The sequence below is a fragment of the Rhodococcus sp. BP-316 genome (assembly GCF_019836105.1).
GTDB lineage: Bacteria > Actinomycetota > Actinomycetes > Mycobacteriales > Mycobacteriaceae > Rhodococcoides.
In genome coordinates this window covers 397,865-455,363 of record NZ_JABUEE010000004.1, presented here as the reverse complement: position 1 = coordinate 455,363, position 57,499 = coordinate 397,865, and the positions used below count along the sequence as shown (strand labels likewise).

Here is a 57,499-nt window from a genome sequence, read left to right as displayed (position 1 = left end):
GCGGCCGCCCGCCCCGCCGAGGTGGACATGCCGATGATGATGCCCGATCTGGCCGTGCTCGACGGAGTGTGCGCGGCGGTCGCCCCGGTGGTCGAGCGCGCCATCGCGCGGGCGATCCTCGCCGCGACGGCGGTGGCCGGGGTTCCCGCCTATCGGGACGTGTTCCCGAGTTCCGGCGCGTGAGCCCGACCCGCACTCTCGAGTATCGTCGAAACCGGACATCACCTCTCGCCTCACGATCGGGAACGCCATGACCCTCGGAACCTCCGGCGCGCAGCCGGCCACGCAGCCGCGACGCTCGCGCTGGGCGAGCGCCGCCATGGTGATCGGTGGCTTCGTCGCCGTTCTGTACGTCATCGAGGCGGTGGACGTGGCGTCCGGTCTCGCCCTCGACCGGCACGGCATCGGCCCCCGATCGGTCGACGGTCTCCAGGGCGTCGCCTTCGCCCCTCTGCTCCACCACGGGTGGGACCACCTGTTCGCCAACACCGTTCCGCTGCTGGTGTTGGGATTCGTGCTGATGCTCTCGGGCATCGCGCGCGGTCTGGCCGTCACCGCGGTGGTGTGGATCGTGGGTGGGCTGGGCACCTGGCTGACGGGCGAGACCGCGTCCCTGCACGTCGGCGCCTCGATCATCGTGTTCGGGTGGTTGTCCTACCTCATCGTGCGCGGCGTCTTCGCCCGCGATCTCGGGCAGTTGCTCGTCGGGGTCCTGGTGCTGCTCGTCTACGGCAGCGCGTTGTGGGGGGTGCTCCCGACGCAGGAGGACGTGTCGTGGCAGGGCCACCTGTTCGGCGCACTCGCGGGAGTACTGGCGGCCTGGATGTTCGCCGGTGCCGCACGTCGGCAACGCGCCGCGCGCACGCTCCCGCCGTCGCCCACCCTGCACCGGTGACAGGAGCCGTGCGCACCCTTCGGACATCTCACGACACGGTGTGTCGCCGAACTCTCTCGGACCTCTCACCGCGCGTGGCAGCATGACACCCATGCGTCTCACGGTTCTGGGTTGTTCGGGCAGTGTCTCGGGTCCGGACTCGCCGGCATCGGGATATCTCATCGAGGCGCCCGACACCGCTCCGCTCGTCATGGACTTCGGGCCCGGTGTTCTCGGTGCCCTGCAGAAGTACGTGAACCCCGCCGACGTGCACGTGCTGCTGTCGCACCTGCACGCCGATCACTGCCTCGACGTCCCCGGACTGCTGGTCTGGCGCCGGTACGGCCCCACTGCGGTGGAGGGCCGTGCCGTGGTCCTCGGGCCGTCGGACATGGCGTTCCGTCTGGGCGTGGCGTCCGCGGAGAGCGGTGGCCGGATCGACGACATGTCGGACACCCTCGATCTGCGGTACCTCCGAGACGGTTCCGTGGTGACGTTCGGTGCGCTGACCATCGAGCCGCGACGCGTGTACCACCCGCCGGAGTCCTACGGCATGCGCATCACCACCGAGAGTGGAACCGTCCTGGCTTACACCGGGGACACCGGAATGTGCGACGCGGTGGTCGAACTGTCGACCGGGGCCGACGTGCTCCTGGCCGAGGCGTCGTGGACACACGCCGCGGATCGCCCTCAGGGCGTACACCTCTCGGGTACCGAGGCCGGCCGGCTGGCGGCCATGGCGGAGGTCTCGGAACTGCTGCTCACCCACATCCCGCCGTGGACGTCACGCGAGGACGTCGTCGCGGAGGCGAAGGCCGAGTTCGGTGGTCCGGTGCATGCCGTCTCACCCGGCTACGTCGTCGAGGTCTGACCGCTCGCACGTCCCTCGGGGCGCGGCAGTCCGTCCCCGGGCCGTGTCGGCGACCCGACTAGGGTGGCAGGCGTGTCCACACGTGAAGACGGCAGAGCAGACGACGAACTCCGCACCATCACCATCACCCGCGGTTTCACCTCGCACCCGGCAGGATCGGTGCTGGTCGAGTTCGGCAACACCCGGGTGATGTGCACCGCCAGCGTGGAGGAGGGGGTGCCGCGGTGGCGCAAGGGATCCGGGCTCGGCTGGCTCACCGCCGAGTACGCCATGCTTCCCGGCGCGACGCACACCCGCAACAGCCGCGAATCGGTGAAGGGCAAGGTCAGCGGACGCACGTCCGAGATCAGCCGACTCATCGGGCGCTCGCTGCGGGCCTGCATCGATCTCGCCGCTCTCGGTGAGAACACCATCGCCCTCGACTGCGACGTGCTGCAGGCCGACGGCGGGACGCGCACCGCGGCGATCACGGGTGCCTTCGTGGCACTGTCCGATGCAGTCACCTATCTCGCGGCTCACGGCAAGCTCGCCGATCCGCAGCCCATCTCCTGCGCCATCGCTGCCGTGTCGGTCGGCGTGGTGGACGGCCGCGTCCGGTTGGACCTGCCGTACGAGGAGGACTCCCGCGCCGAGGTGGACATGAACGTCGTGGCCACCGACACCGGAACACTCGTCGAGATCCAGGGCACCGGCGAGGGCGCGACCTTCCCGCGGTCCACCCTCGACGCCATGCTCGACAATGCCCTCGCCGGCTGCGAGCGCATCTTCGCGATCCAGAAGGAGGCTCTCGCGGCCCCTTACCCCGGTGAGCTGCCCGGTGCCTGACGTACGGCTCCTCGTCGCCAGCCGCAACGCGAAGAAGCTCGCCGAACTGCGGCGGGTGCTCGATGCCGCGCAGGTCGGCGGCGTGGAACTGGTGGGGCTCGACGAGGTCGCCGAGTACCCGGAGACTCCCGAGACCGGGGCGACCTTCGAGGAGAACGCTCTGATCAAGGCTCGGGACGGCGCTGCCGCGACCGGGATGCCTTGTGTGGCAGATGATTCGGGGATCGCGATCGACGCACTGAACGATATGCCCGGAGTGCTGTCGGCGCGATGGTCGGGGCAGCACGGGCAGGACGAGGCGAACACCGCGCTGGTGCTGGCGCAACTGGCCGACGTGCCGGACGAGCGGCGCGGTGCGGCGTTCGTCTCCGCCTGCGCGCTGGTGCTGCCGGACGGACGTGAGCACGTGGTCCGCGGCGAGTGGCGGGGGAGTGTGTCGAGAACCCGTGCCGGAAGCGGTGGATTCGGTTACGACCCGATCTTCGTTCCGGACGGTGCCGGGCAGTCCGCTGCCGAGATGACGCCTGCGGAGAAGGACGCGTCGTCCCATCGCGGCGTCGCGCTGCGCCGGTTGCTCCCGGAGATCACCGCGCTCACGCAGTAGGTCGGACGGCGAAGTCCCGCTTCACCTGCTGGGTGCGGCGGTGCTCGATGACGAACGACAGGAACGGCACGGTGCCGGCGAGGAGCGTGCCGATGGTGCGGCCGACGGGCCAGCGCACCTTCACGGCGAGGTCGAGCGTGACGATCAGGTACGCGAAGTAGACCCAGCCGTGCACGATCGCGATCCACCCGGGCAGGTTCTCGACGCCGAAGACGTACTTGGCCACCATCTCCGCGGTCAGCACCAGCAGCCATACACCGGTGGCGTAGGCGAGAACGCGATAGCGCAGAAGCGCGGGCTCGATCCGCCGGTCGGTCGGCCGACCCCCGGTGCTTCGAGCGGCGGGACGAGGTTCTGCGGTGCTCACGAAGTGCTCCTGTCGTTCTCGCGGCCGGCGTCCAACTCCGCGAGATAGCTGTTGTACTCCCGCAGTTGACGAGTCTCCTCGTCGTCGGCAGTGTCGTCGGGCAGGCGGGTCGTCCGAGCTGTCGGGCGCTGCGGGAGGAGATCGGTGGGGATCTCGGTGATCACCGTGGACTCCACCGGTTCGTCCACGGTGTCCTCGAGTTGGACGAACCGTCGGTAGGCGAACACGACGAAGGCGGCGAAGAGGGGCCACTGGAAGGCGTAGCCGAGATTCTGACCCGTGCCGGACGACGATTCGAATCGTTCCCACTGCCAGTACCCGAGCGCCAGGCATCCGCAGGCAGCGACGATGACCAGCACGATGAGTGCTGGTCGGCGCGTCCTGGAGGTGGTGTCCCGGCTCTGATCCACACCACGACGGTACCGGACCGCGCACGGTCAACGACACCGCGTCGTAGGGGTCGTGGTGGGACTCACCTGCTCGTGCGCGAGGGGGGACTTGAACCCCCACGTCCTGAGACACCAGGACCTAAACCTGGCGCGTCTGCCAATTCCGCCACTCGCGCGTGCAGGTGAGTCTAGACGACCTCGGCCGGCACCTCGCGGGTCCGCGGCCTGCGGACGAGCGAACGCTGGTAGCGCCACACCGCGTGCCGCAGCGTCGCGCGGTCGGTGTCGAGGTCACCTGCGACCGCGTCCAGGACGGCGTTCCGGTCCTCGACTCCGTCGACGGTCACGGCGAGTGTCACGCGCAGGAAGTCGTCGACCCCGGCGTCGCTCAGCGGTGACGCGACGCCGAGGGCGCCGAGAAAGCACTCCCATGACAGCTCGCCGACACCTGCGACGGAGACGAACGCGTCGTGTTGCGTCTCGGAACCGTCCACGTCCGTCGCCCTGGTCACCCCGACTGCGAGCAGTGCGGCGGCGACGGCCCGCGCGGCGTCGGCCTTGGTCGAGTGATTCCCCGGAACCCGCTGCCGGTTGTCCACGACGTCGGCATCGAGCGTGGTGAGAGCGCGGAGATCGTCCACCGCGCCGCATCGCGAGCGCCGCCACGCGGCGATCACCCGGCGCACTCCCGTGGTGGGACCGCCGTACGTCGCTCTCGACGAGAACACGGCGTCGAGGAGAGCGGCCTCGACGTCCCCGGCCCACCCCGGAAACCAGAACGGCGAGGTCTCTCGCGGAATCACCGCGTCGACGGCGGTAGCGGTGGCAGTCCGCGTCGAACGGTCGACGAGCGCTGCGATGGTGTCGGTCATGTGAGTCCCCCCGGTCTCGGTGCACGACGTGTGCGATCAGGAAGGTAGGCGGACGGTCCGACAGGAACCGCCCGTCCGCTCGTATAACGAATTGGTAACGATGAACACGAGGAATCCCTCAGGTTCCGCGCCCGCAGAAACCGCCCTGGTCTGCAGCGATCGACCCTACTTTCGGGTCAGTTGAGCCGCCGTTCCTGGCCACGATCACGACGTACCCGCGGGTAGCACTAGGACGTCAAACAGAACGTGAGGAATTCCTCATGATTCCGTGTCATCCTTGAGCCCACGAGATGCGAGTGGTCCGTCGATGACGACTGCCCACCGTCTCGGGCTCCCGGAGTCTCGTCCGCCGGTGGCCCAGCAACGTCGAACAACCCAGCCACGTCGAACGAGCCCAGCGTCAGAAGTACCCAGCACCTCGCGATCCGAGGTAGGAGAGGACACGCACGCGTGACCATCAACGAGAGCACTCCCCCCAACCGCCAGCGCTCCACCGATCGGGCGGAGTCGCTCGCGGAGCGGTTCGTCGCGGGCGAGCCCTACGCGTTCGCCTTCGGTGGCCAGGGTGCGCCCTGGTTGCCCACCCTCGACGAGCTGACCCGGGACTGTGCACTCGAGCCGCAGATCACCGATCTCGTCAACACCGCGGCCGACATCCTCACGCCCGTGGCGCAGGAGCTCCTGGTCGTGCGGCCCCTCGGCTTCGATCCCATCGCCTGGATGCTGGAGCAGGAGCTCGCCGACGATCCGTCGGCCGGTCCGTCCACCGCAGCCCTCGCCTCCGCGGCCGTCTCCGTCCCCGGCGTCCTCCTCACCCAGATCGCCGCACTGCGCGCGCTGTCGGTGCAGGGACTGGACTGGACCGCCACTCCGCCCTCCGCCGTCATCGGCCACTCGCAGGGTGTCCTCGCCGAGGCGGCAGTCGCCGATCTCGGACGCAGTGACGCCGAACTGCTGGCCGTCGCGCAGCTCATCGGTGCCGCAGCCGGTCTCGTCGGCCGCCGCCGTGCCCTCATCGGCTCGGGCGAGCGGGCTCCCATGATCGCCGTCTCCGCCGTCGACCCCGTCCGTCTGCAGGCCATCGTCGACGAGGTCGCGGGCGACGACGCCACGACGTCCGCCGTCGTCGCCATCCGCAACGGTCGCCGCCGCGTCGTCCTCAGCGGTCCGTACACCAAGCTCGTCCGCGTGCAGCAGCGCTGCGAGGAGATCTCGGCCACCGAGACCCGCGAGCGTGACGCCAAGAAGCGTGGCGGCGCGATCTTCGCTCCCGTCTTCGAACCCCTCGACATCGAGGTCGGCTTCCACCACCCGCAGATGGGTGAGGCCGTCGACGTCGTCGGCCAGTGGGCCGAGCGCTGTGGCGTCGACGTCTCCCGTGCCCGCGCACTCGCGCAGGCCATCCTGGTCGATCCGGTCGACTGGGTCGCCGCGACCGAGTCCGTGGTCACCGCCGGCGCCTCGTGGATCCTCGACCTCGGTCCCGGTGACGCCCTCACCCGCCTGACCGCATCGAACATCAGTGGCCACGGCGTGGGCGTCGTCGCCGCGTCGACCCGCACCGGGCACCGCAACCTCCTCACTCCCGGCGCCGCACCCGAGGTGGACCGGCCGTGGAGCGACTTCGCCCCGTCCGTGGTCACCCTCCCGAACGGATACACCGCCGTCGAGACGTCCTTCACCAAGCTGACGGGTCGGTCGCCGATCCTGCTCGCGGGCATGACCCCGACCACCGTCGACCCGAAGATCGTCGCCGCCGCGACCAACGCCGGCCACTGGGCCGAGCTCGCCGGTGGCGGACAGGTCACCGAGGAGATCTTCGCCGGCCACGTCGCCGAGCTGCAGGAGCTCCTCGAGCCGGGCCGGTCCGTGCAGTTCAACTCGCTCTTCCTCGACCCCTACCTGTGGAAGCTGCAGCTCGGCGGCAAGCGCCTCGTGCAGAAGGCCCGCACGGCGGGTGCGCCGTTCGACGGCGTCGTCGTCACCGCGGGCATCCCCGAGCTCGACGAGGCCGTCGCGCTCATCGAGGAGCTGACCGAGGTCGGCATCAGCCACGTCTGCTTCAAGCCGGGCACGGTGGCGCAGATCCGCGCCGTGATCCGCATCGCCAACGAGGTTCCGGACTACCCGGTCATCGTCCACATCGAAGGTGGCCGCGCCGGTGGCCACCATTCGTGGGAGGACCTCGACGACCTGCTGGTAGCCACCTACGCGGAGCTGCGGTCGCACGACAACATCGTCATCTGCGTCGGCGGCGGCATCGGAACTCCCGAGCGCGCAGCCGACTACCTCACCGGACGCTGGTCGGAGGCCGCCGGCTTCCCGGCCATGCCGCTCGACGGCATCCTCGTCGGCACCGCCGCGATGGCCACGCTCGAGGCGACAACGTCCCCCGAGGTCAAGCAGCTCCTCGTCGACACCCCCGGAACGCCCGACTGGGTCGGTGCCGGCACCGCGATCGGTGGCATGGCCTCCGGCCGCAGCCAGCTCGGCGCGGACATCCACGAGATCGACAACGCCGCCTCGCGGACCGGTCGTCTGCTCGACGAGGTCGCCGGCGACGACGAAGCCGTGGCCGCCCGCCGCGACGAGATCATCGCCGCTCTCGACGCCACCGCGAAGCCGTACTTCGGCGACGTCGCGTCCATGACGTACCTGCGCTGGCTCGAGCGTTACCTCGAGCTCGCCGTCGGGCACGACATCGACACCGACACTCCGTGGCTCGACGTCACGTGGCGCGTCCGCTTCCGCGACATGCTCCAGCGCGCCGAGGCCCGCCTGCACCCCGTCGACCGTGGCCCCGTTCCCACCCTCTTCGCCGAGGACGACATCCTCGATCGCCCCGCCGATGCCCTGCGGGCACTCGTCGCGGCCTACCCCGACGCCTCGACGGTCGAGCTGCACCCGGCCGACGTGCCGTTCTTCATCTCGCTGTGCCGCATCCCCGGCAAGCCGGTCAACTTCGTTCCCGTCGTGGACAAGGACGTCCGCCGCTGGTGGCGCAGTGACTCGCTGTGGCAGGCCCACGACGCGCGGTACTCGGCAGACCAGGTCTGCGTCATCCCCGGCACCGTGGCAGTCGCCGGCATCGACCGGCTGAACGAGCCGGTCGGCGATCTGCTGAACCGCTTCGAGAAGGCCACCGCGGATCGCCTGCTCGGCTCCGGCGCGGACTCCGTCGCCGTCGCCACCCGCCGTCATCCCGACATCGCGGGCGGTCTCGTGGGCATGGTGCTCGCCGCTCCGGACATCACCTGGGCATCGCGCCTCGCGCCCAACCCCGTTCGTCGACTCGGTGCACTGTCCGAGTGGGACGTCGTGTCCGACGAGGCCGCCACCCACGCCCGTACCGGCGCCACGCTGACCGTCGCCGGCTCGGACCAGGTGCTCCTCTCGGTCCCGCTCTCGCCCGGCAAGAGCGTCGACATCCGCATCACCGTCCCCGCCTCGGCGGTCGACGGCGGAGCGCCGCTCGTCACCGACGCGGACGCCGAGTCGTCGATGTCCGCACTGCTCGGAGTCGCTGCGGGACAGGAACTCCCGACGGTCAAGGGCGGCGCTGCTCGCCTCAACATCGCCTGGTCGCCCGACCTCGTCGCCGACCATGCGGGTGTCACCGGCTCCGGCCTCCCCGCGGACTACGGCGTCGGCCACTCGGCCGTGCCCGACGTCCTCGTCGGAGCGTGCTGGCCCGCCGTGTTCGCCGTGCTCGGCTCGGCGCGTACCGCCGACGCCGGCTCCGTCATCGAGGGCATGCTCGACCTGGTGCACCTCGACCACCGCATCGATCTCATGGGCACGCTGCCGGACCACCACAGCATCCTGGTGGTGAAGGCGCAGTCGGGCGAGGTCGTCGACACCGATCTCGGCCGCGTGGTCGAGGTCTCCGTCGAGATCGGCGCCATGCTGGGCGAGGGCCTCGACGCTCCCGTCGTCGCCACCCTCGTCGAGCGGTTCGCCATCCGTGGCCGCACCGGCACCGGCACGCTGTCGGATCCGCCGCGCGCCGGCGGGTCGGTCACCGACGCGCTGGTCGAGACCCCGCGCCGCCGTCGCCGCGACACCACCATCACGGCTCCGCGTCACATGGGTGCGTTCGCTCAGGTCTCCGGCGACCACAACCCGATCCACACCTCGGACGCCGCAGCACGTCTCGCCGGTCTCGGCGATCCCATCGTGCACGGCATGTGGCTCTCGGCTGCCGCGCAGCAGGTGGTCACCGCCGTCGATCCGGCCGCGACGACTCCGCCGCGTCGCCTCACGGCGTGGACCACGCGCTTCCTCGGCATGGTGCGTCCCGGCGCCTCGATCGACGTCCGCGTCGATCGCGTCGGCTACGAGGCCGGTTCCGAGATCGTCGAGGTCTCCTGCAAGGTCGACGGCGACATGGTCATGATGGCCACCGGCCGCATCGCCGCACCGAAGACGGTCTACGCGTTCCCGGGCCAGGGCATCCAGCAGCCCGGCATGGGACTCGACGCACGGGCTCGCTCGAAGGCCGCCCGTGAGATCTGGGAGCGTGCGGACAAGCACACCCGCGCTGCCCTCGGCTTCTCCATTCTCGCTGTCGTGCGGGACAACCCGACCGAGCTTCGGGCCAGGGGAGTGACCCACCGTCATCCCGACGGCGTCCTGCACCTGACCCAGTTCACTCAGGTCGCGATGGCCGTGCTCGGTGTCGCCCAGGTGGCTGAGCTCCGCGAGTCCGGCGCGTTCGTCGAGGACTCGTTCCTCGCCGGGCACTCCGTCGGTGAGTACAACGCTCTCGCCGCCGTCGCCGGGGTCCTGCCGCTCGAGGCCGTCCTCGAAGTGGTCTTCCAGCGCGGCTCCGCCATGCACCAGCTGGTCCCGCGTGATGCGAAGGGCCGCAGCCAGTACCGCATGGCCGCCATCCGTCCGTCCCAGGTCGGCCTCGCCGACGACGACGTCATCGGATTCGTCGAGTCCATCGGTGAGCGCACCGGCGAGTTCCTGCAGGTGGTCAATCTCAACCTGCGCGGCTCCCAGTACGCCATCGCCGGCACCGTCGCGGGTCTCGAGGAGCTCGAGCGCGAGATCGACCGTCGCCGTGCCGAGTTCGGCGGCAAGCGGGCCTTCATCCTGGTCCCCGGCATCGACGTCCCGTTCCACTCCACCGTTCTTCGCGGCGGTGTGGACGACTTCCGGGCTCGTCTCCTCGAGCTGCTCCCGGAGACGATCGACCCGTCGATCCTCGTCGGCCGCTACATCCCCAACCTGGTTCCGCGTCTGTTCACGCTCGATCGTGACTTCGTGCAGGAGATCGCCGACCTGGTGCCGTCCGAGCCGCTGGCCGACGTCCTGAGTCGGTGGGACGACTGGGCCGCCCGCCCGGCCGATCTGTGCCGCGTGATCCTGACCGAGCTGCTGGCATGGCAGTTCGCCAGCCCGGTCCGGTGGATCGAGACGCAGGACCTGCTGTTCGCCGACGAGTCGGACGGCGGACTGGGCATCGAGCGTTTCGTCGAGGTGGGTCTGGGATCCGTTCCCACGGTGGCCAACCTCGCGACCAACACGCTCAAGCTTCCCGGTCGCATCGGCCACCCCGTCGAGGTGCTCAACATCGAGCGCGACGCGGCCGTCGTCTTCTCCACGGACACCGACCCGGAGATGGTGGACGAGCCCGAGTCCGAGACTCCCGCTGCCGATCCGGCGGCTGCCCCGGCAGCCGTCGCCGCCCCGGTCGCTGCTCCCGCGGCCCCGGCCGGTGGACCGCGTCCCGACGACATCGCGTTCACGGCGTCGGACGCCACGACCGTGCTGATCGCCCTGTGGACCAAGCTCCGCATCGATCAGATCGGCCCCGCCGACACCATCGAGGCACTGTGCGACGGCGTCTCGTCCCGGCGTAACCAGCTGCTCGTCGATCTCGGTTCCGAGCTGTCGCTCGGCGCGATCGACGGCGCGGCCGACGCCGACATGGGTGCCCTCGCCGGCACCGTCAACAAGCTGGCACGTACCTACCGTCCGTTCGGGCCGGTGCTCAGCGACTCGGTGAACGATCACCTGCGCAAGGTGTTCGGACCGTCGGGACGTCGCCCCGGCTCCATCGCGGAGCGCGTCGCCAAGGTGTGGCAGCTCGGTGACGGGTGGGCCCACCACGTCACCGCCGAGGTCGCCCTCGGCACCAGGGACGGCGCATCGATCCGCGGCGGCGACCTCGGTGGTCTCGCGGACGGTGCCGTCGCCGACGGTGCCGCGGTCGACGCGGTCATCGACGCAGCCGTGACTGCGGTCGGTCAGCGACGCGGCATCCAGGTGTCCATGCCCTCCAGTGGGGGCAGCGGCGGCGGTGGCACCGTCGACGCGGCCGCCCTGGGTGAGTTCACCGAGAACATCACCGGGCGCAGCGGAGTGCTGGCCTCGGCGGCCCGACTGGTCCTCGAACAGCTCGGATTCGCCGAGAACCTCACCCTGCCCGAGGCGGACGCGAGCGAGGCCGAGCTGGTCGACCTGGTGTCCACCGAGCTCGGCACCGACTGGCCGCGTCTGGTCGCTCCATCGTTCGACGCCCGCAAGGCGGTGCTGATCGACGACCGCTGGGCCAGTGCGCGTGAGGATCTCGCCCGGCTGTGGCTGGGGGACGAGAAGGCTCAGGCACTCGCTGTCGACACCTTCGCCGGAACCGGCACGGCTGTCGCGTCCCAGGCGAGCTGGTGGCAGCAGAAGGCTGACGCCCAGGGGCGCGGCGACCTGGCGGCCACCTACGGCGCCATCGCGTCGGCTGCGGCGCAGTCGACCGAGGCATCGACCCGCTGGACCGGACAGGTCGCGGTCGTCACCGGCGCCAGCAAGAACTCGATCGCCGCTGCGGTGACCGGGGAACTGCTCGCCGGCGGTGCGACCGTCTTCCTCACCACCTCGCGTCTCGACGAGAGCCGAGTCGGGTTCTACCGTGAGCTCTACCGCACGAATGCCACTGCGGGAGCAGCCCTCTGGGTGGTCCCGGCGAACATGGCCTCGTACGCCGACGTCGATGCCCTGATCGAGTGGATCGGCAGCGACCAGATCGATTCGGCCGGTGGCGCGAAGAAGCTGGTCAAGCCCGCCGTCACCCCGACGATGCTGTTCCCCTTCGCGGCACCGCGGGTCGCCGGCGAGCTGTCCGACGCCGGTGCCCGCGCCGAGATGGAGATGCGCGTCCTGCTCTGGTCGGTCGAGCGTCTCATCGGTGGTCTGTCGAAGATCGGTCACGACCGCGACGTCGACACCCGTCTGCACGTGACACTTCCCGGTTCGCCGAACCGTGGACTGTTCGGTGGCGACGGTGCCTACGGCGAGTCCAAGGCAGCGCTCGACGCCGTGGTGAACCGCTGGAAGGCGGAGCGCACCTGGGCCGAGCGAGTCACGTTGGTGCACGCCCGTATCGGTTGGGTCCGCGGCACCGGCCTCATGGGTCACAACGACCCGGTGGCCAACGCTGCCGAGGCAGCCGGTGTGCGCACCTGGTCCACGGCGGAGATGGCCGAGCAGCTGCTCGCCACCTGCGACGAGGAGTCCCGGACCGCCGCCGCGCAGGCACCGCTCGAGGTCGATCTCACCGGCGGCCTCGCCGAGGCGGGCCTCGATCTGGCCGCACTCGCCAAGCAGGCGGCCGACGAGGCCGTCGCGGACGACGCCGTCGCCGAGGCACTCGCCACCGTCGACGCGCTTCCCGCGCCGCCGCGGCTCGACGAGCAGCCCGCAGCACCCGCGTGGACCGCTCTGGACATCGAGCCGTCCGAGATGGTCGTCATCGTCGGAACGGGCGAGCTCGGGCCGTACGGCAGCGCACGCACCCGCTTCGAGATGGAGGTCGACGAGAAGCTCTCGGCGGCAGGCGTTCTCGAACTCGCGTGGAACACCGGTCTGGTGGTCTGGGAGAACGATCCCAAGCCGGGGTGGTACGACGCCGAGTCGGGCGATCTGGTGCCCGAGGCGGAGATCGCCGACCGGTACCACGACACGGTCGTCGAACGCTGCGGTATCCGGCAGTACGAGGACGACGGCGCGATGGTGAACAACACCGCGCCGCTGCTCACCTCGGTGTTCCTGGACAACGATCTGACGTTCGTCGTCGGCAGCGAGGCGGAGGCACGCGCCTTCGTCGGTGCCGATCCCGAGCGGACGGTCGTGAACCAGAACGCGGAGGGTGACTGGCAGGTCACGCGCAAGGCGGGCACCGAGATCCGCGTACCGCGTCAGATGAAGCTGACGCGCACGGTCGGTGGTCAGATCCCCACGGGATTCGACGCCACCAAGTGGGGCATCTCGCCGGACATGGCGAGCTCCATCGACCGGGTCGCGCTGTGGAACATCGTCTGCACGGTCGACGCGTTCATCACCAGCGGCTTCACCCCGTCCGAGCTCATGCGCTGGACGCACCCCTCGCTGGTCGCCAATACGCAGGGCACCGGTATGGGCGGCATGGAGTCGATGCGCTCGCTGTACATCGACACCCTTCTGGGTGACGCTCGTGCGAACGACATCCTGCAGGAAGCGCTGCCGAACGTCGTTGCGGCGCACGTGGTGCAGTCGTACGTCGGGTCCTACGGCGCGATGATCCACCCGGTCGCGGCCTGCGCCACGGCGGCGGTCTCGGTCGAGGAGGGCGTGGACAAGATCCGGCTCGGCAAGGCGACGTTCGTCGTGGCCGGCGGGTTCGACGACCTCAGCACCGAGGGCATCATCGGCTTCGGCGACATGTCGGCGACGGCGGAGGCCTCGGCGATGCACGCCAAGGGCATCTCGGATCGCCGGTTCTCCCGAGCCAACGACCGTCGACGCGGCGGCTTCGTCGAGTCGCACGGCGGCGGAACGATTCTGCTGGCTCGCGGTGACCTCGCTCTGGAGATGGGCCTCCCCGTCCTCGGTGTCGTCGGATGGGCGCAGTCCTTCGGTGACGGCGTGCACACGTCGATCCCGGCTCCCGGTCTCGGCGCCCTCGGCGCTGCCCGCGGCGGTCAGGACTCGGCGATGGCGTTGTCGCTCAGCGCACTCGGCGTCTCTGCGGACGACATCGCGATCGTCTCCAAGCACGACACGTCGACCAACGCGAACGATCCCAACGAGGCGGAGATGCACACGCGTCTGGCCCGAGCACTGGGCCGCACGGAGGGCAACCCCCTCTTCGTGGTCTCGCAGAAGTCGCTGACCGGACACAGCAAGGGCGGCGCTGCCGCCTTCCAGCTGATCGGTCTCTGCCAGGTGCTGGCCGAGGGCGTCGTGCCGCCGAACCGCAGTCTCGACTGCGTCGACGACACGATGACCGAGTTCGAGAACCTGGTCTGGGTACGCGAACCGCTGCGCTTCGGGGAGCGGCTGCCGTTCAAGGCCGGTCTGCTGACCAGCCTCGGCTTCGGCCATGTGTCCGGCATCATCGCCGTGGTGCACCCGCAGGCGTTCCTCGAGGCGGTTCCGGCCGCGCAGCGCGAGGAGTACACGGCGAAGGCGCAGGCACGTGTGGTGGCAGGCAAGCGGCGGCTGATGGAGGCGATGTGCGGCGGATCCTCGCTGTACGAGCGTCCGGAGGATCGCCGACTGGGCCACGACGGCACGTCGAGCGATGCGAAGCACGAGCTCGAGATCGATCTGCTGCTGAGCGAAGATTCTCGCCTCGGCGCGGACGACGTCTACCGTACGGTGGCCGAGTGAGCATCCTGGGAGTCGGTCTGGATCTGGTGTCGGTCTCGGAGTTCGCCGAGCAGATGGAGAAGGTCGGGACCACCATGGTCCGCGACAGCTTCACTGCCGGCGAGCGTCGCCACGCCGCCACGCGCAGTGCGGATCCCGCGCGGCACTACGCCGCGCGGTGGGCCGCCAAGGAAGCGGTGCTGAAGGCTTGGGCCGCATCACGTTTCGCTCGTGCGCCCCAGATCGGCGACAACCCGTACCCGCTGATCGAGGTCGTCAACGACGCGTGGGGACGTCCGTCGATCAAGCTGCACGGCATGGCCGCGGAGTTCCTGCCGACGGTCAAGATCCACCTGTCGCTGACCCACGACGGCGACATGGCGGGAGCGGTGGCGATCCTCGAGGAGTGATCGTCAGACGAATGACGGAGAAGAGGAGAGCCGACGCGATCAGCGTCGGCTCTCCTTTTCTGCCACCAACAGGTAGGCGCCCATCAGGCGCTTCAGCTCGGCGACGGCGTCGGCGTGACTCTGACCGTCCTGCACCGAGAAGTTGAGCATGGAGTAGACGACGTGCACGAGCACCTCGGCCATGAGGTTGCGGCGGGCACGTGGGGTGCGGGGTGTGAGCGGTGCGAGCACCCGCTCCACCTGGGCGGCGAACGCCTTCTCGTGGATCATGCCGGTGGCGCGTGTGGCCGGGGTGGACTGCATCGCCAACCACACCTCGCGTCGGGACGGATCCGACGTCCACAGGCTGGAGAGATGGTCCAGGAAGTCGTCGAGGAAGCGTAGCCAGTCGAGTGACGGAACCTCCCCGTCGAAATCGGCGAACTCCTGGCGCACGCCTGCGAGATCCTGGCGACCCAGTTCGCACACGATGACGTACTTGTTGGCGAAGAACTGGTACAGCGTGCCGATGGGCAGCCCGGCGCGGGCCGCGACCTCCTCGCACGTGAACGACTCGAACCCCACGTCGGTCAACAGTTCGCGCGACGCCGTCAACAACGCGTCGAACTTCCGTTTGCTGCGCTCCTGGGTGGGGCGGCGGCGGGGGAGCAGCTCGACGGGCTCGTTCTCGTCCGCGTTCTCGCTGGTGTCGGCCCCGTCGCGGACATCGGTCTCGTCGTGAAGGCCCTGTTCGTGCGCTGTCTCCTCGGTGATCGGGGTGCTGCGCCCCGGTGCTCCGTCGGTCGACTCCACGTCACCAACAGTATCGGTCGACCCACCGTTCTCGAACAGTGAGCTACCGTTCGGCTGCATTCAATATGAACTTACGGTATGTTTAGAGACTGTTACAAGACGCATCGTTCACTGACGGAGCAAGTAGTCGATCGTTCAGGCCGGTCTCGGGGGAGTCACGACGGCTGTGTCGGCTTCCGGTTCGTCTTCGAGAAGAGGAGGCACATCATGAACGACACCCCCCGCAACAGCAGCGCACCCGAGACCCGTGGTGACACCACCGTGGTCTCCGCCGTTCTGCTGTATCACCTGGACGGGTCCACGGTGACGGCGTCCCTGCTGTCTCCCATCGACGGGTCGGACCTCGGCGTCGCCGAGTCGATCGACCTCGAGGACTTCTCGCCCGAGCAGATCGGGCTGACGGTGCCGATGCTGTGGGACCTGGTGGACGTCGCCGACGCCTGTGTCATGTCCGTCGTGACCTCGGGCGCTGCCGCTGACATCGACGTGGCTCCGCCCATCCTCGAACTCGCGTTCGGTGTTCCCGTCTTCGACTCTCCCACCCCGGTCGTCGCGGACACGCCCGCCGCCGGCGCGACACTCGACGACGACGCCACTCCTCCTGCCGACGATGTCGCGCCCTGGCAGCGGACCACACCCTCCGCTGTCGCCGCCGCCGCAGCGGCAGCCCGCCCACCTCTGCGCCCGACGCGTCCCGTCCCGGCCAAGCCGGTACGCCGGTCTGCGACCGGTGCGGGGAAGTCCGGCGTCGTGAAGTCGGGCGCGTCCGCGTCGCCGATCTCGAAGTCCGCAGCGGCACGTGCCGGTGTGGCAGGTGCCGCCGCCGCGGCTGCTCGACCCCGAGTCGCGTCCGCCGACGAGGTCACGCCCGTCGACAAGGCCGTTCCTCCCACGACGTCGTCCGACACCGACACCGAGGTGTTCCCCGCCGTCGTGGCGCCTGCTGTCGTCGATCCGATCGACGATGCTCGGACCGAGGCCATCCCGGTGGTGACGGCCGCGTCCGTCGCTCCCACCGGTCGCCGCTCGCGCCGTTTCGTCGGGTTCGCCGGCGCTGCTGCAGCAGCAGCGCTGGTCGCGGCGGGCATCGGTACCGCTGCCGTGATGTCCGGTGGATCGGACAGCGTGCCCCAGAACACCGCCGCTGAGCAGCAGGCCCCGAACGGTGGCTCCGCGTCCCCGGTGGCAGATGCTCCCGCAGCCGCGGTACCGGTGGTTCCCGCTGCTCCGGCCGCGTCGCCGGCCCCCGCTGCTCCGGCAGCGCCGGTTCCGACAGAGGACGCCGCAGCAGACGCCGCGGCCTCCGACTGGACCGCGCCGTCGGCAGCACCCTGGTCGCCGACCGCCGCTGCGCCGGCGCCCACGCCGTGGACCACCACGCCGCCACAGCAGCAGTCGTCCTCTCCCAGTGCGGTACCCGCTCCGCAGTTCACCGTCCCGGTGCCCGAGCAGGATCCGAACAAGTCCCCGCAGCAGCTGCAGGACGAGGCGTGGGCGAAGCACTGGCAGCAGACCGGGCAGTGGCTGAACCAGGAGTTCCCGCAGTAGGTCGACGCGTCGAGGTGCCAGACTGTTTTCCATGACCTCTGGTACCGATGCGCAGTTGTCCGAGCTCCGAGACCGCGTGCGTGCGAGCATGCCGCGAGTGCGCGCCGAACTGGCCGACCTCGTCGCCTTTCGCTCCATCGCCGATCCCGAGCAGGCGCCGCCGTCCGAGTGCCGCTCCGCTGCGGAGTGGGTACGAGACGCGTTCCGCGACGCCGGCGTGACGGGCACGGAGTTGCACGAGACGTCCGACGGATCGGCGGCCGTCATCGGTCGGCGCCGCGCTGCGGACGGTGCTCCGACGGTCCTGCTGTACTCGCACTACGACGTCCAGCCTGCGGGCGACGAGTCTCTCTGGAAGAGCGCGCCTTTCGAGTTGACCGATCGGGACGGTCGCTGGTTCGGCCGCGGTTCGGCCGATTGCAAGGGCAACGTGCTGATGCACCTCGCGGCGCTCCGTGCGCTCGGCTCCGACTCGGAGGTGGGCATCGTGGTGGTGTGCGAGGGCTCGGAGGAGACCGGGACCGGTGGCCTCGAGGACCTGGTGCACGATCGTCCCGAACTGTTCGCGGCCGATGTGATCGTCATCGGCGACACGGGCAACATCGCCGTCGGAACGCCGACGCTGACGACGTCGCTGCGCGGCATGGCGATCGTGCGGGTCGACGTCGAGACACTCCGCGGCGCAGTGCATTCCGGCATGTACGGCGGTCCTGCGCCCGACGCACTGGTGGCCCTCGTGGCAATGCTCGCCACACTGCACGACGTCAACGGAGACACCACCATCGACGGGGTGGACGGTTCCGGCGTGTGGGACGGTGCCGAGTATCCGGTCGAGCGTTTCCGGACGGATGCGGGCGTGCTGGACGGTGTGGAGCTCACCGGGAGCGGGTCCATCGCGGACCATCTCTGGGCCCGGCCGTCCGTCACCGTCATGGGCATCGACTGCCCACCCGTGGTGGGAAGCGCCGCCGCCGTGGTGCCTCGCGCGTCCGCGCGCATCGGACTGCGCGTACCGCCCGGCATGGACGCCGAGAAGACGCGTGATCTGCTCGTCACTCACCTGACGAATGCGGCGCCGTGGTCCGCGCGGGTGACGGTCACGCCGGATGCCGTCGGATCACCCTTCGCCGCCCGTACGGACGGCCCCGCGTACGGCACGCTGATGACCGCGCTGAGCGACGCCTACGGCGAGCCCGTGCAGTTCGCCGGGCAGGGTGGTTCCATTCCGCTGTGCACCGCGCTGCAGCGCGCGGTTCCGGACGCGGAGATCGTCCTCATGGGCGTCGAGGAGCCGCTGTCGACCATTCACGCACCGAACGAGAGCGTCGACCCCAGCGAGATCGAGACCATCGCGGTGGCCGAAGCAGCGTTCCTGAGCCGCCTGCCCGAGCAGTGGCGGCTCAGAGCTTCAGATCGCGGATGAGCTTGGCGACGTGGCCGGTGGCCTTCACGTTGTACTGAGCCACCTCGACCTTGCCGTCGGCGTCGATGACGAACGTCGAGCGGATGACGCCCGTGACGGTTTTGCCGTACATCGACTTCTCGCCGAACGCGCCCCACGCCTGCAGGGTCGACTTCTCCGGATCGGAGAGCAGCGGGAACGTGAGGCCCTCGTCGTCGCGGAACTTCGTCAGCTTGGCGGGCTTGTCCGGCGACACCCCGATCACCTCGAGGCCCGCATCGTTGAGCTGCGCCAGGCTGTCGCGGAAGTCGCACGCCTGCTTCGTGCACCCCGGCGTCGCCGCGGCGGGGTAGAAGTAGACGACCACGCGTCGGCCGGCGTAGTCCGCCAGCGACACGGTGTTGCCGTCGGCGTCGGGGAGGGACAGGGCGGGAGCAGCGTCGCCTGCGGACAGTCTCGAGGTCGTGGTCACGATGCCAAACTTAGCCGACTCGTCCGAGCCGGGCAGGCGCGCCGGGCGTCGTGCTCTAGGCTCTGAGGCGACCGCAGAAGTTCTGCATCTTCGTCCAGCCGGGAGGGCTTTCGTGGCACGCAACACCGACAACATCGAGCGCGACATCGAGGCCGCACGCGACCAGCTCGCGTCGACGCTGGACGAGCTCAGCGTGCGCGCCAACCCGAAGCGGCTGGTCGAGAACACCAAGCGCAGCGTCGTGGGCACCCTCAACGAGCCCGCCGTGAAGTTCTCGCTCATCGGCGTCGGCGCCGTCGTCGCCATCCTGGTGATCCGCAAGATCGTCAGCTGAGCATCTGCGCAGGTCAGTGACTCGATTTCACTCCCTGCGCGCCAGGTGTTAATGTCTTTCACGCACCGAGGAGCGCGAGCCGCTCCGACCATGCGCCTATAGCTCAGTTGGTAGAGCAAGTGACTCTTAATCACTGGGTCCGGGGTTCGAGTCCCTGTGGGCGCACCACAAAGAGCCCCTGATCAGCAGTTATGCTGATCAGGGGCTCTTCTGGTTCCGGTGCCACCCACTACTTATTCATGACTTTCAGCTCGAAACTCACGCGTTCGGGCTCTCCGGGCAGAGTCTGGCGCTGCATTACTGCTGGTCAGGGCGTCGCCATCTTGTCTGCACTGGGTCCAATAGACCGTTGGATTAAGAGTCGTGTAGCCATGGCCGTCCACCACCGTTCGAGATTGCGACCGCCGAAGGTCTGAGTACGGGGGCTTGAAGTCATGGCCCGGTACGCCGGCGAGCACTCTGTCCCGTCCGTCGTCGCTTCGTTTTCGAGTGGGCAGGGCGCAGCACGAGCTGAATAGAAGTCGGTGTCGGGGTGCTGCCCGACACTGCCCTCGTCTGCTGCCCCGCGCGCGCTCGGGAGTTGCTGTACCTCACGCGGCCGCGGCGGGCGTCGACGTATTCTCGTCCGCAACGCCAGATCCGACCGCCTTCATGCGCGAAAAGTTCGACAGTCGTGGAGTCGCATTTCCGGGGCACCGCGGCGCCGTTCGACAGCAGGTGCCGCGATCAGAGTCATGCAGTGAGGGATTGAGTGTCATGAGGCCGTGACACCGTCCGAACGCTCGTCATTCGAGTTCGAGTGCCTCTCGCAGCCAGGCGCGTTCGGCTCGGCTCGTGGCTCGCGCGATGGTGAGAAGTCCCCGTCGATAGTTGTCGGTGACGTCCTCGGCACGCAGGGGGCGGTCGCCGTCGTAGAAGAAGCTGACGGGCAGTTCGAGGAAGGCGAGGCGCCGACGCAGGACTGCACGCCGCTGATCAGGCTCGTCCAGCAGAGACAAAAACGTCAGGACGACGGCGAAGCGGGTGAAGTCGGTGATGTCCTGCTCCGCCGGCTCACCGAGCCTCCTGCGGAGTTCGCGTCGGCCGTCGTCGGTGATGGTCAGGACGTAGCGGGACGGGCCTGTGCCCGCGTGCTCGACTCGATCGACGAGGCCGGCGCGGTGCATTCTCGTGATGGCGGGGTAGAGGGTGCCGTCGCTGACGGGGCGTGCGTGGCCGGTCAATTCGACGACTCGTTTTTTCAACTCGTAGCCGTGCAGGGGGCCTTCGAAGAGGAAGCCGAGGATCGTCAGCGCGAGCACATCTCGAGTATGACAGCTACCTCGTTTCGAGGTAGGGTCGCGGTCGACGTAGGAGCGTCCTCGTCCGACGACGACTCGGGAGTTCCCATGATCGCTGCGTGGTACGAGGAGCAGGGGCCCTCGCGGGTGTTGATCCTGGGGGAGATGCCGACGTCGGAACCGGCGGCCGGCGAGGTGCGCGTCAGGGTCTCGTTGTCCTCCGTCAATCCGGGCGACACGAAGAAGAGACGCGGTTGGCAAGGATCCGGCATGCCGTACCCCCGGGTCGTTCCGCACAGTGACGGGGCCGGTGTCGTCGATGAGGTGGGGCCGGGTGTCGACCCCTCCCGTGTCGGGGAGCGGGTCTGGGTCTTCGGCGCGCAGTCCTATCGCGCTCTGGGCACGGCGGCGCAGTACGTCGTCGTTCCCGAGTGGCAGGCCGTCGGCGCGCCGAACGGTGTCGAGGACGCCCTCGTTGCGTGTCTGGGCATTCCGGGTATCACTGCCCATCGTGCCGTCTTCGGGGACGGCTCAGTGGAAGGTAAAACTGTTCTGGTGCAGGGAGTGTTGGGTGCGGTGGGATCGCTGGCTGCTCAACTCGCCCGCTGGAACGGTGCGACCGTGATCGGCACGGTGCGCACCGTCGGCGATGTGGACGCCGCCCGCGAGCGGGGACACGACAGTGTCGTCGCACTCGGTGATGTCGATGTCGCGGATCAGATCCGCGCGTTCGCGTCGGGGCCGGTCGACCGCATCGTGGAAGTGGCTCTGTCGGAGAACGTCGAACTCGACACCGCGGTGGCGGGCAACGGAACGGTCGTCGCTGCCTACGGGACGCGGTCGGACCGTCCGGTGCTGCCGTTCTGGCCGATGTTGTTCAGCAACATGACACTTCGACTACTCGGGAGCGACGACTTCCCTCGAGAGGCGAAGGAGAGCGCCGCTGCCGATCTGACAGCAGCGGCCGGGTCCGGTGCACTGTCATTTCCGGTTGCGCCACCGATGCCGTTGGCAGACATCGCGACTGCTCACGACCGGGTCGACCACGGAAGCAGGGAGCGCGTCACGCTCGCCATACCGTGACGGCTCCCGGGTGCTTATGTGCGGCGTCCCACCGGGCGCTTGATCAGAGCCTCCAGTACCTGACGCGGAACCCTTCGGCGCGTGTCGAGGCGGTGCCGAGCGGGGTGGGTTGTGCTGTCATCAGGTCGTCTCTCGACGGGGTGGAGAGGCAGTCGACCGTCAGGAAAGAGTGACGGTTCCGTCGGCAGCGATCTCGACGACCGAGCCGGTGCTGACGGCCTCGAGGAACTCGTTCCCCAGTTGGTCGATTGCAATGATGCGGTTGTCGTTCCAGATGTCGGCCAACAGAATTCCGGCTGCCGAGATGGAGTCGATGTGGTCGGCGAAGAGCATCGCGGCCGGAGCGATGCCCTGCTGGGCGGCGCACTGCAAGATCATTCCGCCGGTCGTGGATCCGACGGCCTGGTTGAGACACAGGATGCTGCCGGCCAGAATGCGCCCATAGAGGTCGGGGTTGGTGCGGTCGTGGGAGGTGGGGTCGGCGCGGGCGATTCCGTGGAAGTACGAGGCGAGGATGTTGAACCCGCGGCGTGTGACCAGGCAGTCGCCCCGGACAGTTCCCGGGTTGACGACACGCCCCACGAAGGTGGTCATGAGATGGATCCGGTTGCGTGTGTCGTGGTTCCGTGCACGATGTGGTCGAGCACGTCGCCGTCTCGGAAGAATGAGCTGGTGGTGTACGTGCGTAGTTTCTGGGAGTTGGTGATGACAGTCTTCGCAGCGGCGGACGGGCAATTCATGTGCAGCGCTGGGCAGAACGCGGAGATCGAGATGCCGGCGGACAGGCACCGGTCGTACATGTCGGGCCGGTCCGTTCGGAAAGCTCTGGCCGCAGTGGGGGCGGTGCTGAGGATCGTTCTGGTCGAGACCGTGGTGCGTCGTACTGCAGCGAGGGCGTCGAGAATGGTGCGGGCTGCGGTGACGAGTTGTTCCTTGGACAGGTGGGGGCACCCGATCAAGACCGTCGGGGCGTCCGAGTCCGTGTGTTCGACGCGGTCGAGGCGGGGACTGGTCGCGAGTGCGTGGTCGTCGACAGCAGTGTCGTCGACCACGACGGTCTGCGCGTCGCGAACACACAAAGCCGGGCCCAGGCGTCGCGCTTCAGGGGTGATCCCGTGGATGTGAAACAGGCCCACGGCCCCTGCTGCGGCGGCTGCCGCGCCGAAGTCTTTGAGATAGTCCCGTCGGGCTTCGGGCCCGAGCGCTGTGAGCTCGCCGTCGAGGCCTCTGATATACGGCACACCGTCGGTGATCCGCGCCCCGATCACGGCTCCCAGGAGCGTGGGGGAGGGCAATGCGGTGGTGCGGATCTCGATGTTCCAGGTCGCTCTGCGACCGGAATCGAGGAGGAGACCGAACTCCGGTGCGTAACCGGCGATCGCGCCCATCAACTCGATCAGGCCGGAGTTGCGATTGGTCCGCGCGCCCAGGACGGAGTTCGCGTAGATGACTGCCGAAGATTCCGCCCAAGAGAGGATCTGCCCCTCCCGCGGGGTGTTACCTGTCTCCGGCAGGTAGGCGGTGCAGGAGTAGGCGTCGTCGTCCTTGAGTCCGAGTGCCCGAAGTTGATTCTCATAGCGGTCCTGATGGGGGTAGAGCGCTCGGAGCTCGTGGAGTTCGGTGTTGGTGTAGTCGACATTGTCCAAGTCGTACGGGCGGGGGTCGACGGTGAATGGTTGGACGGTTCTCACGCCGGCGGCCACCAGGGTGTCGAGGAGGTCGAAAGCAGCATCTAGTCCGGCCATACCCATCGAGGTGACCACATGCGTGGGTCCGTCCAGAGCTACCAATCGGCGGGCGCCGAAGACGGCTCCGTAGCGAACCAGGGTGTGCATCACTTTGCGCATCGCCCCGCCCTCGGCGCCGGCGAGTACGGAGCGTTGATGCCCGGTCAGCGTCATCGATGACGGAACGTCGTCGTGGCCTGTATTCGTACTCATGAAGCGAGCATGGCGGCCCGCAGCTATTGCGTCCAACGATGATTATCGATCGAACTGATCGAGAATTACGATGCGACGATGGACTCGCGTCTGCTCGACACCTTTCTGGCGGTCGTCGAGACCGGTACCTTCGCAGCCGCCGCGGCGCACATGCACACGGTGCAATCGACGGTCAGCGCGTCGATCAAAGCACTTGAGCACGATCTTCGGGTGCAGTTGTTCGACAGGTCGGCTCGAACTGCGAGGCTCACCCCCGCGGGGCAGGCTCTGGTTCCGCGGGCGCGCGCCATTCTCGATGAGCTCGAACTGACGCGAACGTCGTTGCAAGACATCGCGTCCGGACTGAACGGCGTTCTCAGAGTGGGTGCGATCGGGTCGACGGAGCCGATCGGCCTGCCTGCGGCACTCAAGCGGTTCGGCGACGCGAACCCTCATGTGACACTGCATGTGCTCTCCGATGCGGTGGGAACAGCAGGTTTGGTCGAACGGCTCCTACGGTCCGAGGTCGACGTCGCGTTCCTCGCAGGCCGATTCCCGGGAGCAGTGCCTGCTGATGCCCACAGAAAGATCATCCTGGAGATTCTCGCCGAGGGGCCGTTGGTGATCATTGCGGCACCGGACCATCCCTTGGCCGGCCGTTCGGGACTCGACCTGTCGGACGTGGCGTCGGAAACGTGGATCGAGTCGCCGACCGGCCAGACCAATCGGATGGTCACCGACGAGGTCTTCACCGCAAGGGGTCTGCACCGGGTGGTCAATCTGGAAGTGGCGGAGCCGACTCAGGTCCCGAACTACGTCGCTGCAGGCATCGGCATCGCCGTGGTGCCCGACTTCATCGCCGCGCATCGGCGGGACGTGCAGATACTCGACATCGTCGGACCTCCTCTGAGGTGGTCGATCGCCATCGCCCGTCACCACAGCCGCACCTCTCTGCTGCTGGAAGCGTTCTGGGACGAGTTCGTCCCTCAACCAACCGCTGCAAATTGAACTTCTAGAGTTCCAGATGCCTGGTCCTGGCGTTCAAGCCTCGCGAGCACCGGGTATCACCGAGGCTGTCTCCAGGAGAAATGCGAAAATGTTTTCTGGAGGCCGAGCTCGCTCTTCCCATATTGCGAATCAACTGGCATGCTAGTTGCAGTGACCCCGATCACCCGACGTGGCCGTTTGTGGCCCCGGGGTCTCTCGACGTCGAGAAGGTGCCATGCAGAATTCACAGTTGCCCGAACCGATCTTCCGCCCGTTCCCCTCCGACGGCAGCGGCTACGACACCGATGTCGTGGTGGTGGGCCTCGGCCCAGCGGGAGGTGTGGCCGCGTTGGCGTTGGCCAGCTACGGCGTGCGTGTCCACGCGGTGTCGATCTTCCCGTGGGTGGCCAATTCACCGCGGGCGCACATCACCAATCAGCGTGCGGCGGAAGTGCTTCGGGACCTCGGAGTGGAGGACGAGGCGCGTCGTTACGCCACGCCGTGGGACCAGATGGGCGACACCTTGTTCACCACGAGCTTGGCGGGGGAGGAGATCGTTCGGTTGCAGACCTGGGGCACCGGCGACCCACGCTTCGGTGACTACCTCGCCGGCAGCCCGTGCTCGATGCTCGACATTCCGCAGCCGCTGATGGAGCCGGTGTTGATCAAGAACGCCGCCGAGCGCGGAGCGATCATCAGCTTTCATACCGAGTACCTCGACCACACCCAGGACGACGACTGCGTCACCGTCCGTTTCCGTGATGTCCGTTCCGGGTCGGTGTTCACCCAACGGGCTCGGTACCTGCTGGGGTTCGACGGTGCGCGCTCCAAGATCGCCGAACAGCTGCAGCTCCCGTTCCAAGGCGAACTGGCCCGCGCGGGAACCGCCTACATCCGGTTCGACGCGGATCTGAGCAAGTACGTCGCGCATCGGCCGAGCATCTTGCACTGGATCATGAACTCCAAAGCCGGATTCGGCGAGATCGGCATGGGGCTTCTGCGCGCGATCCGCCCGTGGGATCAGTGGATCGCCGGCTGGGGGTTCGACATGGCCGCCGGTGAGCCGGACGTCTCCGACGCCACCGTCATCGAGCGCATCCGCACCCTGGTCGGCGACCCCGAGCTGGAGCTCGACATCGTCTCCCGATCGTTCTGGTACGTCAATCAGCAGTACGCCGAGCACTATCAGGACCGTCGAGTGTTCTGCGGTGGTGACGCCGTGCATCGCCACCCACCGAGCAGTGGCCTGGGCTCGAACACCTCGATGCAGGACGCGTTCAATCTCGCGTGGAAGGTGGCGTTCGTCGTCAAGGGGCACGCCGGTACGGCTCTGCTGGACAGTTACTCACCCGAGCGCGTTCCGGTCGGTCGGCAGATCGTGGCCCGCGCGAACCAGTCGAGGAAAGACTATGCAGGACTGCGGGAATGGTTCGACACCGACAGCGACGACCCCGTGGCGGCTGGTCTGAGCAAGCTGAAGGAGGGCACGCCCGAGGGGGTGGCGCTCCGCGATCGTCTGTACGAGGCGCTGGAGCTGAAGAACACGGAGTTCAACGCCCACGGCGTCGAGCTGAACCAACGCTACGAATCCGGCGCCGTCGTCGACGCCGACGAACCCGAGCACTGGGCCCGCGACAAGCAGCTCTACCTCCAGGCCACCACCCGACCCGGCGCGAAGCTGCCCCATGCCTGGTTGGTCGGACGGGACGGCGTCAGAACGTCGACGCTCGACGTGACAGGGAAGGGCATGATGACCCTGCTCACCGGACTGGGCGGGCAGGCGTGGAAGAACGCCGCCGAAAACCTGGACCTGCCGTACCTGCGCACCGTGGTGATCGGAGAACCCGGAGCGGCGGATCCGTACGGGTACTGGCGCGCGGTCAGCGAGATCCACGAGGCCGGAGCCATTCTGGTGCGTCCGGACGGATACGTCGCCTGGCGCCACCAGGGTCCGGTCTGGGACGACGCCGAGGCGTCGTCCGCACTCGATGCGGCCCTCGACGCAGTGCTGGCCGTGTCCACTGCACGCACCGCGTCCGGCGAGGACGCCGGGGCCCCGCAGTTCAGCACGGCGCAGGTGCCGATCACCGTTCCCCAAGCGGCACCCGACACCGAGCCTGCGCTCGCCGGAGTCGAGACCGGAAGGAACCAGTCGTGACCGTAGCGCTGCTCGCCATGAGCCACAGCCCCCTCCTCGAACACGCCGAGCTGCCCGCGGAGGTGACCGCCGAACTCGAGACCGCCTTCGGTCAGGCTCGACGTTTCGTCCACGAGTACGACCCCGACGTGGTCGTCAACATCGCGCCCGATCACTACAACGGCTTCTTCTACAACCTGATGCCGCCGTTCTGCGTCGGGTACGCCGCGGAGAGCATCGGCGATTACGGCAGCCAGGCCGGCCGGCTCGACGTCCCGGAAGATCTCGCGCGTGAGCTCACCGAGTATGTGATCGACCAAGGCATCGACCTGGCCGTGTCGCTGGAGATGCAGGTCGACCACGGCGCCGTGCAACCGATGGAACTGCTCTACGACGATATCGCCGCCAAACCGGTGATCCCGATCTTCGTCAACTCCGTCGCGCCGCCGTTCACTCCGGTGCAGCGCGTCCGCCTCCTCGGTGAGGCGATCGGACGATACGTCTCCACGCTCGACCGCAAAGTGCTGGTCATTGCTTCCGGGGGGCTATCGCACGACCCGCCGGTCCCTCGGTTGGCCACCGCCACCGCCGAGCAACGGCGCGCCCTGCTCGGTCAAGGCGGTCCCATCACGGCGGAGGCCCGCGCCGCCCGGCAGCAACGCGTGATCGACGCCGCCCGCGACTTCGCCGCGGGAACAGCGAACATCCAGGATCTGGCCCCCGAGTGGGACCGCACCTTGATGTCGATCCTCGCCTCCGGCGATCTCACCGAACTGGATCAGTGGTCACCGAGCGAGATGACCAGAGTCGCCGGCAACTCCTCCCACGAGGTCCGTACCTGGATCGCCGGGTACGCCGCCATGTCCGCATGCGGCGGGTTCGACGTCACCTACAGCTACTACCGGCCGATTCGCGAACTCATCGCCGGGTTCGGGTTGACCACGGTCGTGGGAGCCTGAGGGCCGCGGGTGCCGCATCGATTCGTTCTCCGCGGCACCCATGCCCTGCCGCACCGGGTTCTCGCAGTCCGGACGATGCCAGCCTGCGTCCGAAGTTCTAGAATTGCCGCCCGGCGACGAGGAGTGAGTGGATGAGCGAGCCCGACGGATCGAGACGCCCGGCAGGGCCGGGCCTGGCCCGAGTGGTGCTCGACCGACTCAAGGAGCGGATCCTCGACGGCCGGATCACGTCGGGATCGCGCATCTCGATCGACGAGGTGCGGGTGGAGTTCGGGGTGAGCAAACAACCGGTGATGGACGCGATGCGCAGGCTCGAGGCCACGGGAATCGTGGAGATCGTTCCGCAGAGTGGGTGCCGGGTCCAGTCCTACACCGCTGTGGAGGTCGAGGATTTCTTCCGGCTGTTCGGCAGTTTCGAGTCCGAGATCGCTGCCGCCGCCGCGGTCCGGCGCACGGACGCTCAAGTGGGCGAACTCGACGCCGCCTGGACGGCCATCGAGGGTGTGCACGCGATCGCCGACGATACCGAGCGGGCGAGACGGTATCGCCAGCTCAACCGCGAGTTTCACCTGGTGATCCACCGGATGGCGCACTCGCGGATCATGGCCGAGCAGAGTGAGCGGATGTGGGACCTGTCGGACTTCCTCATCAGCACGACCGGGGGTGCGTCCACCACCTCGGGGGTGATCGTCGACCGTAACCACGACCACGACGTCATCCGGGCGGCGATCCGTCAACGACGTGTCGAGGTCGCGCGAGCGGCGATGGTCGGCCACATCACGGCGTCGGTCGAGCCTGAGCGGTCGCATCGGTCGGGCATCGACGGTGGCTATCGCAGAGGCGGTAGTTCGATGCCGCCCGCAGTGCCCGCTCCCGCCACCGACCTCACCCGGTGAGCGAATCGGGCTCCTCGGTGCCGATCACTGCCACCGTGTCGACGATGTGTTGTTCCATCGTCACCCGGGCCAGACGTGCGTCACCGATGCGGATGGCATCGGTGATGCTGCGGTGATCGTGTTGGCGCTCCACCAGCGCGCTCGACAGCGGGTCGTCCGCTCCGGCGGTGTTGATGAGGAAGTCCGAGAGGTCCCACATCCGGTGGGAGGTCTCGGCCATGATCCGCGAGTGCGCCATGTCGTGGATGACGGCGTGAAATTCGCGGTTGCGAGCCCGGTAGCCGCGGGAACGTTCGGCACCGTCGTGCGAGTCGATCAACTCGTCGACCGCCTCGGACACCGCGTCGAGTGCACGCAGCTGCTCGTCGGTGCGGCGTAGCGCAGCCACCCCGGCGATGGTTCCCTCGAATCCGCCGAACAAGGTGAAGAAGTCCTCCACCTCGCGGCGGGTGTAGGAGACGACCTGAATGCCGACCTGCGGGACGATGGACACCAGTCCGTCGCTCGAGAGTCGACGCAGCGCATCCATCACCGGTTGCTTGCTCACCCCGAACTCGTGGCGGACCGACTCGACGACGATCTTCTCGCCGGCTCGGTATCGGCCGTCGAGGAGTCGGCCTTTGAGTGTGTCGTAGAGGACCGTGGACAGCCTCGCACCGGACAGGTGAGCGTTGGTGGACACAGCATTTCCTTCCTGCGCGGGGGCTCGACCCACGGATCTCGATTCGTGTGTCGGTGCCGCACTGGTCGTCTCGCCGTGACCGTCCGCGTCACCTGACGGTGGCACCGGCCACAGCTACGAAGGCTAGCATTCCAGCGCTGCCGGCCGTCGGTGTCGACACCCGCGCTGTCTGCACCACATCACCCACGCTCCCGGGAAGACTTCCGCCGCTCCCCGGTGGTCCCGAGCATGCCACCCGGAGAGAAGGCTTGTGGTCCACGTCACCATCAGTTACCGTGATCTGGAACGCTAGCATTCCAGTCCTGTTCGTCTGGTCACTCCGATCGAGGGTTGACCGATGGTCGAGCAGGCTCCGTCGGTCGACCGCGACCGCCTCACTCAGGAGACCTCCTATGGAGCTCGACCCCCGCACCACCGCTCTCGTCGTCGTCCACTGCCAGGGCGACGTCATCGGACCCGACGGAGCGTTCGCCGACTTCTTTCACGCCCAGGTCGTCGAACGCGATGTCGTCGCGAAGATCGCCGCGTTGGCCGATACCGTCCGCGGCGCCGGCGGCACCGTGATCTTCACGCGAGTGGCCTGGAAGCCTGACCTGTCCGACCTGACGGTCAACTCGCCGATCCTGGGCATCGTCCAGCAGTCCGGTTGCCTGCAGGACGGGTCGCCGCTGGCCGACATCGTCCCCGAGCTCACCCCTCACGACGGAGACACCGTCGTCACCCACCAGCGCGTCGGCGGCTTCCAGGACAGCGCCCTCGCCTCGGTCCTGGACGCTGCGAACGCCACCACCGTCGCCTTCGCCGGGGTGGCCACGAATTTCTCCGTCGAAGGAACGGCACGTACCGCCAGCGACCTCGGATACCGCACCGTCGTGGTCGAGGACGCCTGCTCCGCAGCGTCGCAGGAGGCGCACGCCGCGAGCATCGACTCGCTCGGACTGCTCGCCGAGATCACCACCATCGACGAGTTCGCCGCAGCACTGACCGCCGCCGCCGCGCCCAGCGCCTGAGCGCACACCTCGACCCGATCACCCGCACTGCGCAACGGCGCAGTCATCACACATCAGGAGCCACCGCCATGACCGACACCATGCTCGCCGCTCGCCTCCACGAGATCGACCAGCCGATGCAGCTCGAACAGCTGCCGATCCCCACCCCCCGCGCGACCGACGTCGTGGTGCAAGTCAAGGCCTGCAACATCGTTCCCAACCTCCGCAACGTTCTCGCCACCTACGCCGAATGGTTCCCCTACCTGCCCCTCCCACAGCTGCCGGCGGTGTTCGGTCTCGACTCCTCCGGTGTCGTGACCGCCGTGGGGGAACAGGTCACCGACGTCGCGGTGGGCGATCGCGTCTACGTCAACCCGGGACTGTCCTGTGGGGCGTGCCGCGCCTGCCGCAACGGCATCGACCAGAACTGCGACAAGTACACCTTCATGGGCTACTTCGCTTTCGGCCCCGAAGGCCAGAAGTTGTTCGACGCCTACCCCTACGGCGGACTGAGCGAGTACCTCACCGCTCCGCAGCGCAACCTGGTCAAGATCGCCGACTCGGTCAGCTTCGAGGAAGCGGCCCGGTTCGGCTACCTCGGCACCGCGTTCTCCGCGCTCCGCAAGGCCGGCGCCGGACCCGGCACCACCGTTCTCATCGACGGAATCTCCGGCACCCTCGGACTGGGCGCCTGCCTCAACGCGCTCGCCCTGGGGGTCGGCAAGATCTACGGCACCGGCCGCAACGCCGAACTCCTCGAGGACGTCCGCGCCATCGCACCCGACCGCATCGAGGTGCACGCCCTCGGCGACGGTGAGGTGAACGAGTGGCTGCGCGGACGCACCGGCGGTGACGGCGTCGACATCGTCATCAGCTCCGTCGGACCCGGAGCGCCGGCGGAATCGATCATCGACGCCCTGGCGACGCTGCGCCGAGGCGGCACGGCCGTCGACATCGGAGGCATGATGGAACGCCCCGCGCTGGACCTGTTCTCGATGATGTGCTCCCAGATCTCCGTCCTCGGCAGCTTGTGGTTCTCCACCGCCGAAGCACAGGACATGGCCGACCTCGCCGCCGCAGGCGTGCTCGACCTGTCCGTCCTCGAACACCACACCTTCCCGCTGGAGAAGATCAACGAGGCACTCGACAGCCTCCCCGCCCGCCACGGCGGCTTCACCAATTTCATCAGCGTTCCCTGACCTGCCGTGCGGGACCACCGGTCCCGCACGCCGTTCCCTAGCGTTCTAGACGTTCAATGATTGGATACTCATGATCGCCGACCCTGCGGCGTCCCCCGAGGCGCGGCCGAAGAGCTCCCCGTTGCGGGTGGCGATGGCCAGTTTCATCGGGACCACCGTCGAGTACTACGACTTCTTCATCTACGGCACCGCCGCCGCCCTGGTGTTCCCCAGACTCTTCTTCCCCGACGCCTCACCCCTGATGGGGGTGCTGCTGTCCTTCGCCACGTTCGGAGTCGGCTTCCTCGCCCGCCCACTCGGCGGAGTGGTCTTCGGTCACTACGGTGATCGCCTGGGCCGCAAGAAGATGCTCGTGCTCTCCCTCGTCGGCATGGGAGTGGCCACCTTCCTGATGGGCCTGCTCCCCAGCTACGCCAGCATCGGCATCGCCGCACCGATCCTGCTGACCCTGCTGCGGCTGCTGCAGGGCTTCGCCGTCGGCGGCGAATGGGGCGGCGCCACCCTCATGGCCGTCGAACACGCACCGAAGAACCGCAAGGGCTTCTACGGGTCCTTCTCCCAGATGGGCGCCCCCGCCGGCGTCAGCCTCGCCACCCTCGCCTTCTTCGCGGTCTCCCAACTGCCCGACGAGCAATTCCTCTCCTGGGGCTGGCGCATCCCGTTCCTCGTCAGCTCCGTGCTCATCGTCGTCGGACTCGTCATCCGACTCACCCTCGAGGAAAGCCCCGACTTCGCCAAGGTCGTCGACGAGAAGGCGGTGACGAAGATGCCGATCGTCGAAGCCTTCCGCAAGCACCGCCGCGAGATCCTTCTCATCGCCGGTACCTATCTCAGCCAGGGCGTCTTCGCCTACATCTGCATGGCCTACCTGGTGTCCTACGCGACGTCGGTGGCGGAGATCAGCCGCACTCAGGCGCTGGCCGGAGTGTTCGTCGCCGGACTGGTCGCTGTCGTCCTGTACCCGGTGTTCGGGTCCATGTCCGACACCTTCGGCCGAAAGACGCTCTACCTGGCCGGCGCCGCGGCGATGGGCATCGTCATCGGACCCGCCTTCGCCCTCATCAACACCGGCAACCCCTGGCTGTTCATGGTGGCGCTGGTACTGGTGTTCGGTATCGCGATGGCACCGGCGGCCGGCGTGACGGGCTCACTGTTCTCGATGGTCTTCGACGCCGACGTCCGCTACTCCGGAGTCTCCATCGGCTACACCCTCTCTCAGGTCGTCGGCTCCGCCTTCGCGCCGACCATCGCCACCGCCCTCTACGCAGCAACCGACTCGAGCGTGTCGATCGTGATCTACCTGATCGTGGTCTCGATCATCTCCGTGGTGTCGGTGATCCTGCTGCCCGGCGGCTGGGGCCGCAAGGGCGCCTCGCTGCAGCTCGCGGTAGACAGCGGACGCTCGGCCACCGTGCCGGCCGAGCGGACGGGACTGGTCAGCAAGTGATCCGATCTGCGGCCCTCATGTGCGCGGCGAGGTCACTCGTCGCGCCCGTGGGGGTCCGCACGGTTGAGCACACGGCCCAACGCCAACGCCGCCGTCCGCACGGCCGGCGCGAGCAGCTGCGGCTCGAACAGCTCAGCGGGCACCGACACCGACAGCGCAGCAACGGGTTTGCCGAGAGAGATCACAGGCGACGCGAGGCAGCACCCCCCGAGAGCGGCCTCCTCGCGCTCGGTGGCCACCCCGGTGCGCCGCACCCCGTCGAGTTCGCGGGCGAGCACGTCGGCGTCGGTGATCGAGTGCGCGGTGTATCGACGCAGGGGACCGGCCAGGATGCGGGCGCGAACGTCCGGATCCTCGGGGGCCAGCAGCGCCTTTCCCACGGCCGTGCACGTGAGCGGCATCCGGCCCCCGATCTGAGAGGGGAAGGGCAACGCGGCATGCCCGTGAATCTTCTCCGCGTACACCGCGTCGGCACCGTCCCTGACCGCGAGATGCACAGTCTGCCCGGTCACCGCGAAGAGATCCTGCATGAACGGCAACGCGGCACTGCGCAGGCGATGCTTCAGACCCACCCGCTCACCCAACTCGAACAAGGTCAACCCGAGCTCGAAAGTGTTGTCGCGGCGCGTCAACCAGCCCAGATTCGTCAGATCGACCAACAACCGGTGAGCGGTGGAGCGAGGCAGTCCGGTGCGGGTGGCGACCTCCGCCAGCGTCAGTGCCGCACCCCCCGGAAACGAGTCGAGCACCCACGCGGCTCGCTGCAACACCGACACCACATCCCGCGACATGGGACAGATCCTAGTGCAGGCCCCGGCGCGTCGATAGCGTTCCTCTCATGACTTCCGTTCCCCCCGTGACCTCGGTGCCGAACCCAATCGTCGCCGCCGCCGACCGTCTCGCCGAGGCGTCGACGGCGAAGACGCCGTGCGCCCCCGTCCGCGACCTCGTCGCCAGCGACGACGTCGACACCGCGTACCTCATCGCATCGCGAAACGTGCAGGCGCGCATCGCCACGGGTCGCCGCATCGTCGGCCGCAAGATCGGCCTGACATCTCCGGCGGTGCAGAAGCAACTGGGCGTCGATCGCCCCGACTTCGGAGTCCTGTTCGACGACTTCGACGTCTCCGCCGACGATCAGATCGATTCCACCCGGCTGCTGCAGCCACGGATCGAAGCCGAGATCGCCTTCATCCTCGCCAGCACCATCGACCGAGAGATCACCATTGACGACGCCCCCGACTACGTCGACACGGTCGCCGCAGCCTTCGAGATCGTCGACAGCCGAATCGCCGGCTGGGACATCACCCTCGCCGACACCGTCGCCGACAACGCCTCCTCAGGCCTCTACGTCCTCGGCGACACCGTCACCCGCACCGCCGCACCAGAACTCGCCGACGTCGGCATGACCATGACCGCCGACGGCGACCAGGTGTCCACCGGCCGGGGATCGGACTGCCTGGGCAGCCCGTGGAACGCACTGGTGTGGCTGGCCAACACCAGCCTGGCCTACCGATCGCCCCTGCAGGCAGGCGAAGTCATCCTCTCCGGCGCACTCGGACCCATGGTTCCGGTCACCGCCGGATCGACCTACGAAGCAACCATCTCCGGCATCGGCACGGTCACCGCCACCTTCACCGCCTGAGCAGCACATCCCACCCGACACCAGAACCACGACGAAACGAGACACCATGGCGCCCACCAAAGCCGCTGTCATCGGTTCCGGCAACATCGGAACCGACCTTGTCATCAAACTGAAGAGAGTCGCGAAGAACGTCGAGATCGCCGTTCTGGTCGGCATCGACCCGAACTCCGACGGTCTGGCCCGCGCACGCCGAATGGGCATCAGCACAGTCGATTCCGGTGTCCAGGGCCTGATCGACCACCCCGAGTTCGCGGACATCGACATCATCTTCGACTCCACCTCGGCCAAGGCGCATGTCGCGAACGCAGAGGCACTGCGACCCCACGGGAAGCGGTTGATCGACCTGACCCCCGCCGCGCTGGGCCCGTACGTCGTACCGGCCGTCAATCTCGACGAGCACCTCGACGCTCCCGACGTCAACATGGTGACCTGCGGCGGACAAGCCACGATTCCCATCGTGGCAGCGATCTCCCGCGTCACCGCGGTGCACTACGCCGAGATCGTCGCCTCGATCGCCTCGAAGTCCGCGGGACCCGGCACCCGCGCGAACATCGACGAGTTCACCGAGACGACCGCAGAGGCGATCGAGAAGGTCGGGGGAGCAGCCCACGGCAAGGCCATCATCGTCCTCAACCCCGCCGAACCGCCGCTCATCATGCGCGACACCGTGCTCGCCCTCGTCACCGATCCCGACCAGGACGCCGTCCGACGGTCGATTCACGACATGGTCGCCGACGTCTCCGCCTACGTTCCCGGCTACCGCCTCAAGCAGGACGTCCAGTTCACCGCCCTCGACGACGCCGAATCCGTCGCCACCCTCACCGGCGGTGTCGAGAAGGGACCGGGCCTGTGGAAGGTGTCGGTGTTCCTCGAGGTCGAGGGCGCCGCGCACTACCTGCCCGCCTACGCCGGCAATCTCGACATCATGACCTCCGCCGCCCTGCAGGTCGCGGAGAAGATGGCCACCGACGCAGCACTGGAGACAGCCCGATGACCGAGACCACCACGCGCGCCTTCGCCGCCGACGGCGCCGCCCTCTACATCCAGGACGTCACCCTCCGAGACGGCATGCACGCCATGCGACATCGCATCGATCCCGCCACCGTCGCCCGCGTCGCCGGCGCCCTCGACGCCGCCGGTGTCGACGCCATCGAGGTCACCCACGGCGACGGCCTCGCCGGCCACAGCCTGACCTACGGGCCCGGAAGCAACACCGACTGGGAATGGATCGAAGCCGCGGCCTCGGCCGTGCACCGCGCCAAGCTCACCACCCTCCTCCTGCCCGGCGTCGGCACGGTGGCCGAGCTGACCAAGGCCCACGACCTGGGCGTCACCTCCGTCCGCGTGGCCACGCACTGCACCGAAGCCGACGTCTCCGCCCAGCACATCGACAAAGCCCGTGAACTCGGTATGGACGTCTCCGGGTTCCTGATGATGTCGCATCTGGCGGAACCGGCGCAGCTCGCCGAGCAGGCGCGCCTCATGGAATCGTATGGCGCACACTGTGTGTACGTCACCGACTCCGGTGGACGTCTGACGATGAACGGTGTCCGAGAGCGTGTGCGGGCGTACCGCGACGTCCTCGACCCGAACACGCAGATCGGCATCCACGCCCACCAGAACCTGTCCTTGTCCGTCGCGAACTCCGTCGTCGCCGTCGAGGAAGGCGTCACCCGCGTCGACGCCTCACTTGCAGGTCACGGCGCCGGCGCCGGCAACTGCCCGATCGAGCCGTTCGTCGCCGTGGCCGACTTGAACGGGTGGAAGCATGGATGCGATCTCTTCGGCCTCCAGGACGCCGCGGACGACATCGTGCGCCCCCTGCAGGACCGCCCCGTCCAGGTCGACCGAGAGACCCTGACCCTCGGCTACGCAGGGGTCTACTCGAGCTTCCTCCGGCACGCCGAAACCGCTGCGCGGCAGTACGGACTCGACACCCGCGCCATCCTGCTCGCCGTGGGTGAACGCGGCCTGGTCGGTGGCCAGGAAGACCTGATCACCGACATCGCGCTCGACCTCGTCGCCGCACGGGCTTGACTCGCCTCGGCAGCGCACCGAACCGACCCTCTCGACCGACACAGGAGATCCCCATGAGTGCCCCCGTCGACGTTCCCTCGTACACCACCGACGCCTTCTTCGGCCTCGAAGACAAGTGGTTACCCACCGCCCCGGGCGAACTCACTCACTACCACGAACTCGGAGAAGGCACACCGATCCTGTTCCTGCACGGATCGGGCACCGGCGTGACGGCCGCCGCGAACTGGTGGCTCAATCTCCCGCAGCTCGCCGAGCACGGTCGCTGCATCGCCATAGACTCCATCGGCTACGGCCAGAGCGTCGTCGCCGAGGGCACCGAGTACGGCATTCGCGAATGGGTTCGCCACGCAGTACGTGTCCTCGATGCACTGGGCATCGAGAAGACCTGGATCGTCGGGAACTCACTCGGCGGATGGTTGGCGTTCCAATTCGCCATCGACTTCCCCGAGCGTCTCCTCGGAATCGTCTCCATGGGCACGGGCGGCGCAAAGCTGACCGGAGCACTCAAAGGGCACTCGAACCCTCAACTCAGCGAGGAGGGCATCCGCCAAACCCTCGAGCAGTTTGTCGTCGACACCTCACTGGTCACCGACGAGCTCGTGACACTGCGCTACCAGTCTGCCCTGAACGACACCGCGTCCGACAGACTCGCGGACGTCGTCGCCGCCCGCGACCGGGACCGCACCGAACTGCCCCTCGACTTCGACGTTCTCGGCAAGCTCGAGATCCCGGTACTCCTGATCCACGGGGTGCAGGACGTGGTCATCCCGGTGTCGCGAACGTGGGAGCTGCTCAACGTGATTCCGCACGCGGACGCCCACATCTTCAGCCAGTGCGGACACTGGTCGCAGGTCGAGCGCGCCGACGAGTTCAACCAGATCGTCAGCGCGTATCTCACGCGTCGCCTCGTGTAAGGCTGACTGTCGGTCGTCGCGGGGAGGTGGCTTGACAGCACGGCGTGACCACTCGTCGTGACGTTCGCCGAGCAGTCAGGACCTGCCCTCCCCGGTGTCTTCGACGTGCAACGAGAACCGGAGGCTCGCCGACACGACGCCCAACTCTTTGGTGCGGCTCGCGCCGACCAGCGCTGGCTGCACGCCGCTGAGGAATGACTGGGCGAGTGCAACTCACACTCTGTCGTTCGCGAGGTCGATGTTCGCCGCCTCCACGAGCTCTGCGAATTGATGGTCGGTCTGGCGCTGCAACCTCTTCTCTGCCCAGAAGTCACCGTCGAAAGGGACATGGGTCGATGCGATACCTGCACCGCCTTCCGCGAGATACCAGCCGATCTCCGTGATCAGCCGTCTGGTGTTGGATTTAGATGTCACGTAATTACCCCCGGAGCGTTCGATGCAGTGGTTCGGTGAATCGATGGTGAGCCGGCGCGACCACGACGCGTGAATGCACGCATCGACGACACCGCCATGTCGGCGGTGTCGTCGATGCGAACGATCTACCGGTCGACTCGACTTGAGTTCAGTTGCTGCGCTGCGTGTTCCAATCGTGCCGACGTGCCTCGCGGACAGCCGGCACATCCGGGCCTCGAACGACGGTGTTGCGAATCGTCCCGAGGGTCGCCACCGTCATCTCGACCACGTCGCCGGGCTGGAGTGGCGCAGGGGTGCGAGTACCGGAGCGACCCCACAGTTCACCGAGACATCCGCCGTTACCGAAAGTTCCGGATCCCAGGACGTCCCCGGCCTTGACCCATGTCCCGCGTGACGCTTGGGCCACGAGTTCGTTGAACGACCAGCTCATGTTGCGCAGGTTGTCCCGGCCGGTGACTGTGCCGTTCACCGAGACCGTGCCGTCGATATCCAGGAGGCCGTCGGAGGTCAGGTGAGGATCGAGTTCGTCGGCCGTCACGAGGAAGGGCCCGAGTGTGGTGGCGAAGTCCTTGCCCTTGGTCGGCCCGAGGCCGACTTTCATCTCTGCGAGTTGGGTGTCACGAGCCGACCAGTCGTTGAAGATCGTGTATCCGAAGATGTGGTCGCGAGCCTTGTCCGGGGCGATGGACATTCCATCCCGGGATACGACGGCTGCGATCTCGAGTTCGTAGTCCAGGACCTGGCATGCCGGGGGCACGGCCACGTCGTCGTGGGCACCGATCATCGCGTAGGGATTACTGAAGTAGAAGACCGGTCTCTTGTACCACTCGGGCTCGACTTCGTGGGCTGCTGCCATCGATCGGCCGGCCCCGTCCATGTGTTCCTCGAATGCTGCGAAGTCGCGCACCGTGGGGGGGTCCAACGGTGGCAGCAGGCGTACGTCGGCAAGTTGGACGGGACGATGACCCAGTGCCTCGGAACCGGCCTCGAGGGCGGCGGGGAGTCCGGCGCGAACGACTTCGAGGATGGATCCCTGCCGTTCGAACGCGTGCAGTCCGTCGTCGCTGACGACGCCGGAGGTGGTTCGACCAGCGTGAACCCACGTGGCGAAACGCATGGCGAAGCTCCTGTCGTTGTGGTGGGGGCTCAGCCGCCCCCATGAGGTGGCTGCGATGAGGGCGGCCGATGCACGGGCGGCGCCGGTCCGGAGCCTCAGCAGAGTGATCGGTGGACGTTGTGATCGGTCGGGGTGCTAGCCGGTCGGTTGCGAGACCACCGCCGCGAAGGTGTCGGAGACCCAATCAGCGATGTCGGTGCCGACTCGGGGCAGGTCATCGATCCCGATGTGCTCCGCACCGCCCTGCTCAGCGGTGAAGATACGAAGCTCGCGAGAAGGCGCGTTCACCGCTTGGTCGTAGGACCGGTGCGCATACTCCAAGGGAATCTGTCGATCGTTCTCTCCGTGCACGATGAGGAACGGCACCGTGATCTTCTCCACGACTCCATCGAGGTGGATCGAGTCGGCGAAGTCGATGAACTCGTCGAGATCGTCGTGGCCCCAGACCCACAAGACGTGGTCCCAGTAGTGCGGAACCGGGTGCTCGCCCTCCCGGTCGAGCCGCCGACGCTGCACCGCACCCCAGTTGTGGTTCGCTCCCCAGGCGACGCACAGGGCGAAGCGCTTCTCGAAAGCCGCGACCCGAGGCGAGTAGTAGCCACCCAGCGACCAGCCCACGACTCCCATTCGGGCGGTGTCGACGTCCTCTCGTGCAGTCAGCCAGTCGACGACCCAGCCGGCCCAGGTCTCGGATTCGCGACGTGCCGTCAGACCTTGCAGACGAAGTGCCTCCCCTGAGCCGGGTTGGTCGAGCATCAGACACGAGATGCCCCGATCTGCCAACTCGGCCCAGAATCCCGAGATGTACATGTGCTCTTTGGTCGAGTCCAGGCCGTTGATGAGCATGATGACCGGAGCCGGCCCGTCCGCCGTCGCCGGAGCCGCCGAGAAATAGCCGGGCAGAGTCGTGTCCTCGAAGGGGATGGCAACCCGAGTGATGCGGTGGTCGCGAAGGTCGAAACCCTTCTGGGCCAGCTCCATCACCCGGCGGTAGATGGACGCGCGGTCGGGGTGGCTCGCGGAGAGCATCCGCTCAGCGGTGCACAGATAGTTCGTGGCACGGGCATAGATCCCGCCGGCGGTCAGATCGTGGCCCGCCTTCTCCGCGGTCCGAGCCGACTCCACCAGCGAATCCGTGAGGCCGGTCCAGACCTTCAAGAACTCGCCCGTGCCGGCATCGCTACCGCCTTTCGCGGCCTCGAGCAGCGGGCGGCACGCACGATCGACCTCGTCGATGCGTCCGCCGGAGTTCATGGCACCTACCACGGACATGTTCCAGACGTAGTTGCCCGGAAAGTATTCGAACATCAGGCTCTCTCTGTTGCGTGAAATGAAGGTGCGGAACGAGGGTGCTCAGGCACCCGGCATCGTGGCGAGAAGTTCGGGGATGCTGATCAGTGCCCGATTCAGGGATCCCGAATCCGCCAGCACGGTCTGCCCGGTCATGACCGTGTTGTGTCGAGACGCCAGGAATGCGTAGAGCGGGCCGTACTCCTCGGGCGTCGGCATGTGCTGAAGCGGAGCCAGCCATTCGAACTGCTGTCGGTACACGTCGGCCGGAATGTCGGACTGCAGAGAGTTCTCGAGATCGAGTGCAGCCGGCCCGCGCAGCTGACTGTTGGCGATTCCGGTCGGTGCCACGGCGTTGACACGGATCCGCGGCGCGAACTCGAATGACATCTGATTGACCAGAGCGCGAATGGCGCCCTTGCTTGCGGTGTAGGCCACTCCGCCGCCGTCCGCGGCGAACGCCGCCTGCGAACAGGTCCATACGACGGCACCCTTTTCGGCCTCGAGCAGGTCGAGGAAGATCCGCGCGGTCAGGACATAGCCCTTGACGTTGATGCTGAAGACTTCGTCGAGGAGAGTGTCGACACGCTCCACCGGTGTGTCGGCCAGCCGAACGTTGCCGTCCCAAATTCCCTGCGCGCCAACTATGCTCGTCAACCGTCCGAATCGAGCAACGATCTCGTCGCGGCAACGGGTCAGGTCGGCGATGCTGCGGACGTCTCCCTGTACCACCAGTGCGTCGCTGCCGAACTCTTCCCGAAGCGTCGCGAACTTCTTGTCGTCGTATTCGAACAATGCCAGCGTCGCGCCCTCGTCACGGAAGTGTCGGGCGATGCCGAGTCCGAGACCGGACCCCGAACCGGTGATGAGGACGACGTGGTCATCGAGAAGTTGCATGGCTGTAGTCCTTCGAGAGAGGTGACTGGCGTGAAATGGGGGAGTGGATCGACTGTGGCGACACCGATCAACGGGCAACTGACCGTGCCTGATCGGAGTTCGCCGCGTGTGCGAGAGCGAGGGCCTCGTCCCAGGTGCCGCCACGAGCGAGTAGCTTCTTGTACCCGCGCAGTGACCGAGAGAGCCCACTGGCGAACACGGAGTGGAACTCACCGCCCTGGCCGAACAGGACCAGGAATTCGTCGGTGAACAACGACCCCTCTGCAACGAAGATCTCGTCACCGGGGGCCCGTCGACCGTAGCTGTGGAACCGATGCCCGAACTGATCACTCCAGAAGTAGGGCACGCCGCCGAAGGGCTCGCCGGAGCCGCGGGCGATGTTGAGCCCGACGTGCCTGCCCTTCTCGACGGCGTGTGTCCAGTGCTCGATGCGCATCGGCTCGCGGAACATCGGGTGAGCGGATCGGGCGACGTCGCCGGCCGCCCACACGCCGCGGATGTTGGTTCGACCGGCTGTGTCGGTGAGTACGCCTCTGTCGAGGGCGACACCCGAGCCCAGAAGCCACTCCACGTCGGGGTCGACTCCGATGCCGGCGATCACGTAGGAGGTCCGATGCGTCGAGCCGTCCGCCAGGTGCAGCGTGTATGCGCCCAGTCCACCCGTCACGGACGTGACTGCGCTCGACATCTTCAGTCGCACACCGTGCTTGGTGTGCAGGTCGGCGAGGACCTGGCCGAGTTCGGGGCCGACGATGGCCTCCAGAGGTCGCTCTGTGTCGTGCAGAACTGTGATCGACACACCATGGGCCGTGAGTCCGGCAGCGATCTCGAGCCCGATCAGACCGGCGCCGACGACGGTCACGTCCCCGTGGCGGGCGGCTGCCCGCCGGAGGGCACCGAGATCCTCCGGGGTCCGGAGGACCGGAAGCGGTTCGCCCTCGACCGTGGTGAGTACCCGTGGGCGACCACCGCACGCCAGGACAACGGCGTCCCACGGCAGCGTTTCACCGTGATCGGTGATCACGTACCCGCGATCCACGTCGAGTCCCACTGCTCGGTGACCGAGCATGAGCGAAATACGGTTCTCGCTGAGTCTCTCTGTGGAGCGGATCTCGAGAAGCTCCGGTTCGCCACGGCCGAGAAGCAACCCTTTCGACAGCGTCGGACGGTCGTAGGGATGGTGCAATTCGGAACCCAGGACGGTTATCCGACCTTCGAACCCGCCCTCACGGAGCCCATCTGCTGCGGCAAGGCCCGCCGCGGACGCCCCGACCACGACGACGTTGTCCGTGCCCGACAAGGCGCCCATCACGACGGCCCGGGACCTTGAAGAATGGCCTGTGCAGGGCACGCCCTTACTGCCTCTGCGAGGTCGTCGACATCGTCAGGATCGACCTCGTGACGTAGCAGGACCGCAGCCGGGGCGTCTGCCGGAAGATCGAAGACATCGGGCAGAATGCTCGTGCAGATGCCGTAGGAACGACACCGGGCGGCGTCCAGACGGACGACGGTCTGGTCACTCATCGAGAAGATCCTTTGCTCACAGAAACAGTCCGAGGTTGGGAGTGGCGATCGCGACTTCGGTCAGGAGAATCTCCCTGCGCAGGAGTCGCGGCCCGTCCGCGGTGAGTCGAAGCTCGTCGTTGCGCCGGTAGGGGAGGAGATCGAAGTGCGGATCGATTCCTCTCTGGCGGTACAGCAGTACGGCGCTCGAGACCGAGATGACGCCGTCACGGTCGGTCGGTCGAGCCAGGACCGACCCGACGAGACGCATGGTGCGCGAGGGCGGGATCTCCGAGTACGCCTGAGAAGTAGCCAGTCGATCGATGCGCAGACGTACGTGCGCCAAGGTGTCGCGGACCCGATACGCGGAGCGATCGACTTCGTCCGACCGCCTCTCGGTCGCCTGTCTGATCGGGATCGTGTACAGCAGTTCGGGATCGAGGAGCAGGAACCATTCTTCCTCGTCGGCCTCGTCCAACAACTTTGCTTCGAGGGCCAGGAACCGAGTCGCAGTGTTCTGCAGATCGAGGTCTGTCAGGGGGCTCGGGTGAACAGCAGTGGGTGCGAGGTCGGAGATGTCGACGGTGGTCATCACGCGGACCGCCCGTCAATCGTCTCGGAAGACAGGTTGCCACGCATGGTGGCGAGCCAGTGCTTGTAGAACGCCAGCTGAGCGAATTCGCCGAAACCGGTGCGCCGCTTGATCCCCGGGCCGTGATAGTCGGGGTCGGGTGCGGTGTCGACCGTGGTTCTACCGGCCTGCTCGAAGTTGAAGCTCAAGTCTTCGCGTTGCATCCATGCGCTCTTCGCCGCGCGGGCTGAACCCTCCCAGGCGACGGTGTCGTCCGTTTCGAAGGTTCCGGCGGATCCGAAGAGCAACTGGCCCGTCACGTAGGCATCGAGCTGCTCCTGCTCACTCTGGCACTCGTAGACGAACTGCCAGTTCCACAGCTCCATCTTGCCCGGGGCGATGGGCTGCCACACCCGGAAGGTCGTGACGACCGCTGGAGGGCCACCGGGAACCGTGGGGGCGAAGGCGCGCAGGTAACTGAAATTCGGGAAGATGTTGCCAATCGTCGGCGGGTTGGTCTCGAGGACATACCGCTGAGCGTCGTCGAAGGCCGAAAGGTCGAATTTGGCAACGGTTTCCGGTGAATAGCCCCACAAGGGCAGTCCGAGTTGCGGCCACGGCAGACCGAGCGTCCCGTGGCCGCCATCGAAAACGTACGAATTGATCATCTCGGCGTTGGCACCCAGGCCTTGGACCATTCCCACCTCTTCGTTGCTCCAGTGCAAGGTGTCGACGTGGTAGGCGTCACCGGAAAAGTTTTCGGCGCCGGCCTTCCAGTCCGCGTTGATCTGGTATCTCTCGGGTGGGCCGGCGATCTTCATACCGCCGGGTGCCAGCTTCACCAGGACGTCCAGCATCCAGCCGGCCCCGCCTAGGTACTCCTCCAACGAGGGACCCTCCGCTGCCAGCGACGCGAAGATGAAGCCCGAGCGGACGTCGACCCGTGGTGCCCTCTTGAGACCCCACTCCTTCGGATCCATTCGCGTGCCGTAGGCCGCGCGCATGTGTGGTGTGCCGATCAGGTCGCCGTTGTTGGAATAAGTCCAGCCGTGATACGGGCATTTGAAGAATCGAGAGTTTCCGGTGTCCGTCTGGCAGACCTGGGTGCCGCGGTGGCGGCAGTAATTGGACAAGACGTTGATGCCGCTTGAACCATCGCGCGTGACGATCACGGGGTCGAGTCCGATGCGGCGCTGCACGAAGTCGCCGGCGTTGGGGATCTCGCTTTCGTGCGCGACGAAGACCCAGCACGTACCGAACACCTGGTCCATTTCGGCGCGAAAGACCGCGTCGTTGTTCCAGATCTCCGCCGGTACTCGATTGTTCTCGAGTTCCGTCTCGACGCGGTCGAGGATCGGCGTGACATCCGAAGCGATGGTGGGCGTGATGACTGTCATGTAGCTCCCTTGCAAGCACCGAGTCGATCAGGGTGAAGCTCTGATGGTGAAGTCATAGTATGACCGCCATCACAACGCCGGAAGGTGAAAAATTCGATGCCGATAAATCGATGAGATCGATGGATTCGACAGGCGAAACGGGAGCGGAGAGCCCCCTGGTGTGCACCTGTTATCGATGTGGTCGATGCTCTCGCATCGACACGAATCGTTTCTGCGGCTCATCGACGCGGCCTAGCCTGATGTTCGCGCCGCAGCCCTTGCCGCGCATCCGTTGCTCGCGGACTACCCGGACCGAACTAGGTGACCTCAATGATTCGACTCGAACACAGTCAGCACGGCGGTGGCAGACGCGGTGCAGTGTCGGCGCAAGCTCGCGATCGCCGAATGTCCGCCTCGTGACGCTCTTGCTGGACGACCGGACCGTCCGTGCATCGTTCGGCTGGGCGCAGGCAATCGAGGCACTCCGTGCCGCGTACGCCGGCGATGTCGGAGACTCCCGTTACCCGGAACGCTCGATGGCTCGCGGTGACGCCAGCTGGCTTCGGACCCTCACCGGGGTATCGGCCGGCGGTGTCATGGGCGCCAAGCATATTGCCGCATCCATGACGGCCCGTCAGGTGTCCTACCTCATTCCCCTGTTCGACGAGCACACTGCCGAGCTCGTGGCGTTGATGGATGGCCAGTCGATCACGGGTTTCCGGACTGCCGCCACCTCGGCGCTCGCCGCTCAGCTCCTGGCGGGCCCCGGCGATCTCGACGTCGCCGTCATCGGCTCCGGTTTCGAAGCGGTTAAGCACCTGAGTGCTCTCGCCTCGGCAAGCACCCCGTCCTCGGTCAGCGTGTGGAGCCCCCGGGAAGAGAGTCGACTTCGGTTCGTCGCAGATTTCCAGGACACGGATGTACGCGTGACCGCCGCCGACGATGCCGAGAGTGCGGTTGCGGGAGCAAACCTGGTGATTTGCGCGGCCCGTTCGCGCGATGAGTCACCCACCGTTCGCGGTGCCTGGCTCCGCCCCGGAACCACGGTTGTCTCTGTCGGATCGACCCTCCCCGAACAACACGAGGTCGATGTCGAACTGATGGATCGCGCCGATCTCATCGTCGCGGACATGGTGGACGAGGTCCTGCACGACACCGGAGATGCTCTCGCTGCCACGGCAGCAGGCATCGATCTCGGGAAGAAAACCATCTCGCTGGCAGACCTCGCGGCGAACAGACATCCGGGCCGAACCGACGACGACCAGATCCTGTTGTACAAGTCGGTCGGCTCAGCGGTGCAGGACATCGCCGTTGCGGCTATGTGCCTGGCCGAGGCCCGCCGCCTGGGACTCGGAGTCCCACTGCCCATCTCGATCCCGCCAGTCCGGAAATGAAGGTGCACCGATGACTACTTCACTCGACGCCGAACACAGATCCGGCCACGGTCTCGCCGACCTGGCACTGTCCAGGTCATCTTCCTACGTCGACGGGCAATGGCTCACGCGAGACGGTGGCGAACGTCTGATTGTGCACAACCCCTCCACCGGTGAACCCATCGCCGACCTGCCTTCGTCCGGCGCGAAGGAAACCGAGCTCGCCGTCACCGCTGCCTACCGCGCCCTGCCCGCATGGCGTGGACTGTCCGGCAAGGAACGCGCGAACATCTTGCGTCGGTGGTTCGAGCTGGTCCGGGACAACACCGAGGACTTGGCGCGGCTCATCGTTCTCGAAGAAGGTAAGCCCTTGGCCGAGGCGGTCGGCGAGATGAACTATGCAGCGTCCTTCATCGAGTGGTTCGGTGAGGAGGCCAAGCGTGTTCGCGGCGATATCTTCCCCGCTCCCGAATCGTCTCGACGAGTCGTGGTGTTGCGGGAGGCGATCGGCGTCTGCGCAGCCATCACGCCATGGAATTTTCCCGCCGCGATGATCACTCGCAAGGCAGCTCCCGCACTCGCCGCCGGGTGCACGATGGTGGTGAAGCCCGCCGAACAGACGCCACTGACTGCGCTGGCTCTGGCCGAGCTCGCCGAACGAGCCGGCGTTCCGGCGGGGGTGCTGAACATCGTGGTCGGCGACGCGCGGGAGATCGGACCGGTGCTGACCGGTAGTCCCATCGTCCGCAAGGTCAGCTTCACGGGGTCGACCGAGATCGGCCGACTACTGCTGGCCCAAGCAGCGCTCACGGTCAAGAAGACCTCCATGGAACTAGGTGGCAATGCGCCGGTCCTGGTCTTCGACGACGCCGATCTCGACGAGGCAGTAGACGGCGTTATCGCCACGAAGTACCGCAACACGGGCCAGGCGTGCATCAGTGCCAACCGGGTCTATGTGCAGTCCGGTATCTACGAGCGTTTTGCCGCAGCGCTGACCCGGAAGGTCGAGGGCCTCGTCGTCGGTGACGGATTCGACCCCGGCGTCCAGCAGGGACCGCTCATCGACGTCGACGCGGTCACGAAAATTCAGGAGCATGTGTCCGACGCAGTGGGTCGAGGTGCCCGTGTGCTCTGCGGCGGTCGGCGTCACGATCTCGGCGGCTTGTTCTACGAACCCACTGTGCTCGCCGATGTCGATTCCACGATGCGCATCACACGCGATGAAACGTTCGGACCCGTTACCCCGTTGATCCGATTCGAAGCGGAGGGCGATGCGATCCGTATGGCCAACGATACCGAATTCGGCCTGGCCGCTTATCTTTTCACGCGCGACGCGGAGCGCACGTGGCGGGTCAGCGCAGCCGTCGAGGCGGGAATGATCGGCATCAACACCGGTCTGATCTCCAACGAGATCGCGCCCTTCGGCGGCGTCAAGCAGTCAGGTCTGGGTCGAGAGGGTTCGGTGTACGGCATCGACGAATACATGGAGATGAAATATCTCGCCTGGGAGGGTGCCGGCGCGTCGTGACAATCGCCTCACAATGAAAAACCCGAATTTCGAGTACAACTCCCGAGAGGAAACATAATGGCTGTCTACACCCGTACCGAGGCTCGCGAATGGGCTCGTGAGAAGCTTGTCGGCGCTGTGAATTGCACGATCCCGTCGTTCACCGGCGATCTGAAGTCCATCAATGAGGCAGGCATACGCCACGACATTCGTCGAGCGAAAGAACACGGATTTCTCGGGACGCTCGGGGTGTCTGAGGTCAACATCACCCTGCCGGAGTACTTGGACTTCCTTCGCATTGCCCGCGATGAGGCCGACAAGGACTTCGTCGTCGTACACCACGGCAGTTGGAGCACACTCGCCGACAACATCGAAGCCGTTCGCGGGGCCGAGGAGGCGGGCGCCGATATCGTGCTGTGTTCGTACCCGCCGAACTTCTATCCGGAGTCGGAAGAGGAGATCTACCAGTACACGAAGGCGGTGTGTGACGCCACCGATCTCGCCGTCATCGTCTTCCCGATGTACCTGTGGGGTTTCAGTCCGCGAATCCATCCTTCGGACATTCCCACCCGCCTGATCCGTCGCCTGCTCGACGATTGCCCGAACATCGCCGTCATCAAGGCTGAAGGCGGGTTCCCCTACATCCAGGGAATCATCGACTGCCACCGCCTCTTCGGTGATGAAGTCGTCATCTCCGTACCCATCGAGGCCGATCTGATCCCCTTGTCACAGGTGATGCCCATTCAGCTCTCGGCAACCAGTGACCACGAGTTCTACGGGCCCATCATCCCGCAGGTGATGAGCCTGGTCGCCGACGGCAAGCTCGACGACGCTTCGGAACTGTTCTGGCAGACGCATCCTGCGCGCAAGGCCAAGGCGGCCCTGGGGCAGGCGCTCAATGGTGGTGCGTTCATCAACCGCCAGTCCTGGAAGTTCCAGGGATGGCTGCAGGGATACAACGGTGGCCCACTGCGTCAGCCGACCCAGCGAATCCACGACGGCCAGATGCTCGCTCTCCGCAAGGGCCTCATCGACTCCGGCTTCGAACCTTCCATGGACCCGCTCCGCGAGTTCTTCGTCGGCCGTAACCCGGCCTGACAACGTCGGTCAGCGAGTCGGGGTGGCGACGAGCTTGGCCGCCTGCGCGCGCAGGCGGCCTCGGAACCATGCCTGAGCAGGATCCCGGTCGAGCCGGCGAAGCCAGATGAGCGTCTCGGTGATCGGCTCCAACTGCATGGGTGGATCGATGAGCTGCAGATTGGCGGCTTCCGCCACTCGGGTCGCGAGGGTCCTGGGGATCAGTGTCACCAATGGGCTGTTGCGCAACATGAACGGGGCCACTGTGGCACTGGTGCTGACTTCGACTCTGCGCGGAATGCCGAGCACATCGAGGTTCGCGTCACCCAGAGAGGGCCGTGACCCGTTGCCGAAGGTCGCCGCGAGGTAGGGCATTGCGCTGAACTCCTCGACCGTCATCGCCGGACGGACAGCTCCGTTGGCGGCGTCCGCTGCCAGAACGTAGCGGTCACGGTAGAGCACCTCGCGGCGGACGTTGTCCCTCCACAATGCGGGGAACGACGAGATGGACTCTCTCGGCAGCACGATCACGTCGACGCGCCCGCGGAGCATTTCGTCGGGAATGTCGTAGGAGACAGTCCTCATCTCCAGCCGGATGTTCGGGTACTTCGACGATATTTCCACCAGGAGGGGGTGTAGAAGCGCCGCCGCCGCGAAATCGCTCGCAATCACCGAGAAGGAATGCTCGTCGACTTCGGGGTCGAACGATCCGAGGGACGACAACGTCACCTGGAGCTCGGCCAACGCGTCGCTGACCGGACCGGTCAACGCGTTCGCGAGTGGAGTCGCGATCATCACTCGGCCCTGCCGAACAAGGATCGGATCCTTGAGGAGTTTGCGTAAGCGAGCCAGGGTCGAGCTCATCGCAGGTTGCCCCACCCTCAGGCGGGCAGCCGCACCGGTGACGCTTCGTTCGGACATCAACGCCTCGAACGCGATCAGCAGATTCAAGTCGATACGGCTGAGCTGCTCGAGCACGTGATGGGGCAGATGGCCGGTGCCGGACTCCCTTCTCTCGCTCATCGTGCGGTTCCTGCTGCCCCGGGCCACGTTCGTTGCGAGGCAATGTCGGCCAGCCGCTCCCGCAACCAACGGTGGCTGGGGTCGTCGTGGTTTCGACCAGCCCAGACCATGACCTCGGTGATCGGTTCCAGCGGCATGGGTGGCGTGAGCAACTTCAACCGCGCGCCCTCGGCGACCGTCGACGCCAGACTGGCGGGAATGACGGAGACGAAGGGCGTGTCGCGCAGCAGGAATGGCGCAATGCCGAAGCCTGTGGTCACGTCCAGTCTCCGCGGAATTCCGAGTCGGTCCAACTGTGTCTCGACGATGGTGGGGGCGTTGCCGTCGTTACTTGCGAGGTAGGGCAGCGACGAGAACTGCTCCAGTGTGATGCCATCCGAGACGAGTGGGTTGTCCGCGTCCACGGCAATGACATACGGGTCGGTGTAGAGCGTCTGGAATTCGAACGAATCGGTGATCGTGTCGGCGGCTGCCAGTGGAACGATCGTCAGATCGACATTGTCGGCCGTCAGATCGTCGAGAAAGCTCGCAGAAACCGGTTGAATGCGTAGCTCCACGTGCGGCGCCTCGGTCGGTAGCGCGACGAGTAGCGGCTGGAGCACCGCCATGGAGGCGTAATCACTCGCCATCACTGTGAAGCTTCGGTGATCCTGCGCCGGCTCGAACGAGGGTGGTTCGGTCAGAACCGAATTGAACTTGGTCAGCGCCTCCCGCACGGGGCCCACGAGCGACTGAGCCAGAGGAGTCGGGAACATGGTCCGGCCCCTGCGCTCGAGGACCGGATCGTCCAGCAATGCTCGCAACCTCGACAACGTCGAACTCATGGCCGACTGCCCCACGGACAGTCGGCGCGCAGCCGCAGTCACGTTCTGCTCGGACATGAGGACGTCGAATGCCACCAGAAGGTTCAGGTCGACCTGCCGAAAATCCATGATCAGACGGTACGCCCACAATTGATCGCGTCGATAGCAAAGCATCGCAAAACATTGTTGGTGCCGCGTGATCGACGCCACTACCGTGATGTCATCGGCGCCCCGCCCGGGGCGCGGTCGAGAGTCGAGGAGTTCACCGATGGCATCCGGATTCAGTCCGATCACGCATTTGCGGCATGTCGGTCTTGCCGTGCCGAACTACGACCAGGCTGTGGAGTTCTACACGAAGGTGTGGGGCCTCACGCCCATAGCCGATGACTCGGGTGTGACGTTCTTCGGTTCTCCCGCCGATCCCGAGCACTACATTCTGCGCCTCCGAGAGGACCGGCAGAAGCGTCTCGACCTCGTGTCGTTCGGGGCGGAGTCCATCGGTGAGGTCGATCTGCTGGCTGAGCGTCTGGGTCGGGCCGGGGTCACGATGAACCGTGAACCGTCCGTCATGACAACCCCCGGCGGTGGCTACGGCTTGCGGTTCTTCGACGTGGACGGTCGTCTGATCGAGGTGTCCGCAGACGTGGAGCAGCGTCCGTTCCGACTGCTCGAGGAAAGGGAGTCCATTCCGCGCAAGCTCAGCCACGTCGTGATCAACTCGACGGACGTCCAGAGGACCAAGGCGTTCTACGAACAGCACCTCGGATTCCGGTTGTCGGACTGGCTGGGCGATCTGATGTGCTTCATGCGCAGCAGTTCTCAACATCACATCCTGGCGATCTCACAGGCGCCCTCCACGTCCCTGAATCACATCTCCTTCGAGATGCGTGGTATCGACGAGTACATGCGCGGCACCGGCCGGATGATTCGCAGTGGCTACCGGCCGCTGTGGGGCCCGGGCCGGCACGGTGCCGGCGACAACACGTTCTCCTATTTTCTCGACCCGCTGGACAATGTCATCGAGTACACGACCGAGCTCGAGACAGTCGACGAGAACACCTGGGAGCCATCGGTATACGACCCGACTCGTTCGGACACTCAGGATCAGTGGGGCACCGGTGGCGCCATGACCGAGGTGATGCTCCCGGTCATGCTCAAGCAGCGCGACGACGTCGGACTCTGGGTCCCCTCGCCTGTCTGAGGCCTTGCGTGATCGCGGTCCGACAACCCCACCCACAGCTTGATGAAGGAAACGATTGTGTCTGAACTTCACGGAAGAGTTGCTGTCATCACCGGCGGTGCCAACGGCATCGGCCTGGCCTGCGCTCGGAAGCTGAGCGACGAGGGGGCCACGATCGTGATCGCCGACATCGACCTGGCAGCAGCCCGGAAGCAAGCCGACGAACTGCCGACCGACTCACTCGGTGTGCACCTCGATGTTCGGGATTCCGGTTCGGCGAACGACTTGGCGTCCTCGGTGATGAGCGCGTTCGGACGGGTCGATATCCTCGTCAACAACGCGGGAATGAACATCGGTGCCCGCAACACCGTCGACGTCACCGACGAGGAGTTCGACCGTCTCATGTCGATCAACGTCCGGGGCACCTTCACGGTGACGCGTGCACTGTTGCCGGCCCTGATCGAGCAGCGCGGCGGCAGCATCGTCAACATGTCGTCGATCTGCGGCCAACGAGGCGTCGCCCTGATCGCGGCCTACTGCGCATCGAAGTTCGCCATCGTCGGAATGACCAAGAGTTTCGCAGCCGAACTCGCTCAGTACGACATCACCGTCAACTCCGTACATCCCGGCATCGTGGCCACCGATCTGCATGACAAGGTGGTGAAGGAATTCAGTGGTCTCAACGGCCTCAGCTTCGAAGAGGGATGGGACGGTTTCGCGTCGAGGATTCCGCTCGGCCGATTGCAGACTGCTGAGGACATCGGCGACATGGTGGCGTTCTTGGCCTCCAGCAAAGCTCGGAACATCACCGCATCCGAGTTCAACGTCGACGGTGGCCTCCTGGTGTCGTGACCGCGTCAGTACACGGAACCTGCTGAGGGACTGTATTACGGAAATCCCGTTTGCCTCCCGGCCAGTCTCGGTCCACGTGCATCCGCCACCCGAGTCGTGCGCTGGGCGCGGTCGACGTGCAGCCGGCTAAGCACAGTCGGCTGCACGATCCGCTCGACCGGGGAGGTGTGACGGTTACGTCATCGAGTTCGGCGTCGTGGCGCCGCTCCCATCACATGGCGTCAGGTGCAGTGTCGGAGGCTTCGACCGGTGTGTGCTCGATGAACGACATGGAGGCAAGGATCGCATCGAGCGTGGCGGGGCCGTTCTGCGTCAGACACGCGCCCGCGACGAAGCGGTCGGGCCTCAGGAAGATCAACGGTGTCGGTCGATCGTCGAACCACTTCTTCAGCAGCCCGGTGTGGTCTCCCACGATCAGCACATCGGCGTCCATGTGCTGTTGCGCCCATTCGCGCTGCGTCTCCGGTAGCACAGCCACCAGTCGTGCGCCCAGGGCGCCGAGTCGGCGAAGAGCGTTCTGCGGCAGCACATCCCTGGGGCTGTTACCCCACACTACGACGGACCACCAGTTACCGATGGCATCGTCGAGAAGAACGACGCCTGCGTTCGCAACGGTCACGCGAGGCTGAGGGAACTGGACTCCTACCGGGGAGACCTTGATGTTCGCGCTCCGTACCGGAACCAGACGACTGGTGATCGTTGCGTCAGCGCGACCGGACGTGCAATCGGAGGGATCCGCCAGTACTCCCTCCGTGTAGCGTGGCATCGGCTTGAAGCGCATCTCGGAGAAGTAGCTCTTGATCTGTGGAAAGCGGTTCAGGACAGAGGAAACCACGTCTCGAGCCAGCGCTGCAACGGGGTTGGTGATCTTGATGATGTTCCCGAAGGTCAGTGACAGGTCGACCATTGCTTTCGCGTGAGCTCGGCGCTCGGTCGTATAGGTGTCGAGCAGATCGTACTCGGCCTGCCCGGACAGGACGGTGGCGAGCTTCCAGCCCAGGTTGGTGGCGTCGCGTACGCCGGAGTTCCAACCCTGTCCCAACCAGACCGGCATGAGATGGGCTGCGTCGCCTGCGATGAGCTGGCGACCACGCCTGAAGTCGGACGCGACTCTGGCGTGGTGGGTGAATACCCGGCGGCGGATGAAGTCCAGTCCGGCAGGGTCCGGAACATGGTGGGCCAGTAGCTTGCCGACGTAGGTGGGATCGGTGACCTGTTCTTCGGTCTCGTCGTCGTGCAACATGAATTCCCACCGCCGGACCGCGTGGGGCAGACCGATCGAGACATACGGACGTTTCGGGTCGGCGCCGAGGAAGACGTTGGGAGTACCCAGCGGGTCGTTGGCTACATCCACCACCAGCCAACGGGTCGAGGGAGATGTGCCATCGAAGCTCACCCCGAGGCGCTTTCGCGTGGGTGACTTTCCTCCCTCGCAGCCGACAAGGAACCGGCCTCGGAAAGAACGTCGGGTGACTTCGCCACTCTCGGAATCGACGAGTGCGATCGCAGTGACCCCGTCGCTGTCCTCCTCGACTTCTTCGACGCGGTGGCCGAACAGCACCTCGACGTTGTCGAACCGCGTGAGACCCTCGTACAGAGCTCGGTCCACCTCGGGCTGGATGAAGGAGTGCTTCCGTTCCCAGCCGAATTCTTCGGTTCGAGGATTGTTGACCAGAATGACTTTTCCCGCGCCGTTGACCAATCGCATGATGTGCTGCGGGCTCGTGTGCGGACGCACGGCGTTCGCAAGGCCGACCGTCTGAATCGTGCGGAAGGATTCGTCGTCGAGGCCCACACCACGGGGGTAGTCTATGAGCGAGGACAGCCCTTCCAGAACAGTGACGCTTTTGCCGTACATACCCAGGATGTTGGCCAACATCAGGCCCGCGGGCCCTGCTCCGATGATCACTACATCGGAATCCACGGGAGGTTCCATCGTTTCCGCACTCTCTTTCGTTGTCGAGCTTTGTTGGTCCGGGCACTCGGAAGCCGCGATGTGCTCCACTGTCACCTGAGGCCCCGGTTCCTGCGATCGGGATCGATCGCTCGCCGAATCGGTCCGGCCCCAGTTCGGATGATCCGTCCGCGCCGACACAGAGCCGCAACCTTCGACGCCGGTGCCTCGTGGCCGCGGTCTGCAGAAAGGTCGACGGTGACGATGTACCCACTCAGGCGTGTACGGGCAAGGGCCCTCCGTTGTAGGAAACCATGTCCTGGAACACCTTCGGTATGTCGAGTGGAGCGCCGGCGGGGAGTCCGTCGAGCTCGGCCATTGCGCGGTGAAGGTTGCCGACGATGCGCTCTGTGTCCGTCCACTCACCGAACCTGCCGAGATCGAGCTCTCGGGCGGCATCCAATGGCGATACGCTCGCCGCGCGTGCGTCCCTAGCGGCGGTCATGACGAACTGCAGGTAGTCGACAGTCTCGTCTATCACCTCGCTTCCGCACACCGGGCCGTGGCCGGGAACGATGGTGGTGGCACCCAGGGGGCGGATCACGTTTTCCAGGACGTCGACGAGGCCCGTGACAGAGCCGCTCAGCAGGAACGGGGTGCCGCCCTTGAACAACAGGTCACCTGCGTAGAGAACGGACTGGTCGGCGACCCAGACGATCGAGTCGTTCGTGGTGTGTGCAGTGCGACCCACGTAACGGATCTCGCACCGCCGGTCTCCCAACCACAGCGTCATGCCGTCGGTGTAGGTCAGGAACGGAGGGGTGAACGGAGGGTTCCCGTTGTCTATGTGCTCGAAGATTCCGGGTGGCAGCTCTATCGCTGCGTGCGCGATCATCTCGGTTCGTGTTCGTTCGTGGGCAATGATGGTCGCGCGGGGGAGCAGTCCGTTTCCGGCGGTGTGGTCGGGATGGTGATGTGTGTTGACGACTGTTCGAATTTCGTGGCCTGTGAAGTCGCGAACTGCATCGATGTATGCCATCGTGCGCTGCGCGGTCTCGCAGGTGTCGACACTGACGACACCGTCGGGGCCGACGAGGAACCCGGGATTGTTGATGGACCAGGTGCCGTCGGGCTGGATGTAGGCGAACAGGCCGTCGCCGACCTCGTCGATGTGTGGTGTCCCGCTTCGAAAGGTCGGGATGTGTGGTTGGGGGACGACGGACGTCATCGGACTCTCCTCGGTTGTCGGCAGGTGAATAAGGTGGTCGTCTTTTCAGGTGATGTCCAAGACACTGAGGAGGCATGGGCTGGATGCGCCGGGGTCGACGACCAGGCATCTGGCTCGTCACCACGACGTTGTGCAGTGAGGTGAGCAGCAAGGTGGGGCCGACTTCGACCATCCCCGCGAGTTCGATACTGCCGCCGGTCCTCGCTACAAAACACGCCCGGTCCGAGTTCGGAGCCGCTACCGGTTACGACACGATCGTCGAGCAGTTGCAAAGGGTATGTTCCTGCCTCTCGAGTCCGTGAAACTTCGACTGCGCTGGGGCACCGAGGCGATCACCGGGTTTAAGCGACCGTTGCTGTGACACTACGAGGGTCGCGGCATCGGGAGAATCAGTTGATGTCGATGACCGAACATCGATTCCGTCGATGTTGCGGCGGCCGCCGGTGCGGGCGTGCTGCGAGGACGACCCAAGCCGGGCTCTAGCCTCCACTTCACCGATCTGCGCTCTTTCTGGTGGCGACTCGACACTCCGGTGGCCACTCACTACTTATTCATGACTTTCATTCCGGACCCATTCGGATCGTGGTGGTCCCGCGTGGTCGTATGACTCTTAAGCTGCGCTGGTCACATGGTCTTTCGTGGTGTAAACGGGATTCCTGGTCTTCGGCGGGCATAGTCACTGGGTCCGGGGTTCGAGTCCCTGTGGGCGCACCAAAAAGGGACCCTGATCAGCGGTTATGCTGAGCAGGGGCCCTTCTGGTTTGGGTGCCACTCACTACTTATTCATGACTTTCAACTCGAAACTCACGCTTTCGGGTCCTTTCGGCACGACCGGGCGACGCATTATTGCTGGTCAAGCGGCTGCGAAGTTGTCTGTACTGGGTCCAATAGACCGTGTGATTAAGAGTCGTGTAGCCACGGCCGTCCACCGCGATCCGCGCCGCCACCCAACTTTCGGCGACGTGTAGCCGAGCCGCCGCGGTTCTGGTCGTACCAAGTACGGTCGGCGGTCGGCTCTTTCGTCGTAGATCTGGCTTTTTGTTTGGCCGGCTCGCTCCGCTCGGAAGTACGCACATGCCCGCGGTGGGGGACCGAGTCGCCGACAGCGACAAGTCAGCGGCAGCACGCGGGGTCGAGGACCACGCGGAGCGCGTCGAGGGACTCCGGGCGCGCCGAGTAGTACACGTTCATTCCCCGACGCTCCGACACCACCATGCCTGCTTTGCGGAGCTGCCCGAGGTGGTGGCTGACGGTCGATTCGGCGAGACCGAGCGCGTCGGCGAGGTCGCATGTGCACACCGCTCCTGCAGTGTCGGTGAGCAGCAACGACATCAGGCGAATGCGCATCGGGTCCGCGAGCGCCTTGAGTCGCACGGCCACCTCGAGGGCGGCCTGCTCGTCCATCGGTGCTGCGGAGACGGGGGCGCAGCACACCGGGGTGGTGGTGTCGATGATCGGCAGCGTCTTGGGCACGCACCCGACCCTACAACGTTCTTGACATATGTCGAATATGTGGCGCACCCTGTGCTAGTCATTGATTCGACATATATCGCAACCCCGGAGGTTCGCCATGTCTCGCGCTCAGCTCGCCCTCAACGTCGATGACATCGACACTGCGATCGCGTTCTACAGCAAGCTCTTCGGCGTGGCGCCGGCGAAGGTCAAGCCCGGCTACGCCAACTTCGCCATCACCGAACCGCCCTTGAAGCTGGTGCTCATCGAGAACCCCGGCAAGGGCGGCACCATCAACCACCTCGGCGTCGAGGTCGACTCGTCGAGCCGGGTTCACGAGGAGATCGCCCGCCTGACCGGCGAAGGGCTGTTCACCGA

The 57,499-nt window shown here is 66.5% G+C and carries 51 protein-coding genes and 2 tRNA genes (2 of these 53 cut by a window edge); 29 read left to right on the top strand and 24 right to left on the bottom strand.

Annotated features, from left to right (window positions below; genetic code table 11):
* The 5 genes from HQ312_RS10745 to rdgB form a co-directional block, all read left to right on the top strand.
* On the top strand, positions 1-183 hold the 3' portion of the coding sequence (locus tag HQ312_RS10745) for a P1 family peptidase (protein ID WP_222638581.1). The gene continues 876 nt to the left of window position 1, outside the view; 183 of the gene's 1,059 nt are visible here — the last part of the coding sequence; its start codon lies off the left edge, out of view; its stop codon occupies positions 181-183.
* A 67-nt stretch (positions 184-250) separates the two neighbouring features.
* Positions 251-895: a rhomboid family intramembrane serine protease gene (locus HQ312_RS10740; RefSeq protein WP_056448929.1), complete on the top strand. Its 645-nt coding sequence runs from the start codon at positions 251-253 to the stop codon at positions 893-895.
* Between the two features lie 91 nt (positions 896-986).
* On the top strand, positions 987-1,745 hold the full coding sequence (locus HQ312_RS10735; RefSeq protein ID WP_037185729.1) for a cyclic nucleotide-degrading phosphodiesterase: 759 nt from the start codon (positions 987-989) through the stop codon (positions 1,743-1,745).
* A 72-nt stretch (positions 1,746-1,817) separates the two neighbouring features.
* The gene (gene rph, locus HQ312_RS10730) at positions 1,818-2,570 is read left to right on the top strand and encodes a ribonuclease PH (protein WP_027505493.1); all 753 of its coding nucleotides are present in this window, start codon (positions 1,818-1,820) and stop codon (positions 2,568-2,570) included.
* Positions 2,563-3,174, top strand: a complete 612-nt coding sequence (gene rdgB, locus HQ312_RS10725; RefSeq protein ID WP_307108515.1) for an RdgB/HAM1 family non-canonical purine NTP pyrophosphatase — start codon at positions 2,563-2,565, stop codon at positions 3,172-3,174. Before rph ends, rdgB begins: the two co-directional genes overlap by 8 nt.
* Here rdgB and HQ312_RS10720 read toward each other — a convergent pair.
* From HQ312_RS10720 to HQ312_RS10705, 4 genes are all read right to left on the bottom strand, one after another.
* Positions 3,164-3,478 carry a DUF3817 domain-containing protein gene (locus HQ312_RS10720; protein ID WP_373425275.1) on the bottom strand — a complete coding sequence of 105 codons (315 nt, stop codon included), beginning with the start codon at positions 3,476-3,478 and terminating at the stop codon, positions 3,164-3,166. The genes rdgB and HQ312_RS10720 overlap by 11 nt on opposite strands.
* A 59-nt stretch (positions 3,479-3,537) precedes the next feature.
* Positions 3,538-3,951, bottom strand: coding sequence for a transcriptional regulator (locus HQ312_RS10715; protein ID WP_222638579.1), 414 nt, complete (start codon positions 3,949-3,951; stop codon positions 3,538-3,540).
* A gap of 73 nt (positions 3,952-4,024) precedes the next feature.
* Positions 4,025-4,106: transfer RNA gene (locus tag HQ312_RS10710), tRNA-Leu, on the bottom strand.
* Between the two features lie 12 nt (positions 4,107-4,118).
* On the bottom strand, positions 4,119-4,802 hold the full coding sequence (locus HQ312_RS10705; RefSeq protein WP_222638578.1) for a hypothetical protein: 684 nt from the start codon (positions 4,800-4,802) through the stop codon (positions 4,119-4,121).
* A gap of 450 nt (positions 4,803-5,252) precedes the next feature.
* On the opposite strand from HQ312_RS10705, the gene HQ312_RS10700 reads away from it, so the two are divergent.
* Both HQ312_RS10700 and HQ312_RS10695 read left to right on the top strand, forming a co-directional pair.
* Positions 5,253-14,453: a type I polyketide synthase gene (locus HQ312_RS10700; RefSeq protein WP_222638577.1), complete on the top strand. Its 9,201-nt coding sequence runs from the start codon at positions 5,253-5,255 to the stop codon at positions 14,451-14,453.
* Positions 14,450-14,842, top strand: a complete 393-nt coding sequence (locus tag HQ312_RS10695) for a holo-ACP synthase (RefSeq protein ID WP_027505498.1) — start codon at positions 14,450-14,452, stop codon at positions 14,840-14,842. Before HQ312_RS10700 ends, HQ312_RS10695 begins: the two co-directional genes overlap by 4 nt.
* A gap of 39 nt (positions 14,843-14,881) precedes the next feature.
* Here HQ312_RS10695 and HQ312_RS10690 read toward each other — a convergent pair whose 3' ends face one another.
* A complete protein-coding gene (locus HQ312_RS10690) occupies positions 14,882-15,493 on the bottom strand; it encodes a TetR/AcrR family transcriptional regulator (RefSeq protein WP_027505499.1) in 612 nt (203 codons plus the stop codon).
* 348 nt (positions 15,494-15,841) lie between these two features.
* Here HQ312_RS10690 and HQ312_RS10685 point away from each other — a divergent pair, with 348 nt between their 5' ends.
* Positions 15,842-17,182, top strand: a complete 1,341-nt coding sequence (locus HQ312_RS10685; protein ID WP_222638576.1) for a hypothetical protein — start codon at positions 15,842-15,844, stop codon at positions 17,180-17,182.
* Positions 17,183-17,213: 31 nt separating this feature from the next.
* On the top strand, positions 17,214-18,605 hold the full coding sequence (locus HQ312_RS10680; RefSeq protein WP_222638575.1) for a dipeptidase: 1,392 nt from the start codon (positions 17,214-17,216) through the stop codon (positions 18,603-18,605).
* Here the strand turns inward: HQ312_RS10680 and bcp are convergent.
* Positions 18,583-19,056 (bottom strand): thioredoxin-dependent thiol peroxidase, encoded by a 474-nt coding sequence (bcp, locus tag HQ312_RS10675; protein WP_222638574.1) that lies wholly within the window; start codon positions 19,054-19,056, stop codon positions 18,583-18,585. The two genes, HQ312_RS10680 and bcp, sit on opposite strands and share 23 nt — an antisense overlap.
* Before the next feature lie 112 nt (positions 19,057-19,168).
* Between bcp and HQ312_RS10670 the strand changes: the two genes are divergently transcribed.
* Both HQ312_RS10670 and HQ312_RS10665 read left to right on the top strand, forming a co-directional pair.
* Complete coding sequence (locus HQ312_RS10670; protein ID WP_027505503.1) at positions 19,169-19,390, top strand: DUF3618 domain-containing protein; 222 nt, start codon at positions 19,169-19,171, stop codon at positions 19,388-19,390.
* A gap of 92 nt (positions 19,391-19,482) precedes the next feature.
* Positions 19,483-19,558, top strand: a tRNA-Lys gene (locus HQ312_RS10665).
* 617 nt (positions 19,559-20,175) lie between these two features.
* Here the strand turns inward: HQ312_RS10665 and HQ312_RS10660 are convergent.
* Positions 20,176-20,691 (bottom strand): PadR family transcriptional regulator, encoded by a 516-nt coding sequence (locus HQ312_RS10660; RefSeq protein ID WP_374198292.1) that lies wholly within the window; start codon positions 20,689-20,691, stop codon positions 20,176-20,178.
* Positions 20,692-20,778: 87 nt separating this feature from the next.
* Here HQ312_RS10660 and HQ312_RS10655 point away from each other — a divergent pair, with 87 nt between their 5' ends.
* Positions 20,779-21,753, top strand: coding sequence for an NADPH:quinone reductase (locus HQ312_RS10655; protein ID WP_222638573.1), 975 nt, complete (start codon positions 20,779-20,781; stop codon positions 21,751-21,753).
* A 159-nt stretch (positions 21,754-21,912) separates the two neighbouring features.
* On the opposite strand, the gene HQ312_RS10650 is transcribed toward HQ312_RS10655, so the two are convergent.
* Both HQ312_RS10650 and HQ312_RS10645 read right to left on the bottom strand, forming a co-directional pair.
* Positions 21,913-22,347 (bottom strand): aconitase X swivel domain-containing protein, encoded by a 435-nt coding sequence (locus HQ312_RS10650; RefSeq protein WP_222638572.1) that lies wholly within the window; start codon positions 22,345-22,347, stop codon positions 21,913-21,915.
* Entirely contained in the window at positions 22,344-23,693 is a 1,350-nt protein-coding gene (locus HQ312_RS10645; protein WP_261782187.1) for an aconitase X catalytic domain-containing protein, read from the bottom strand. The genes HQ312_RS10650 and HQ312_RS10645 overlap by 4 nt, the downstream gene beginning before the upstream one ends.
* 78 nt (positions 23,694-23,771) lie before the next feature.
* Here HQ312_RS10645 and HQ312_RS10640 point away from each other — a divergent pair, with 78 nt between their 5' ends.
* From HQ312_RS10640 to HQ312_RS10625, 4 genes are all read left to right on the top strand, one after another.
* Positions 23,772-24,680 carry a LysR family transcriptional regulator gene (locus tag HQ312_RS10640; protein WP_222638571.1) on the top strand — a complete coding sequence of 303 codons (909 nt, stop codon included), beginning with the start codon at positions 23,772-23,774 and terminating at the stop codon, positions 24,678-24,680.
* A gap of 214 nt (positions 24,681-24,894) precedes the next feature.
* Positions 24,895-26,817, top strand: a complete 1,923-nt coding sequence (locus HQ312_RS10635; RefSeq protein ID WP_222638570.1) for an FAD-dependent monooxygenase — start codon at positions 24,895-24,897, stop codon at positions 26,815-26,817.
* Entirely contained in the window at positions 26,814-27,755 is a 942-nt protein-coding gene (locus HQ312_RS10630) for a 3-carboxyethylcatechol 2,3-dioxygenase (protein ID WP_222638569.1), read from the top strand. Before HQ312_RS10635 ends, HQ312_RS10630 begins: the two co-directional genes overlap by 4 nt.
* Positions 27,756-27,886: 131 nt before the next feature.
* Positions 27,887-28,651, top strand: coding sequence for a GntR family transcriptional regulator (locus tag HQ312_RS10625; protein ID WP_222638568.1), 765 nt, complete (start codon positions 27,887-27,889; stop codon positions 28,649-28,651).
* Here HQ312_RS10625 and HQ312_RS10620 read toward each other — a convergent pair.
* A complete protein-coding gene (locus tag HQ312_RS10620; protein ID WP_308123867.1) occupies positions 28,641-29,333 on the bottom strand; it encodes a GntR family transcriptional regulator in 693 nt (230 codons plus the stop codon). The genes HQ312_RS10625 and HQ312_RS10620 overlap by 11 nt on opposite strands.
* Before the next feature lie 392 nt (positions 29,334-29,725).
* Between HQ312_RS10620 and HQ312_RS10615 the strand changes: the two genes are divergently transcribed.
* The 3 genes from HQ312_RS10615 to HQ312_RS10605 all read left to right on the top strand — a co-directional run bounded on the left by HQ312_RS10615 (position 29,726) and on the right by HQ312_RS10605 (position 32,968).
* Positions 29,726-30,343 carry a cysteine hydrolase family protein gene (locus tag HQ312_RS10615; protein WP_222638566.1) on the top strand — a complete coding sequence of 206 codons (618 nt, stop codon included), beginning with the start codon at positions 29,726-29,728 and terminating at the stop codon, positions 30,341-30,343.
* A gap of 68 nt (positions 30,344-30,411) precedes the next feature.
* Positions 30,412-31,521, top strand: a complete 1,110-nt coding sequence (locus tag HQ312_RS10610) for an alcohol dehydrogenase catalytic domain-containing protein (protein WP_222638565.1) — start codon at positions 30,412-30,414, stop codon at positions 31,519-31,521.
* Between the two features lie 70 nt (positions 31,522-31,591).
* Positions 31,592-32,968, top strand: a complete 1,377-nt coding sequence (locus tag HQ312_RS10605; protein WP_261782186.1) for an MFS transporter — start codon at positions 31,592-31,594, stop codon at positions 32,966-32,968.
* A gap of 32 nt (positions 32,969-33,000) precedes the next feature.
* On the opposite strand, the gene HQ312_RS10600 is transcribed toward HQ312_RS10605, so the two are convergent.
* Positions 33,001-33,759 carry an IclR family transcriptional regulator gene (locus HQ312_RS10600; RefSeq protein ID WP_222638564.1) on the bottom strand — a complete coding sequence of 253 codons (759 nt, stop codon included), beginning with the start codon at positions 33,757-33,759 and terminating at the stop codon, positions 33,001-33,003.
* Positions 33,760-33,806: 47 nt separating this feature from the next.
* On the opposite strand from HQ312_RS10600, the gene HQ312_RS10595 reads away from it, so the two are divergent.
* Genes HQ312_RS10595 through HQ312_RS10580 form a run of 4 tightly spaced genes read left to right on the top strand, consistent with a single transcriptional unit; the run spans position 33,807 to position 37,564 of the window.
* Complete coding sequence (locus HQ312_RS10595) at positions 33,807-34,613, top strand: 2-keto-4-pentenoate hydratase (protein WP_222638563.1); 807 nt, start codon at positions 33,807-33,809, stop codon at positions 34,611-34,613.
* Between the two features lie 46 nt (positions 34,614-34,659).
* Positions 34,660-35,607: an acetaldehyde dehydrogenase (acetylating) gene (locus tag HQ312_RS10590; protein ID WP_222638562.1), complete on the top strand. Its 948-nt coding sequence runs from the start codon at positions 34,660-34,662 to the stop codon at positions 35,605-35,607.
* Entirely contained in the window at positions 35,604-36,650 is a 1,047-nt protein-coding gene (gene dmpG / locus HQ312_RS10585) for a 4-hydroxy-2-oxovalerate aldolase (RefSeq protein ID WP_222638561.1), read from the top strand. The genes HQ312_RS10590 and dmpG overlap by 4 nt, the downstream gene beginning before the upstream one ends.
* Positions 36,651-36,703: 53 nt before the next feature.
* Positions 36,704-37,564, top strand: coding sequence for an alpha/beta fold hydrolase (locus HQ312_RS10580; protein ID WP_222638560.1), 861 nt, complete (start codon positions 36,704-36,706; stop codon positions 37,562-37,564).
* A gap of 213 nt (positions 37,565-37,777) precedes the next feature.
* On the opposite strand, the gene HQ312_RS10575 is transcribed toward HQ312_RS10580, so the two are convergent.
* The 8 genes from HQ312_RS10575 to HQ312_RS10540 all read right to left on the bottom strand — a co-directional run bounded on the left by HQ312_RS10575 (position 37,778) and on the right by HQ312_RS10540 (position 44,753).
* The gene (locus HQ312_RS10575; protein WP_222638559.1) at positions 37,778-37,978 is read right to left on the bottom strand and encodes a hypothetical protein; all 201 of its coding nucleotides are present in this window, start codon (positions 37,976-37,978) and stop codon (positions 37,778-37,780) included.
* A 148-nt stretch (positions 37,979-38,126) separates the two neighbouring features.
* Complete coding sequence (locus tag HQ312_RS10570; RefSeq protein ID WP_222638558.1) at positions 38,127-39,095, bottom strand: fumarylacetoacetate hydrolase family protein; 969 nt, start codon at positions 39,093-39,095, stop codon at positions 38,127-38,129.
* 135 nt (positions 39,096-39,230) lie between these two features.
* Positions 39,231-40,403, bottom strand: coding sequence for a S9 family peptidase (locus HQ312_RS10565; RefSeq protein ID WP_222638557.1), 1,173 nt, complete (start codon positions 40,401-40,403; stop codon positions 39,231-39,233).
* Between the two features lie 45 nt (positions 40,404-40,448).
* Entirely contained in the window at positions 40,449-41,282 is an 834-nt protein-coding gene (locus HQ312_RS10560) for an SDR family oxidoreductase (protein WP_222638556.1), read from the bottom strand.
* A 67-nt stretch (positions 41,283-41,349) separates the two neighbouring features.
* Positions 41,350-42,591: an NAD(P)/FAD-dependent oxidoreductase gene (locus HQ312_RS10555; protein ID WP_261782238.1), complete on the bottom strand. Its 1,242-nt coding sequence runs from the start codon at positions 42,589-42,591 to the stop codon at positions 41,350-41,352.
* Positions 42,591-42,806: a ferredoxin gene (locus HQ312_RS10550; protein WP_222638554.1), complete on the bottom strand. Its 216-nt coding sequence runs from the start codon at positions 42,804-42,806 to the stop codon at positions 42,591-42,593. Before HQ312_RS10550 ends, HQ312_RS10555 begins: the two co-directional genes overlap by 1 nt.
* Positions 42,807-42,822: 16 nt before the next feature.
* On the bottom strand, positions 42,823-43,377 hold the full coding sequence (locus HQ312_RS10545) for an aromatic-ring-hydroxylating dioxygenase subunit beta (RefSeq protein ID WP_082544692.1): 555 nt from the start codon (positions 43,375-43,377) through the stop codon (positions 42,823-42,825).
* Entirely contained in the window at positions 43,377-44,753 is a 1,377-nt protein-coding gene (locus HQ312_RS10540; protein WP_222638553.1) for a Rieske 2Fe-2S domain-containing protein, read from the bottom strand. The genes HQ312_RS10545 and HQ312_RS10540 overlap by 1 nt, the downstream gene beginning before the upstream one ends.
* 395 nt (positions 44,754-45,148) lie before the next feature.
* Between HQ312_RS10540 and HQ312_RS10535 the strand changes: the two genes are divergently transcribed.
* Genes HQ312_RS10535 through HQ312_RS10525 form a run of 3 tightly spaced genes read left to right on the top strand, consistent with a single transcriptional unit; the run spans position 45,149 to position 48,710 of the window.
* Entirely contained in the window at positions 45,149-46,126 is a 978-nt protein-coding gene (locus HQ312_RS10535) for an ornithine cyclodeaminase family protein (protein WP_222638603.1), read from the top strand.
* A 10-nt stretch (positions 46,127-46,136) separates the two neighbouring features.
* Complete coding sequence (locus HQ312_RS10530) at positions 46,137-47,633, top strand: NAD-dependent succinate-semialdehyde dehydrogenase (protein ID WP_261782183.1); 1,497 nt, start codon at positions 46,137-46,139, stop codon at positions 47,631-47,633.
* Positions 47,634-47,690: 57 nt separating this feature from the next.
* On the top strand, positions 47,691-48,710 hold the full coding sequence (locus HQ312_RS10525; RefSeq protein WP_222638552.1) for a dihydrodipicolinate synthase family protein: 1,020 nt from the start codon (positions 47,691-47,693) through the stop codon (positions 48,708-48,710).
* Between the two features lie 9 nt (positions 48,711-48,719).
* Here HQ312_RS10525 and HQ312_RS10520 read toward each other — a convergent pair whose 3' ends face one another.
* Together HQ312_RS10520 and HQ312_RS10515 are read right to left on the bottom strand one after the other, a co-directional pair.
* Positions 48,720-49,712, bottom strand: a complete 993-nt coding sequence (locus HQ312_RS10520; protein ID WP_156380568.1) for a LysR family transcriptional regulator — start codon at positions 49,710-49,712, stop codon at positions 48,720-48,722.
* Positions 49,709-50,809 carry a LysR family transcriptional regulator gene (locus HQ312_RS10515; RefSeq protein ID WP_222638551.1) on the bottom strand — a complete coding sequence of 367 codons (1,101 nt, stop codon included), beginning with the start codon at positions 50,807-50,809 and terminating at the stop codon, positions 49,709-49,711. The genes HQ312_RS10520 and HQ312_RS10515 overlap by 4 nt, the downstream gene beginning before the upstream one ends.
* Between HQ312_RS10515 and HQ312_RS10510 the strand changes: the two genes are divergently transcribed.
* Positions 50,733-51,716: a VOC family protein gene (locus HQ312_RS10510; protein ID WP_308123866.1), complete on the top strand. Its 984-nt coding sequence runs from the start codon at positions 50,733-50,735 to the stop codon at positions 51,714-51,716. The genes HQ312_RS10515 and HQ312_RS10510 overlap by 77 nt on opposite strands.
* Before the next feature lie 57 nt (positions 51,717-51,773).
* A complete protein-coding gene (locus HQ312_RS10505; protein ID WP_222638549.1) occupies positions 51,774-52,547 on the top strand; it encodes an SDR family NAD(P)-dependent oxidoreductase in 774 nt (257 codons plus the stop codon).
* 211 nt (positions 52,548-52,758) lie between these two features.
* Here HQ312_RS10505 and HQ312_RS10500 read toward each other — a convergent pair whose 3' ends face one another.
* The 3 genes from HQ312_RS10500 to HQ312_RS10490 all read right to left on the bottom strand — a co-directional run bounded on the left by HQ312_RS10500 (position 52,759) and on the right by HQ312_RS10490 (position 57,142).
* Positions 52,759-54,471, bottom strand: coding sequence for a bifunctional 3-(3-hydroxy-phenyl)propionate/3-hydroxycinnamic acid hydroxylase (locus tag HQ312_RS10500; RefSeq protein WP_308123865.1), 1,713 nt, complete (start codon positions 54,469-54,471; stop codon positions 52,759-52,761).
* Between the two features lie 244 nt (positions 54,472-54,715).
* A complete protein-coding gene (locus HQ312_RS10495) occupies positions 54,716-55,669 on the bottom strand; it encodes an MBL fold metallo-hydrolase (RefSeq protein ID WP_222638547.1) in 954 nt (317 codons plus the stop codon).
* Between the two features lie 1,113 nt (positions 55,670-56,782).
* Positions 56,783-57,142, bottom strand: coding sequence for an Rv2640c family ArsR-like transcriptional regulator (locus tag HQ312_RS10490; RefSeq protein WP_222638546.1), 360 nt, complete (start codon positions 57,140-57,142; stop codon positions 56,783-56,785).
* Between the two features lie 97 nt (positions 57,143-57,239).
* Here HQ312_RS10490 and HQ312_RS10485 point away from each other — a divergent pair, with 97 nt between their 5' ends.
* Positions 57,240-57,499, top strand: partial view of an ArsI/CadI family heavy metal resistance metalloenzyme gene (locus HQ312_RS10485; RefSeq protein WP_222638545.1) — the 5' portion only. It continues 187 nt past the right edge of the window; the window shows 260 of its 447 coding nt (coding positions 1-260); the start codon lies at positions 57,240-57,242; its stop codon lies beyond the right edge, outside the window.

What these genes read in the sequence shown, in the direction of transcription:
- HQ312_RS10550 (WP_222638554.1), bottom strand. Translation starts at nt 42,806, where the DNA reads ATGAGTGACCAGACCGTCGTCCGTCTGGACGCCGCCCGGTGTCGTTCC.
- HQ312_RS10520 (WP_156380568.1), bottom strand. Translation starts at nt 49,712, where the DNA reads ATGAGCGAGAGAAGGGAGTCCGGCACCGGCCATCTGCCCCATCACGTG.
- HQ312_RS10545 (WP_082544692.1), bottom strand. Translation starts at nt 43,377, where the DNA reads ATGACCACCGTCGACATCTCCGACCTCGCACCCACTGCTGTTCACCCG.
- dmpG (WP_222638561.1), top strand. Translation starts at nt 35,604, where the DNA reads ATGACCGAGACCACCACGCGCGCCTTCGCCGCCGACGGCGCCGCCCTC.
- HQ312_RS10595 (WP_222638563.1), top strand. Translation starts at nt 33,807, where the DNA reads ATGACTTCCGTTCCCCCCGTGACCTCGGTGCCGAACCCAATCGTCGCC.
- HQ312_RS10735 (WP_037185729.1), top strand. Translation starts at nt 987, where the DNA reads ATGCGTCTCACGGTTCTGGGTTGTTCGGGCAGTGTCTCGGGTCCGGAC.
- HQ312_RS10650 (WP_222638572.1), bottom strand. Translation starts at nt 22,347, where the DNA reads ATGACCACCTTCGTGGGGCGTGTCGTCAACCCGGGAACTGTCCGGGGC.
- HQ312_RS10685 (WP_222638576.1), top strand. Translation starts at nt 15,842, where the DNA reads ATGAACGACACCCCCCGCAACAGCAGCGCACCCGAGACCCGTGGTGAC.
- HQ312_RS10495 (WP_222638547.1), bottom strand. Translation starts at nt 55,669, where the DNA reads ATGACGTCCGTCGTCCCCCAACCACACATCCCGACCTTTCGAAGCGGG.
- HQ312_RS10530 (WP_261782183.1), top strand. Translation starts at nt 46,137, where the DNA reads ATGACTACTTCACTCGACGCCGAACACAGATCCGGCCACGGTCTCGCC.
- HQ312_RS10605 (WP_261782186.1), top strand. Translation starts at nt 31,592, where the DNA reads ATGATCGCCGACCCTGCGGCGTCCCCCGAGGCGCGGCCGAAGAGCTCC.
- HQ312_RS10655 (WP_222638573.1), top strand. Translation starts at nt 20,779, where the DNA reads ATGATCGCTGCGTGGTACGAGGAGCAGGGGCCCTCGCGGGTGTTGATC.
- HQ312_RS10610 (WP_222638565.1), top strand. Translation starts at nt 30,412, where the DNA reads ATGACCGACACCATGCTCGCCGCTCGCCTCCACGAGATCGACCAGCCG.
- HQ312_RS10540 (WP_222638553.1), bottom strand. Translation starts at nt 44,753, where the DNA reads ATGACAGTCATCACGCCCACCATCGCTTCGGATGTCACGCCGATCCTC.
- HQ312_RS10580 (WP_222638560.1), top strand. Translation starts at nt 36,704, where the DNA reads ATGAGTGCCCCCGTCGACGTTCCCTCGTACACCACCGACGCCTTCTTC.
- HQ312_RS10600 (WP_222638564.1), bottom strand. Translation starts at nt 33,759, where the DNA reads ATGTCGCGGGATGTGGTGTCGGTGTTGCAGCGAGCCGCGTGGGTGCTC.
- HQ312_RS10615 (WP_222638566.1), top strand. Translation starts at nt 29,726, where the DNA reads ATGGAGCTCGACCCCCGCACCACCGCTCTCGTCGTCGTCCACTGCCAG.
- HQ312_RS10635 (WP_222638570.1), top strand. Translation starts at nt 24,895, where the DNA reads ATGCAGAATTCACAGTTGCCCGAACCGATCTTCCGCCCGTTCCCCTCC.
- HQ312_RS10740 (WP_056448929.1), top strand. Translation starts at nt 251, where the DNA reads ATGACCCTCGGAACCTCCGGCGCGCAGCCGGCCACGCAGCCGCGACGC.
- HQ312_RS10525 (WP_222638552.1), top strand. Translation starts at nt 47,691, where the DNA reads ATGGCTGTCTACACCCGTACCGAGGCTCGCGAATGGGCTCGTGAGAAG.
- HQ312_RS10565 (WP_222638557.1), bottom strand. Translation starts at nt 40,403, where the DNA reads ATGTTCGAATACTTTCCGGGCAACTACGTCTGGAACATGTCCGTGGTA.
- HQ312_RS10590 (WP_222638562.1), top strand. Translation starts at nt 34,660, where the DNA reads ATGGCGCCCACCAAAGCCGCTGTCATCGGTTCCGGCAACATCGGAACC.
- HQ312_RS10570 (WP_222638558.1), bottom strand. Translation starts at nt 39,095, where the DNA reads ATGCGTTTCGCCACGTGGGTTCACGCTGGTCGAACCACCTCCGGCGTC.
- HQ312_RS10555 (WP_261782238.1), bottom strand. Translation starts at nt 42,591, where the DNA reads ATGGGCGCCTTGTCGGGCACGGACAACGTCGTCGTGGTCGGGGCGTCC.
- HQ312_RS10510 (WP_308123866.1), top strand. Translation starts at nt 50,733, where the DNA reads ATGTCATCGGCGCCCCGCCCGGGGCGCGGTCGAGAGTCGAGGAGTTCA.
- HQ312_RS10625 (WP_222638568.1), top strand. Translation starts at nt 27,887, where the DNA reads ATGAGCGAGCCCGACGGATCGAGACGCCCGGCAGGGCCGGGCCTGGCC.
- HQ312_RS10645 (WP_261782187.1), bottom strand. Translation starts at nt 23,693, where the DNA reads ATGAGTACGAATACAGGCCACGACGACGTTCCGTCATCGATGACGCTG.
- HQ312_RS10705 (WP_222638578.1), bottom strand. Translation starts at nt 4,802, where the DNA reads ATGACCGACACCATCGCAGCGCTCGTCGACCGTTCGACGCGGACTGCC.
- HQ312_RS10680 (WP_222638575.1), top strand. Translation starts at nt 17,214, where the DNA reads ATGACCTCTGGTACCGATGCGCAGTTGTCCGAGCTCCGAGACCGCGTG.
- HQ312_RS10560 (WP_222638556.1), bottom strand. Translation starts at nt 41,282, where the DNA reads ATGCAACTTCTCGATGACCACGTCGTCCTCATCACCGGTTCGGGGTCC.
- HQ312_RS10640 (WP_222638571.1), top strand. Translation starts at nt 23,772, where the DNA reads ATGGACTCGCGTCTGCTCGACACCTTTCTGGCGGTCGTCGAGACCGGT.